The organism is Sphingobacterium sp. UDSM-2020 (genome assembly GCF_016132525.1).
Classification (GTDB): Bacteria; Bacteroidota; Bacteroidia; order Sphingobacteriales; family Sphingobacteriaceae; genus Sphingobacterium; species Sphingobacterium anhuiense.
Window position 1 is genome coordinate 2,866,416 of sequence record NZ_CP066166.1, and the last position, 57,671, is coordinate 2,924,086.

A 57,671-nucleotide genomic window follows, 5' to 3' on the forward strand; every position below is an offset into this window, starting at 1 on the left:
CTGATTTTCGCCATCATAATTAGTTGCAGCAGCATTCATACCGTACATAACATTTGTTGCTACTTCCCCCAACTTCTTAGTTTCCCATTCCTCCGTAAATTCAGGAAATCTCAAATTAGGAACGTTACCTACTTTTAATTTTTTATTTATCATCTCGATGATTCAATTTTCGTTAGTAAAAACATTAAGGATGTAAAAAATTAAAAAACAAGTCCTAATTCTTTGAAATACACATCAATCTCTTTGTCTAGTTCCGCTCGTTTTGCTTCTAAAGATTTGATTTCATGCATTACGGTTTGGATATCGATTTCTTCTTCGGCTTCAAACGTATCTACGTAGCGAGGAATGTTGAGGTTATAGTCATTCTCTGCAACTTCTTTTAGAGTAGCTAAGTGACTGTATTTTTCAATAGTCGTTCTGTTACGGTAGGTTTCCACAATCTTATCGATATGTTCTTCCCGCAACATATTTTGGTTCTTAACTTTCTCGAATTCTTTACTGGCATCAATAAATAAGATATGGTCAGGATCTTCCTTACACTTTTTAAATACCAGAATACAAGTCGGTATACTTGTTCCGTAGAAAATATTGGCAGGCAAGCCGATGACTGCATCCAAATAATTTTTCTGTTCAATCAGGTATTTGCGGATGTGCAGTTCTGCTGCTCCACGGAACAACACACCATGAGGAAGAACAATAGCCATTGTTCCATTTTCTGCCAAATGATAAATCATGTGTTGCACAAATGCAAAATCGGCTTTACTTGCGGGAGCTAATTTGCCATATTGGCTAAAACGATCGTCATTCAAAAATAATGGATTGGCACTCCAATTTGTGGAAAAAGGAGGATTGGCGACAATCGCTTCAAATGGCATATCGTTCAAATGCTGTGGATGTTCTAATGTATCCTCCTGTTTAATATCGAACTGACGATAATGCACGCCATGTAAGATCATATTCATTCGGGCAAGATTGTAGGTGGTGCGGTTCATTTCTTGTCCGTAGAAATTATTGACATCTTTCACTTCTCTTGCCACACGTAATAATAATGATCCCGAACCACAAGTTGGGTCATATACCGATTTTAAACGGTTTTTACCCGTAGTAACAATCTTTGCAAGAATCTTAGAAACTTCCTGAGGCGTATAAAATTCGCCCGCTTTTTTTCCTGCACCGCTGGCAAACTGACCGATCAAATATTCATAGGCATCACCTAAAACATCTAATTCTGTATCATTCAATTTGAAGTCAATTTCATCGAGATGCTTCAAAACTTTTACGATAAGTGTATTTCTAGCATCAGCCGTTCTACCCAGATTATTACTATTCAAATCCATATCAGAGAACAAGTCCTCAAAGTCTTCTTCACTTTGTGTTCCCATTGTACTGAGCTGAATATTGGTCAGGATTTTTTGTAAATCTTCAAGAATAAAATTGTTATCACCTCTTTTGGTAATTTCGCTAAATAGCTCAGAAGGTTTTAAAAAATACCCTAATGTTTCCAGAGCTTCTTCTCGAATGGCTTCAATATATTCTAAACCTTTAGGCGTATCTTCTTTGATATCTCTGAATTGGATTTGATCTTCTTCCAAAATGGAATTCGCATAGATTTCCATTTTTTCAGCCAAATATTTATAAAAAATAAATCCCAAAATATAATCTCGGAATTCATCTGCATTCATTTTTCCACGTAATGTATTGGCTATATTCCAGAGCTGTTGCTCTAATATTTTCTTCTGTTCTTCTGACATTGAAATAAGCGTTATTTGATTAGGGATTTTTAGTCCTTAAGAATCCACTAAAGTAGTAAACTTTTAGCTACTAAACATTATGTAGGCTGTAAAAAAGGTGGTTGTTTGAATAGACAAATTTGGTTTAGAAAATTTTAAAAATGCATTTGTTACAAGTAATACTAGAAGAAGTCAGCTATTTCTTTCTATAAGAATTTAAAGAACATTTTTTCTCTTTCGTTTTATTCATCTGTTTTTGACAAGGCTATCTTAGAAGTATTTTTTATAAATCTTTATCCATATACTGTTCTAAAGAAGATTTCAGTTGGTCTAAAAATGCGGTTCGGGAACCTGCACGATATTTCATTCGATGGAAAGAATGATGCAAATCTCCTAAAGAAATCTGAAACATTCTCTCTAAAGCCAAACTGATTTTGCGTATTCCTATTTTACCATTAGAAAGAGAGCTATTTGCGTAAAGAGCATAAATCAGTTCTATCAAGGCATTTTTGGTATCCGTCCAAAGGATGCTATCAGATATATCCCTCACAGAAAAATCTGCCATTTCATCATCATTTATTTTTTGTAGAATGTAGGTATAGAGTAGTTCGTTGGCTATTATCCGAGCCACTTTGTTATCATAATAAGTTGAAAACAGAGGGTCAATTTCAAATACAAAACTATTCAAACCATCGTGGAAATTAATATTGCCTAATCTAAAATAGGTTTCATCACGGTCGGTTCTTCCTGAACGGTAATATCGGTAAAAATCTGAATTGTAGATATGTTCCCTGTATTCCTGTTTTAACTCCTTTATTTGTTCTGAAAAATAACTTGCGTACATCTTTCCTCCATCAACAGGGCAAGCTGTCTGTATGCGAAAGATCTTATTGTGGTAAATGAGCTTGGAGAGGATATATGGCTTGATATTGCGAAAGAAATTGATCTCCTCCCAATGATTTTTAAAACCTTGCTTTGTAACATCCTCTCGTATAGACCATAAATATTCTTTCAGGTATATGGTCATTTGGTATGCTTCATCAATCTCATTGGGGGAAGTGAGCGAAATAGCTTTTTCTTTTCGCTGTATCTCCGAGATAATATGATTTAATGATGATGTCATTCAGTTTATATAATGGATCACTTGCAAACGCTAAAACAAAAGATAATGTCCATCTATTTCACAATTTCTTTAAGCTCATTTTCTGTCTTGTTATTACAAATAAAAATTCAGGAATCGGTATTCAGTTCCTGTTTTCCAGGGCTATAGGTTCGTTTTTATTCCTTCTTTAGCTAGATGTAGTTGAACAAAACCGTTTTTAAGTTTCTGTTCTTTATACTTAAATTTTGAATTTAACTCGTTGTTGTTTCCTAAAATAGCTCCAGCTCCAGTGATTATTGGATTGATGTTAAAATAAATATCTGTAACCAAATCTTTGTCTATAAAGGCATTGAAAGCACTTGCTCCACCTCCAACGGCAACTTCCTGTACATCTTTTCTAGACATATATTCAACAGCCTCTTCTGGACTACTTACGATCTTGTAGCCATCAACTGTATAAGGTTTATCAGACAATATGATGATTTCTACCCCATTAAAAAGCTCTTTTACTTCTTTTGGGAATTTTAGAAAATTTTCAAACGTTTTCAATCCTATCACAACGTTACCAACTTGTCTTACAAATTGCACGTAAAATTCCATAGCTTCTGGTGGTAACTGATGATGAGGGTTATCAGCTATTAAAATTCTTCCATTAGCCGAAATGTTTGCGATTACTGTTACTTTCATAATGAATTATTTTTTATAATTTCTGATTACAAAAATATCAGATATTCGATTTATATTTGCTATTCATTACCTTTTGGAAAGTAACTATTTTAATGGAAGACAATAAAAGTAACATCAATAAAGAAAGCATACTGGCGTTAAAAGATGGCATTGAACTTTTGAGTGGCAAATGGAAATTTTGTATCCTGCACAATTTACAGAACTATGGCACAATGAGGTTTAAAGATTTGCAAGAAATGGCTCTGGGAATATCCCCTAAAGTGCTATCCAAAGAGTTGCAGGAATTGGAAGATAACTTGCTGATTACTCGAACTGTTAATAACACCAAACCTGTTACCGTTTCTTATGCGCTTACCGCACACGCCAAAGAAACTGAAACAGTCGTCAAAGCTTTAATTGATTTTGGAATAAAGCATAGAAAGAAGATAAAAGGGAAATGATTTTTCTATATTGAGTTCAGTTTTTCATTTCTGAAAAAATATTCAAGCAATAGAAAAATTGCCAATGAGATATTAATGGGTAGTTGCCCTTATCCGTCATTATGAACTTTTTTCCTGCACTTTACCAAGTAAAACGGATAGTTTTCTGTTACTTCGGTTATTTCAAGAAGTCCTGTATTACTAAATTCTTCCTCAATGGTTTGCTTATCATAAAAGAAGATTTTAACTCCGCCAAACATTTCGAAACGGTCTTTGCTTAGTAGTGTTCCTTTTCCATAAGTTTGAGCCTCCTTAGTTATTGCTGTAAAAATCATTAATCCGCCTTCGGTCAACTGATTAAAACAGTCTTGGATTAATTTTGCTCTTTCGTCCTTATCCAACAAGTAAATTAAGCCATAGCAAAATATTCCCTCATATAACTTGTCGTCAAAAGGCATATCTGTAACCGAACCGTGATAAATTCTCAATTCGCTTCCAAAATGTTTTTGAGCCAAATCAATTGCTGTCTGCGAGATTTCAATACCTGTTACGGTCATTCCGTTCTCAAAAAAAATTTGTGCATTACGTCCATACCCAATTCCGGGAATAAGGACATTCTTGACATTATGTTCCAGAAAAATGTCCTTTGTCAAAACGGTAGATTTTGCAGGTTCTAAGCCCCACATTTCTTGTTTGTCTTTAAATGCTTCTTCCCAAAATTCTGTCATATTATTTACAGACTTTATCTTCTAAAATATCGCACATAAACCCCGATTGCTTTATGATTGAAATTATAATTTCTGAATTTATTTCGTTGTCTTCAACTCGTAAAATCGTATGTCCACAAGGATAAGGTAATTCGGTTTCGCATAAATCAAAAATGATTTTCAATTTTGGAAAACTGCTTTCAAGTATTTGTACAATGCGTTCTGCCTGAATTTTGCTTTGGATATTTGTAGTGAAAACTTCTATTCCACCAAATTTTAAGGTTTTTTCTGCTGTCATTTTATTCAAATCTTTTGGCAAAGATAAAAAAGTTTTTATTGTTGCGATAATGTCGCAATAAGTTAATGCAAATTATTTGCATTAACTTTGCAAAAGAAAAATAGTAGAGATGAAACGTAGAAACACACCGTCAAAAGAAGTCGTTTTCGACTTGCTGGTAAGTACAGGAAAAGCAATGAGCCGTGATGCGATTGAACAAAAAATAGATATAGGAATTGACAGGGCTACTATTTACAGAATATTAAATCGCTTTTGTGAGGACGGATTAGTGCATAAAATTGTAGCCGAAGACGGAAAACAATATTTTGCCGTATGTATAAAATGTGATGAAAAAAGTTTTGCCGATAACCATTTTCATTTTCGCTGTGTCAAATGTCAGACAATAGAGTGTTTACCCGAAACTGTTCATTTTTCTGTTCCCAATGGCTACAATGTTGAAAGTGTGAATTGTGTACTTACGGGAATTTGCAGGGATTGTTCGATTTTATAGTAAGAAAAACAGATTATTACAATCTCCTCCCTTTCTTCTTTTTTTTCATTCGATTAGCAAACTGTTCTTCCTCGTAATCGTCTCCTTGTGCATCGAGTAGCAGGCTGAACACACTTAAATCAAAATTAGACGAATGTTCCTGTGAGAGAAACTCAAAGAGGTCTTTTGTCGGTAGATTATCCAATTCATTTGTTTTGGTATTAGGCTTGTCCTGTATTTTCAATTCGGGTTTATTTCCGTTATTCCACCAATCCTCAAACATATTTGCCGACAAATTTCGGTCTAATTGTGAGCCGTTCCAAACACTTCGGCTTTCGTGGTCAATAAAGGTCATACCGTAAATTCGTCCGCTTTCGTTTCTTCGGACAACGGTATTGATGCCCTGCTCGGTCAATTGCTTTTTAAAATCCGTTGCGTTGCTTGTGGTATGTATGGCAAGCTCCACTGTATTTTTCAGTAGAGACCTCGCAGGATTGGTTTTCATTTTCTCTTTGGACTGTTCAAAGTGTTTTTGCAGTTGTGCAACGCCTGCATCTTTTCCGAATAGCGATGCTTTAAATGGATTGCTTGCCTTGTTTCCTTTCTCGTCCAATGCTATATACACCAACCCGTTTACAGTCTGACCGTTTCGCTCTCCTTTGACCCCTTCTGCTGTGATATTGAAAAGTGATAGCAAGGCATTATAACTCCCCATAGTTGAAAAGTTATAATACTTTGTTAGATACCGTACTACCGAAGCAATCTGACTTTTGATGTCTCCTTCATGGTAATCCACAGGTCTGAAAATTTTGTTGGCTTGTTTCTGCTCCTGTTCGGTAGCCTTTTGCAGATTGTATTTTGTTTCCAAATCCCGACAGATAGCCATTGAGCGTGGATAGTCATAATCATCGGGGATTTTCCTGCCGTCAATGCCTACACAGGTCGAAACGACATGGATATGCGTTCTGTCAATGTCCGTATGCTTGAAAACGATATAGGGTTGATTGCCATAACCCATACGCTCCATATACTCCTGAGCCATTTCGGTAAACTGTTCATCGCTAACCCTATCCGCAGGATCTGGGTTCAGCGAAATATGGCGTACAGCCTTTTCCGTTTTAATATTTGCCGAAAAATATGGCTCAAAGCACTTATTAAAATAGGCTACGGAATACCTGCCGTCCACCGTATCGGGTATCTTATTCAGTAATAAAACCGCTCCGTTTTCCCTGTCCACTTTCTGCTGATTGTACAAAATTGCACCATACATATTGCTTCCCTTTCCAATTTTTGCAATCATAACTTTATTCTTTTTTCAGGTACTTCTCTTCAAATTCCTGTGTTAAACGGATGACTTCTTTAGTAAGCTTTACTAATTCTATGGTGTCCTTTTCCAATCTAAAAAGATATGTTCCTGCTTTTTTCTCGGAAAAATTGCGGTATAATATCTTCACAATCTGATTATAATTTGTTCCGATTGCTCGGAACTGGCTAAAAAATCGGGTCAATTTTTCGTGATAATCTAATGCATCCATATCAATTTTTACGGTCTTTACCGTCTTCTGAAAGATGCAAGCGGTAATAAAATGAGCAATGACTTTCATTTCTGACTGGTCAAAGAGAGCAAGAAATTTAGCATTATCCTCCGCATTCAGGTTGATAGAATACCGATGAACCGCAGGGTCAATCTTTGGTTTTCTTCCTGATTTCTTAATCTGTTTTCTGTTTTTCTCTTCCATAATAATCCATTTTAATTTTTAAACAAACGGGCGACTTCGGAGCCGTTTCCAGCCCCCTGCAAGGGCAAGTGCTTTTGAGGTGCCGAAATTCATTTCGAGTACCTCAAAAGATAACTTGCTCTGAACAAGGGTTCAGAAAATCCGTTTTGCAAACGGATTGGAGTTAGCAGGAAAAACCCATCGCTACCGATTACAAATTTCGGCAAGACTATTTGAATAACAGCTATTTACCATAACGACAATGAACGCCAAATGCTACCTTTGAGTGCCATATCAACATAGACTGGGACTGCTTTTGCTTTCTTTGTATATGGTTAGCTGGCTGATTGTTTATATCCTTAACTATGTAACCAATCAGCATAAATCCTGACAGCAAATCTGCGTGATTGAATGCAGACGAATTACAGATTTTTGAGTTAATGAACTAACCAATTAGGGGTATGCAGGTGCTTAGGTAGATAGGTAGATAGATGCAACAGTATGTACAGCTGATTGCTTAGTTAACCAAACAGCTAATTGGATATAATATTAAAAACAAGAGATATGGTACACGAAGAAAACAAAAATCAGCAACCCGAAAAAGAGGATTTTTCTATTGAAAATTTCCTAACTGATGAAAAGAAGCAACCATTCACGGAACAACAGGTAGTAACACATCGGGAAGACTTTGCCAAACCCGAAGTAGATGAGGAAGCTATTATGCGTGTAATGGCAGGCGAAGAACCTTCGGAAACTGAAACGCAACATACAAAAATACCTGCGAGTAATACAAAAAAGATGATTTATAAGCCAAAGAAGCTGACCAAAGAGGATTACTACGGACAGTTCTTTAAAATTCCGAACAGTACAGCAAGCAGGGGGAAATCGGTCTATGTACGGCAGGAACACCACGAAACATTTAACAGGCTCACCAATATTATGGGCATCGACAAACTGACGATTTATGCGTATCTGGACAATATTATCGAATACCACTTTCAGGAGTTTGGTGAATTGATTAGGGAAATCTACAACGAGAAACACAAACCGTTATTCTAATAAATATACGTGGTGGGTGGTACGTTCTCTCTCCTAAAATTATTTTCCAAAACAAAAAAACAGAAAAAAAAGAAAGCCATTCAAACAAGGCGGACAGGCGTTAAAACCAAAAGGAAACGGAATAAGTCCCGAAGGGTGGCAGGGCAACAAAAAAACTCGGCGAAGCCACCTTATCTGCCCTGCCATTATGCCGTAGTCTTTTGGTTGGGCGGTGCGGTGGGTGTCCGCCTTATCTTTGCTACCTTTTGTTCTTTTTTTAATCCCATTCTAATATAATGAAAGGGTACAAAAAACACGTGTGGGCTAACGATGGGGTGTTTTTGGTATGCTTTCCCTTATCCGTACAAAACTTTTTAAATGTGAAGGGGCTTTGCGAGGAAAATTTAAAGTGTTTTGAGGATTGCTTTCCATTTACATTGTGCCAATACGAGCCAAATACTGCCACATAAAGCCAAAGGAAAAAATACATTCCCTTGTGTTCTATATTGGGGGAAATTTTGAAACTATGGCACAAAAAGCAACAACCGACAAGGAGCGGAAAGAGAAAGTACAAATCAAGGAAGAAGAGCGTAGCCCTTTGATGCAGGTTGATAAGCAGGGCGACCCGATTTCCAATTTCATCGCCAATTTTAAACGCCAGTTCAGGGAAACAAAAGGCTTAATAAATTGGAACAGGCTGTTCGGTGGCAGACGTGCCGAACAGCCAAAACAGCCTGCCCAGCCCGAAAGCGTAATTGGTGCTACAAAAACGGTTATGCGTTCGGATTTCAAAAACGATGAAAAAAGCCAGACTGTACAGCCTAACAAAAAGCCTGCCTTGAGAATGGACAATACAGTCAAAACACAACAGGCTCGCCCGAAAAACAATAAACCAAAACTGGGATTTTAATACCGCATTTGGCAACTGTACGCCAAATACCGCCATCAGATGCAACATTAGGATGACCTATGTAAATAGCTTTTATTTTCGAGGTTTAAATGATGCAGATATGGAAATAACAGTTTTAGACATTCAGATTTTAAAAGCACTGAACAGGGAAGTTAAGGAAGTTTCTTTATTGATTAAGGAAATGACCGCACCCTACAAGGCATTGCAACAGGCAACGAAATGGCTCGACCAGCAGGAAGCCTGCCAACTGCTGAACATCAGCAAACGAACATTGCAGACGTACAGGGCAAAAGGCATTCTTGGGGCAACGCAAATCAATCGGAAGACGTATTTCAGATTATCCGAAGTGGAATTACTGATGCAGGGAGAGCGACCATTAAAAAAGCAGAAGAAATGAAACAGATTGGAGATTCAAACGAAGATATGTTTGCACTGCTCGAAGCTGTGGTAGGCATCAAAAATGAACTGCTGTATATCAGGGAATATTTCCACCCACTTTTAAAAGGGGAAATCTACCTGTCAGGCGAACAGGTCTGCGAGATGCTTCACATCAGTAAACGGACACTGCAACAGTACAGAGATGACGGACTGATACCGTTTATTAAACTCGAACGGAAAATCCTTTTCCGTGAAAGCGATATTATCAAGGTATTGGAAGATAACTATCAGCGTTAGCCGTTAAAAAAAAGAATGCTCTGAAACTGTAACCGTATCGGTCAATTAAACAAACAGCCCACCGCTTAAAAAACGGTGGGCTGTGCTGTTTCAAGGAACTATGATATAAGTTACAGGCTTGCCACAAAAGACTGTTCCATACCCTTAAATTTATGCGATACCTTCTGCATATCCTTACCAACTTTCTCGTTGAGAATTTTGGCGTAAATCTGTGTGGTGGCAATATTCTTATGCCCTAACATTTTGCTTAAACTTTCGAGCGGAACACCCTCACTTAAAAATAAAGTGGCAAAGGTATGGCGTGCCAAATGAAAGGTTACTTTCTTTTCTTTTAGGCAGTCAATCAATTGGGATATACGCTTTAAACTATCATTGCAAACTGTATTTGATGGTACAGGAAATACCTTTCCGTCCTTTGTAAATCCTGCATATTTCTCAATAATCATTTTCGCTATATCCAAGAGCATCACATTTGATGATGTAGCCGTTTTCTTCCTGCGTACAATAATCCACTGGTTGCCGTCAAAGAAATCCTGAAGATTGCTGTTTCTAAGCCCTTTCATATCGGAATAGGAAAGCCCTGTAAAGCAACTGAAAACAAACAGGTCTTTAACCAATTCGTCTTTCTTTTTCTCGCAGTTGAACGTTACGAGCTGTTCCAATTCGTTCCGCAACAGATAGCCACGGTCTTTGTCCTTTTTGGTATTCTTGTACTCGCTGAACGGATTAAAGGCAAGATGCTTTCTGCTCATTGCCAATCGGCAGAGCGTGGTAAATCCAATCATATACAGCCAAATGGTGTTGTGTGTCAAACCTTGGTCGTCACGCAGGTAATAATCAAATTCCTGCACAAAATCAGAAGTAAGGTCGTTGAATGATAAGTCAGGGTAGCCGTATTTTGTCAGTGCAAAATTACGCAGGTGCTTTAAAAGTATTTTGTACTTACTGCGTGTGCCATTTACCCGAAGTCCGCTGTTTACCTTTTTTTCATAATCGGAAAGGAACTGTTCATAGAACTTGAAAAAAGTCAGTTCTCCGCTTTCCATACCGAGAAAGGCGTTTTTAAGTTTGGCACTGTTTACAACCCCCTCGTTTTTTAAGATTTTGGAATAGCATTCCTCGATACCCAAACGGATTTTATCAAGTTTGCCGTTTACCTCTTGTGCTTCTCGGCTCTTGCCCAAAACCCTGCCGTACTTCAAATCCCAATTTGTTGCGGAAATATCCAGTTTAGTACTGAATGCAGACTGCTTGCCGTTTACAGTAATCCTGCACATAACCGTAACCTTTCCGTTTTTCTTCGGAGCATTCTTTTTAAGGTAGAACAATACCTTAAATGTTGATTTTTTTGTCGTTTCCATACTCACAATTCTTAATGATAAAATTAAACTTATGTGAGCTACGGAACAATATGAAAAATTATGCAGAAAGCTGAAATACAGTATTTTATTAGGGTTATTTTCTGTTTTCAAAAGTAACGTTTTAGTAACCTTACTTTTGCCAAACCTCGCTTTTTACTGCTTTTTACCTCATTACCAAAAAATCATAAAACGGCTGTAAAGTCTTTATTTACAACCGCTTTGCCTGTTTCTAATCTTTGATGTATTTTTACTGAAAATTTATTTTAAAAAGTTTGGCGGTATTGTCTAAGTATCCATATTCTGGATATCCAGTACGAGCGACATAGTTGGGTTTGCTCAGTAGTGGTTCTATAATAGGGGCTAGATCCGGATTTCCGGCAAGAGCCGCCTGTAGAAAGGGCGAAATATCGGTGGAGGTAGAGCCTCCGTAAAAATTTACGCCATTGTAGTTGGGATCAGTTAGGCTGGTTCCTGGTCCATTTTTATTGCTAGCATCATTGGCGACCCAATCTTTAGCCTGAGTATATTGTGTATTTATTTTGAAGGCGATTTTATCATTTATTTTTTTGGCGAAACGAATTGTCCAATCGTAATAGGGAGAAGGCGATACGGGGTCATTTTTTTTCTTGTTATTGATGTGATTGACCCCTTGAGTGATTAACACGCTAATTCCTTGGTATTTGAATGGATCTTTACCCGTCATAACCATAGTTCCATTTAATCCCCTTGAACCATATAATGCAGAGGATGCTCCTGAAAGAAGTTCAATATTATCCACATCGAGCTGAGTTAGACCAATTGCGGAGCCGAGCGGGAAATTTAACCCAGGTGCCTGGTTGTCCATACCATCTACGATTTGGGTGAAATTAGTATTACCGCTTGTATTGAAACCTCTAGTTGTTACACTGGTAAACCCCAGACTAGAGACAGTTACGTCTACTCCCTTTAGTCCTTGCATCATATCCATGTAATTGAGTTGCGGGGAGTTAACGACATCTTTGGCACTGATCTGTTCGATGGTAACTGGAGATGACAGTTTATTTTGAACTGTTCTGCTTGCCGAGACGACGACTTCTTGGCCAAGAATCTGGGCTGGTTTTAAAAGGAGTTCTAATGGTGTTGAAAAACTTTCTACGATGAATTCTTGAGGTTCATAACCTATTGAGGAAATCAATAATGTGATCGGAAGTGATTTAGAGGTTTTCAATTGAAACCTACCCCGATCGTCACTATACGTGCCATCGGTGCCATTTTTAACGCGAATCGAGATCGCGTATGCGGCTTCATTGGTGGTGCTGTTTTTAATGCTTCCTTTAATAAGGCTCTGCGCGAGGACTGTGCCTGACATACAGAGATAAAGGATCAGATTGAGTAAAAGGACCTTTTTCATATTTATAATTGGTTAGTTTTAGCAACAACATTAAAAAATATCAAAAATAGCTTTTACCCTTTCTCTAGTTTCTATCGAATACTACATTGCGGCTACTTTTTAATTCCTTTAAAAATCAAAGACACTAAAAATTTGGTGTCTTGCAGACTTTGCGAATAATCAATTTCAGGCTCTTGTTTTAGTATAGCCTGTTGCTCTACGCTGTGTTTTAGTGCATTAGAAAAGTTGATCAGTACGGAAGCTGTATTTTTCGGATCTTTTAATTCCAATTCTCCCTCTTTAACTGCTTCTTCCAATAGCTGTGTGAGGAATGCTTTTTCTCGAATCATCAAGGCATCATATAGCTCGAAGAATCGCGGAAGTAATTTACCCATTGATTCTACTGAAACGCGATTCATGTTCAATACATTTTTATAATAATTGAATCGTGATTCGAGATAAAATGCAGTTCTATTTTCAATTCCTACTTTTTGAATCGTAGCACTTTGTAGCGAATGAATATAGTTTTCGCCTTCTTCTAGTGCTACCTCGATGAATATATCTTCTTTGCTTTTATAGTAATAGTATAATGATGTTTTATTGAGGCCAACAGCTTTGGCAATGTCTTCAAGGGTTGTTTTGTCCAAACCGAATTTCGCAAAACATTCCATTGCTGATTTACCAATTTTTTTCTTTACTTCTTCTTTCTTACTCATATTGCTTAGACTAAAGTTATAAATACAAATTCAATTTTCCAAACATTTTATTAAAAAGTTTGAAAAGTTGAAAATAACGTGTTTTAATTTTTTAAACTTAATAAAATTAAGGTATTAATAGTTTTTTATTGATCATCATCTTTATTTTTTCTTTATCAAAATAGATAAGATGATGGTTAATTAGGATTAGTACACATGATTATCAATAATAAGGAGTGAAAGAAAGAGGGAATGTTATTTTTGAATCCATATCATTAAAATATACCATATTTTCTTTAATATCTATAGATTTAAGCTACTTGGTTATTTGTTGAAGTTCATCAGGACCCAAGGTAAGATGTTTTGAATAATAAAATACGGGGGCCATAGCCCCCGTAATTCTTCTATGCTTAATTAGGGTTAAGCATCTTTTTGCTGAAATTGTGCTTCAACGTATTTTTTAAAGTTATTGAGGATGGCCTGCCACCCCGAGTGTTGTTGTTCTTCGGAATGTGAGGTTTCGCTATCAAAACTCTGAACGATTGTTACCACGTTTTTGTTTTCAAAAAATGTAGTACTTACCTTTCGGTTGTCTCCAAGGGTATATGCTATATGCCTAAGAGGCCTCACTTCATCATATTGTCCTTCAAAATTAAAATCAAAACTTTTATCCTTTGCGGCCATGTGAAAACTGAATCGACCTCCATTTCGCAAATCATTGCTTACGCTTGTTGTTTCCCAATCATCGCTTGCAGCATTCCAGTGAATAATATGCTCTGGTTTGCTAAATAGTTTCCAGACATATTCTAAGGGGGCATTTATATCGGCACTGACTGTAATTGTTGACATAATTTGTAATTTATAAGGAATTAGTATAAAGGTAATTAATATTTTTATCAGGTTGAAATTTCCTGTTAATTATCATCAAAAGCTAGACTTTTCCAATTTTCTTTTTTAAGATATTTAATCATGATTAAAAATATAATCCACGCTATAATGGTAATCACCCAAATTATAATTTCGTATTCATGAATAACGATATGTAAGTAACCTACTAATGCTAAAAGTCCTAATATAAACAGGTTGATGATTGTTCTACTTTTCCCGTTTTCTATAGATTGTGAAAAGGGAAAAGATTTGACTAGGAATAACATAACAAGAACACTTTCAATACCTCCTATGGCTGTTGCTAGCAGAATGTCATTGGTCACATGTGCGCCAAAAAGGGGGACACAAATGATTAGAAAAATTAAATTGAAGGGTACGAAATATTTTAAGAATGCTGATTTTAAAACTCCTGACATTAATTCTCCTGTTTGTTGAATAGGGGCTGCATAATAGATCCATGCCGCTTTGTATTTTTCACTTTTAGTGATTAGCTGGAAAACAGTTAATACTGTAAAAAGCGATAGATAGAAAATCATAATATAAAGTCCTGATGTATTCACACGGTCAATTTGTTCTACCAATGTATTATTTTTCCCCTGCAGAAATAGAAAAATGAAGTAGATCGGTAAGTAAGCCATTGTGGGATACAATTGCATTTTAAACTCTCTAGACCGTGAAGTTATTAACCAAATGATTGAAAATCCAGCTTTTTCCAATGGTGTATTTGTGAATATTTTTTCTATTTTTTTATAAAACGAAATTTTCCCCTCTTGTGATAGTTCTTCTTTTTTAACTGGGCTGTCTCCGATAGCTAACTGTGCTATTTTATTATTAAAATCTTTCGAAAATAATTGTGATGACCCTAAAATGGCTACAATAAGTAAAATGATGCTAAGAGAAGCAAAAATAAGTGTCAAACCACTGAAATCTTTAACTAGCATGGCTTGAAAAGATGCGATCCATGTTCCTGGAGAAATCCATAGTAATTTAAGATGATAAATACTGTTTTCTCCTTCTGTAAAACTTTGCATTACTCTAGGGCCAATTTGATAACCTAGAAAAATAAAAATGGAAAAGAATATCTGGATGTAACTGATTGTATCTTTAAATTTTTGAATAGACAGAAAACGTAGACATAAGGAATAGAAAATATTGACAAAGAAAACCGCTATTAAAGCTGCTATTATAATTTGAACAAGAAATATCGATGCTGCAAAAATATTCCAACTGACAAATACATAGATCAATGCCGGTAATGTTATGGGCAGTAATTGCGTAGAAATCTTTATTAGCATGTATAATATCCTTGAAAAAGCAACTGTTTTATCATTCACTGGTCTTGGTAAAATGATATATTGGTCCTTGTTATCAAGAAGAATTGTTGAGAAGTCTGTTATCAGCGATAATGATAATATGGATAATATAAACGTTAAGAATAATGATGTTGCTAAGAATTTATCGGGGATGATAATAACAAATGATAAGAACATGAGCCCCATAAGGGAGAAAATAAAAAATTGAAACCAGGTTGAATTTTTAGCTGGTTTCTTATTTTGATTCTTCGTGAACGAGGCTAAAGGACGACGATCATCTATTGTTAATTTTGTTTCAATTATTATCCTTAATTGGGCAACATCGATACCTATGCTTGTCCATAATTTGCTGAAAAGCAAAATGAATTTTAATGTTAATTTCTGCATATTATTTTATCGAATTGCTGAAATAATATGTGATGCATCTATGTTTCCATCTTCTTTTCCTGTGAGTTTTGAGAAAATTTGTTCTAACGTATCAGATTGGTTCGTTTTTAATTGCTCGAAACTTCCATCAGCTATAATATTACCTTCTGAGATTAACATAATGCGATCGGATACTTTTTCGACAACGTCCATCATATGCGAGCAGTAAAATATTGTTTTGCCTTCTTTAGCCAAAAGGGAAATCAATTCTTTTACAATAATAACAGCATTAGCATCTAATCCGGATAATGGTTCATCTAAAATTATAATTTGGGGATTATGTATTATACCTGAAATTAATAATACTTTTTGGCGCATACCTTTAGAAAATGTATCCATCCTGTTATTTAAATTTTCTTCAAGACCAAATGCTTTAAGTAATTGTTGTGCCCTTTGTTGAATTAATGTATCTTCCATACCATACAGTTTACCTACAAAATCAAGGTATTCCATAGGCGTCAATACCTCATATAGTTCTGCATTTTCTGGTACATAACCGATTTGACTTTTTACGGTAAGCGGATCTTCTTTAATATCTATATCATTAATAAAAACCTCTCCTTCAAAATCATTGATCAAACCCGTAAGTATTTTAACTGTAGTCGATTTACCGGCACCATTGGGGCCAATATAACCGATTACTTGACCGGGATAAATATCAAGATTTATGCCCTTTAATATTTCTTTTGATCCGTATGATTTTCTAAGATTTGAAATTCGGATAATTGGTTTGCTCACATCCATAAAATAAATTATTCTGAGCTAAAGATATAAAATTTGAATGGGTAATGATACTAATTTATGGAGAAAGAAATATTTGATTAAAAAGGTTTAAGAATTGGATATCGTATTATAGAGAATATTTAACGATATCCATTTCTAAAATGAATCTGTGGTATATTCATTTGTATATGTTTCTAGAAATTTACGCTAGGTCCATTAATCATAATTAATGGGATAGCCTTCCTCATCTAAATCATCGCGTAAATCTTCCGGTGTTTCGGCTAGTTTCTTATCTATTGGCTTCAATTTTACTTCTCCTTCAATCCGCATTCCACCTTCTTCGAGATCGTCTTCGATGAGTTCGTCTAAATCTGCATATTCATCACCAACGTAGGGGTTTGAATTGTCGTAAGTAGAATCGTCATCTGCAGCCCCTTCGGCGACAGTATCATAATCACTTGGGTGATCGTAATCAGGGTCGCTATCTTCCACATCTAATGAAAATGATTGTTTATCTGGATCGTAAGCTAATTGGTCGGCGTTTGAATTTTGAACTTCATCTTCATTCGCGATTTTCTTTTTAGACATTTTAAATTCTCCTTTCTATATATAGAGAAAACAAAAGAACACTAGAAAAGTTTAAAATTACGACTCGATTTTGATATCATATTCGTTAAGTAGGCCCGGCAGACTTAGGAGTGAAAACTTTGCTTTTTTTAATTTGTTTTTATTCGGTGACAGCATCAGATTTTGTGCATCTCGAAAATCGACCTGCTCCAAATTGGTCTGATCAAATATTGCTTGATTTAGATCACAATTTTGGAAAGATGACCCTGTTAGATCTGCTTCAGAAAAATCTACTTCCCGTAATTGGCAACTTCTAAAGGTTGTTTTTTTTAGCTTCAATTGATAAAATGAAGCATGATCGATATTGCAGTTTTCAAAAGTAAAAGATAAACCGAAGCGGTTGCATTGCTGAAATTGTAAGCCTAATAGTTTACAGTTTTTAAATAGGACTTGTTGGAATGTTGTTCCGGATAATTCGGCTAATGAGAAATTACAATCTATAAATGTACAATCTGCAAAAATGCTATTGTTTAATTTATTGTTTGAAAAGTCGCAGTTTTCGAAACGGCAATTATCGTATTCAGCTTGTTCAAAGTTATTTTTTTTATAATCGATGAAAGTTATTTTTTCTCCTTCGTAATATGCTGCGGTCATATCCAAAAATAGAAATTTTAAATTAGGAATATGTTATAAATAGTCCTCTTTATTTATATCAGTTTATAAGATGCTACAGAACTATGAGTATAATGGGTTCATGATGAACAGGAATCCGAATTGATTTTGCAATAAAACAATATGCATTGGCCTTAGTATGTAATTCTGTGGCAAGTGTCATCAATTCTGGATTTCTGATCCAGACGGTTGGTTGGAGTGTAACTTTTGTAAATTGACCAGCCCCAGATTTCTCTTCTGTTAGAATACCTATCGGTTGATCTTCATATCGTACTACTTGTATACCCGATTCGGCACAAAAGTGTAAATACCAAAGCATATGACACGTTGATAGTGAACTTAGGAATAAATCTTCTGGGTTATGTTTTGTTGGATCACCTAAAAAAGCAGGATCTGAAGATCCTGCAATTACTGCTTTGTGCGGTATGCTGATTTCAAAATCACGTTTATAGTCTTTATAGGAAGCGGTATCTTTTCCAGTATTTCCCATCCAGATTACTTTTTGCTTGTATTGATGTTCTTTTGCCATATTAACGTATTTAGAAAGCTGAATTGATCATTCAGCTTTCTAAAATTAATATAATAATTTTCTATTCCGGGGTATTATTATCAACATTGATCATCCAATTAATGCCAAATTGATCTGTTAACATGCCAAAATATGCTCCCCAGAATGTTTGAGTCATTTTCATAGACTGTATTCCATTGACTGAAAGTATATCATAGAGCCTATCTGCGTCTTCTTTATCTGTACTGTTAATTGATAGTGTAATATTCGTTCCTTTTATATAATTTCCACAATTACCATCAATACTATCGCTACCCATTAAAATACTATCTCCGTGTATGGGTAATGAAACATGCATGATTTTATCTTTCTGTTCTGGTGATAGCGGTGTTTGTCCCTCAGCTGTAGGCATCTCACCAAATTTACCTATGTACTGGAATTCTTTCTTGAAAACATTTTTATAGAAGTTAAATGCCTCCTCGCAGTTGCCTTCAAATGTTAAATAAGGATTGATTGTTGTCATGGTATTTTTATTTACTCCGTTTCTAGTTTTGTTTTTAACCTTTCTAAGCCTGTCGCTAAATCACCGCCTAACATTTTATCAAAATCCATACAGAGCAGCATGAGATTCATCGGGTAGCTCATGTGTCCATCAAATCCCCAGATTACTCTTGTTGCAGTTGGAGATATTGAATCTGTGATCATGTACGCCTTATCTTTGGATTCAAATGGTTTAATAAATCGAATTTCAAAATCAATTCTTTTGCCTTCTTCGATTTTAACAATTTCCTGCTCCCCTTTTCTACACTATCTGCTTTACTGTCCCAAGCTGAAATAAATCCAACAGTTCCATCTGTACCTTGATATGTTTTTGTCATTAAAGGATCCATCATTGCCCATTTACTGAAGTTATTTTGATTGCGTAGGTATTTGATATAATCAAATACTTCTTGTTTTGGTTTGTTAATGGTAATTTCTCTTTTAACAGCATAATCTTTTTTAAGAAATAGAGCTGTTATTAAAAGTACTGCCACTATGAGAAGCAATACAATAACTATTTTCTTTAGAATTTTCATATTGGTAATTTTAGTAGTTTATAACAGCGCTTCTTTGGGGAATTTGTCTGCAATTAAATTTAGATTTATACCGTGTTCAAGGTATGCTTTGCAACCATCGAGTACTGTTGTAAATCCTCCGGTAGAATCTATTAATACTTGCAATAATTCATCTCCTGATTGCTGGAAACCTCTTTGATGGATTGTGACATACGTACGATCTGGAGACAGTGATTTAAAATTGAACTCTACTAAAGTTTCGGGTTGTCCCCATAGTACTTTAATTTTTTCATTGGCGATGATATCCTGTACTTTAGCAGTACTTTTTACACCATACATTTCCCATTCCCAAATAACTGTTTTTCCAATTTCTAGTTTTCCGGAGCTTTTGGTAAACCAAAAATGGACAGTAATCGCAGGATCTATAAATGATTGAAACACCTGTTCAACAGGTTTTCTAATTAACATTTGAGCTTCTACAGATATTTGGTTTTTCATAACGTGTATTACTGAATCTGTTTTAAATACTTAATAATACTGATAACATCCTGTTTTCCTAATCCTGCATCATGTGCTTTTTGATACGTTTCCAGTAGCACTGTATTCATTGGGGTGTTAACACCTTCTTTTTTTGCGAGGTTTAGATCTTTTAACATGAAGTCCAAAGCAAAGGCGGGTGCATAATCTTGCTGTAATAGGAGTGGAGTTTTTACTTTAGTTGCTCCACTTCCACAGGCACTTTCATTGATTATTTCTAATATGTCTTCTGTTTTAATTCCACTTTTTTCAGCAAATAAAACTGTTTCGGCAAGGCCCTGATAGATGATAGAGAGAAAATAATTTATAGCCAGTTTAGCTGAAATACCACTTCCTACGGGACCAACATGCTTTACTGCCTTACCTAATTTATTTAAATAGGGTAATACTTCTTGCAGGTCTTTTTCTTCTCCACCAGCCATGATAATCAATGTTCCTTCTTTAGCAGGAACAGTACTCCCTGCTACAGGTGCATCCATAAACCGAGCTTGCTTTTCTTGAATTTTTTGTGCTATCGTTAAAGTAAGGTCTTTGGAAATCGTACTCATATCGATAAATATTTTTCCTGATATATCTTCAAGATGAAATATATCTTCATAAAGATCTATTATTGCCGCATCGTTCGAAACCATGGTGAAGATAATATCACAGTTTTTGACTAATTCAACGGCACTTATATAAACTTCTGAAAGATCTGTGAATGGTTCTGATTTACTTGGAGTTCGATTGAAGACGGAAAGGGGAAATCCTGCATTTTCTAGATTTTTTGCCATTGGAAATCCCATGTTTCCCAATCCGATCCAACCTATATTTTTATGATGCATATGTATTAAGTTTATAACAGGTATAACAACTATTTTTTAAGATGGTTTTTACTTTTAGAGGTGATTATTTGTTTGATAAGCGTGATTACAAGAAAAGGTTATTTACGGCTTCGTTAACGGAAGAGTTTTGTAAATAACCTTTTTTATAAATGAATTGAATAGGCTTAGAAATAATCATATTTAATGATAACTACTTGTTTTCGTATTCGTAAATTTTAAGATATAATTCCTCGACCTTTTTTCTTGCCCACGGTGTTTTTCTTAAAAAAGCTAGCGATGATTTAATACTGGGGTTTTCGTTGAAACAGCGAATATTGATCCGTTCACCTAATCCTTCCCAACCTTCAAAATAAGCAATTAGATATTCTAGTATTGTATCCAGTCTTTTTCCGTGAAGTGGGTTATTTTTTTGTTCCATTGTTTGTGTGTTTTTTAAAATTTAGATCTTGAAAGTCGAAACTAAAATCTGTCTGTGGTGATACCGGGTTCATTGTAAAACCAGCTATTTCTTTGTCTTGAATAGTGAAGTGTACAAATGCATCTGCATACATCAAGCGATTGTACCATTTGACAACATACGTGCTGTCTTGATAATAGTAAAGCTCACCACTGAGTTGGGGAGAACGTTTTGAAGCGAATGTTAATCGTCCATTTTCAGTTTTAATTGATACTTCTCCAAGCCAATTGTCGAGATATTTACCTGGTATTGTTTGTCGAAATTGATCTTGAATGTTTTTATTCTCTTCTACGATTTGCCACGTTTTCTGTGTTATGAGATCAGCTTCGGCATTGTTTTTTGCAATTGAAGTTTGATAGGTGGTAATCCAGTGTTGATCGTTAATACCTAAATAAAAATCTTTTATAGTATTACTGATGGCAGTGAATGCTGCACCTTCTTGCTGATTGGTGAGCACTACAATACCCAGTTTTAATTGTGGAAGCATAACGATTTGTGTGACAATTCCTTCTAATCCTCCCGTGTGGGAAACCTCTAATTTACCCGCCATATCTGTCAGACGAAAGCCAAGGCCATATGCTCTGAATAATGAATTGTAAGGGGGAACAGTACTAACAGGCATGATTGTCTGTGGTGTGATCAATTCTTTTAATTGCTTCTTGGAGATCAGCTGATGTCCATTATTCTCGCCATTGTTGAGGTGAAAAATCATCCATTTGTTGAGATCGTCCACATTGGAGTATATGCCTCCGGCTGCATCTAAAATGGTATTGGTATAGCGCGTACTGACATGATTTATACCATCTAGAGGTACATGTGGAGCGATCACATCTTGGCGATCTTGCAACATGTTCCAGTTTGGTGCAGAATGATCCATTGCCAACGGTTTAAATATCCTTTCCTGAATATATGTCTGCCAACTTTGACCTGATACTTTTTCTAAAACTTTTCCAGCTATAATATATAGCAGATTATCATAATCATATTTTGTGCGAAAATCGGATGTAGGTTTTAAATACTGGATGTTATGGATAATGTCATCGGGAGTAAAGTCATGTCCATCGGGCCATATCATTAAATCTCCGGCACCTAGTCCCAAACCACTTCTGTGAGTTAGGAGATCACGAATCGTGAAGTTTTTAGTTACATAATCATTATACATCTTGAATTCCGGGATGTATTTTTGTACGTTGTCATCCCAGTTTAATTTACCTTCATCTACTAAAATAGCCAGGGCAGTGGTTGTAAAGGCCTTTGAATTGGAGGCAATTCCAAAGTTCGTTGAAGCATGAACTTTATTCATTCTATTTAAGTCGGCAATACCATATCCTTTGGCTAATATTACCTGGTTATCTTTTACGATACCCACGGCTATTCCCGGCACATTAAAGGTTAATAATGTTTTCTGGACAATGGAGTCTACGACACTTTCTTGTATATGCTGTGCAAATAAAGAAGTGCTGCTAAAAAATAGAAGAGCTATACAAGCTATTTTTTTCATTCATTTGTGAGATTATATTCAAATATCTAAATAAAACAGCAATTGTATAGTCTTAATATAAGAAATACAGTAATTTTTAAGGGATGTATTAAGTACTTTTTGCTCCTCTGGTCAATTTTTCAACCGTGTCCCATTGTTCCTCTGAAACGGCATCGAGTCCATTAAATTCTCCAGCACCTTTTAACCATTCTCCGCCATCGATTGTGATCACATCACCATTGATGTATGCTGAATAGTCGGAAACGAGGTATGCTGCCAAATTGGCTAATTCTTGTAAGTTACCAGTTCTTCCAAGAGGTATCCTGTTGACAGGGTTGAGGGTGTCACTTAGGTTACTTGGAAAGAGGCGGTCGAACGCGCCTGTTGTATGAAAAGGGCCGGGAGCAATTGCATTTAATCGAATTCCTTTGCGTCCCCACTCAACTGCTAACGATCTTGTCATCGCTAATACTCCAGATTTAGCACAAGCAGAGGGTACGACATATCCTGAACCGGTACTTGCGTAGGTCGTTACGATATTGAGTACTGTTTTATCTTTATCCTTGTTTGCAATCCAAATTTTTCCAAGTGCCAGTGTGCAGTTTATGGTACCTTGAAGTACAATTCCTAAAACAGATTCAAATGCACGGTGGCTTAATCTTTCTGTCGGCGAGATGAAATTTCCGGCGGCGTTATTCACTAATATGTCAATTGAGCCAAGCTGTTTAATACCATAATTAATAACTTTCTCTACTTGGTCATAATCGCGAACATCACAAGCAATTGCTATACATTTACCATTAGTTTCCTTACTAAGCTCTGCTGCGGTTTGTTGGATAACATCGTCTTTTCGACTCGTGATGATGCATTGTGCCCCTAATTGTAAAAAGTATCGGGTCATAGCTTTACCAAGACCTGTTCCACCTCCGGTAATCAATATGTTTTTTCCCATTAGTGCATCCTCACGAAGCATTCCTTGTGTTGTACTCATGTGATATTATTTAGTGTTTGTAATCAATTATATCATCCAATTTACAAAAAAATAATCTTCCTTTTCGAGTTATTTATGATATGCTTTTTAATGTCTTTGATAAACTTTGTCCCTGGTGGTTGGAAATACGGGAGGGGGAGTAAGTTATTTAAAGAACAAAAGGCCTGTCTCATTGAGACAAGCCTTTTGTGATTATATGTTTAAGACGCATGAGCTAACTCATGTTCTCTTGCATTTATGCTCCTAATTGAACACGTTTGAATGCAGTAACAGTTAAGCCTTTAGAAACTGAATCTAAGAATTGAGCGATAGATTTAGAGTTATCTTTCACGAATTCTTGGTTCAACAAAGTAGTTTCTTTGAAGAATTTGTTCAATTTACCAGCTGCGATTTTTTCTGCCATTTCAGCAGGTTTACCTTCAGCCATGATTTGTTCTTTAGCGATAGCAATTTCACGCTCGATTGTATGCGCATCAACACCATCTTTATCAATAGCAATAGGGTTCATTGCAGCGATTTGCATAGCTACATCTTTACCAGCTTCTTCAACACCATCAACATTTGCAGATAAACCAACTAATACACCTAGACGGTAGTTTGCGTGGATATAAGCAACAACTTTCTCAGCAGAAACAGTTTCGTATTTAGAAACGTCAATTTTCTCACCGATTTTACCAGTTTGCTCGATTAATAAATCAGCAATTTTAGTACCGCCAATTTCTAATGCTTTTAGGTCTTCTAAAGTAGCAGGTTTGTTTGCTAAAGCAACTTCAGCAACTGAATCAGCGAAAGCCACGAAGTCAGCATTTTTAGCTACGAAATCAGTTTCACAGTTAACTTCAACTACGATACCTGATTTACCATCAGTTGCAGCTTTAGCAATGATAACACCTTCGTTAGAATCACGGTCTTGACGGCTAGCAGCAACTTTAGCTCCTTTTTTACGTAAGTAATCAACAGCAGCTTCGAAATCACCGTTTGCTTCAACTAACGCTTTTTTACAATCCATCATACCTGCGCCTGTTTGTTGACGCAACTTGTTTACATCTGATGCAGAAATTTGTACTGACATGATATATTCTTTTTAAATTTTTGACTTATTATTTTCTTGACAATATTAGCATAACTATTGTTAAGCTAATATAAAGTTTATCATTTCTTATTCGAGAAATGATAAACCAAAAAACCGGACAGATAGGTCAGTCTAAGAAAAGAATTCTTTTCCAGAAACCAACGCTACGCTATCCGGTTTGGAATAAAAAATATTATTCTCCGTCTTTCGCTTTACGAGGACGTTTAGCTTCTGAAGCTTCAGTAGTATCAACTTTAGCCTTAGCTGCAGCTGCTTCTTTTTCTGCTTCGTCTTCTTTATCACGTTTGCGCTCGTCCAAACCTTCTTGGATTGCTTGACCAATGATACCAGCGATTAAGCTAATAGATTTACTAGCGTCATCATTTGCAGGGATTGGGAAATCAATGTTTGAAGGGTCAGAGTTTGTATCAACCATTGCAAAAGTAGGGATGCTCAATTTGATTGCTTCAGTAACAGCGATGTGTTCTTTTTTCACATCGATGATGAATAAAGCAGCCGGTAAACGGTTCAAATCAGCGATACCTCCTAATAGAGACTCTAATTTGATACGCTCACGTTGAATCATCAACTTCTCTTTTTTAGATAATACATCGTATGTACCATCTTTTTGCATTTTGTCAATAGTAGACATTTTTTTGATGGACTTACGAACTGTTGTGAAGTTTGTAAGCATACCACCTAACCATCTTTCTGTAACGAAAGGCATGTTAACTGCTTTCGCTTGTTGAGCGATGATTTCTTTTGCTTGTTTTTTCGTTGCTACGAATAAAACCTTACGACCTGATTTTACGATTTGTTTGATAGCTGAAGCAGCTTCTTCCAATTTCGTAAGCGTTTTGTTCAAGTCAATGATGTGGATACCGTTACGTTCCATGAAAATGTACTTAGCCATTTTCGGATCCCATTTACGTGTAAGGTGACCAAAGTGCACACCTGCATCCAATAAGTCTTGATAAGTTGTTCTTGCCATTTTTTGATCCTCCTTTGATTAACGTTTACTGAATTGGAATCTCTTACGAGCTTTCTTGCGTCCTGGTTTCTTACGCTCAACCATACGGTCATCACGTGTAACTAAACCTTTAGCACGTAAAGCTGGTTTAACTTCTGGGTCTAATTCAACTAATGCTTTCGCAATAGCTAAACGTACAGCCTCAGCTTGTCCTTTTACACCACCTCCATTAACGTTCACTTTCGCATCAAAATTCCCTGCTTGACCTGCTACTTCTAATGATTGAGTAACAATGTATTGCAAAGGCAATGTTGGGAAATATTCTTTGTAGTCTTTACCATTGATTGTAAGGACTCCGCTACCAGCAGTTAAGTAAATGCGGGCAACAGCAGTTTTTCTTCTTCCTGAAGTATTAGTTGTTGACATGTCGATTCTCCTTAAAATTTAACTGGTTTTGGATTTTGAGCCTCTTGTTTGTGCTCAGTTCCAGCATAAACATAAAGGTTTTTAAACAATTGACGACCTAAACGGTTTTTAGGAAGCATACCACGAACAGCTTTTTCAATAACGCGCTCAGGGTGTTTTGCCAATAATTCTTTTGGAGTGATGAAACGTTGACCACCCGGGTATCCCGTGTAGCGAACGTAAGTTTTGTCACCCAATTTATTACCTGTCAATCTAATTTTTTCTGCATTGATAACGATAACATTATCTCCGCAATCTACGTGAGGGGTAAACGATGGCTTGTGCTTTCCGCGAATTACTTTCGCAATTTCGCTTGCCAAGCGCCCCAAAATCTCGCCTTCAGCATCAACAACGATCCATTCTTTGTTGATGGTGTTCTTGTTGGCAGAGACAGTTTTGTAACTTAACGTATTCACTTGCTTTTAATTAAATAATTAATAAAATTTTATTCACTTCTTTTCCCTGTGTCTCAAGGGTCTGCAAAGGTACTTTTAATTTCTTGATTACGAAAATCTATTTTACTTTATTTTAGACAGTTTCATTTTAATCTGAAGCACTTGAGATTAATTTAAATGCCGGGTAATGCCATAATCATCAAAAAATAACCTATTGAAATGCAATAGCACTATTTAACAGTTGTCCATTATTAGTATATTGCAACATATTAATACAGCAATTGTTGAACGAGAAGGATTATTTATGTTTAAGAAATATTTGAAATACGCGCTATTGGTAACATTGTTAACTACGGTTGGACAAAGGGTTTCAGCACAGGAGAGCAAGCAAGAAAAACCTTATTCGCAACAATTAAAAAATATTGAAGTTTTTTTGAGGAACGGTGATTTCAAGCAGGCCATGGATTCTTTGGATGCCATTACTACGCGATATCCTAATGCTGATGATGCTTATTTTACTAAAGCCGTTTTATTTGGACAGATGCGTAATGCTGATCGTGCTTTGGAGGAAGTAAATAAAGCTTTGGAAATTAATCCTAAAAATGAATATTTAAGTTTCAATATCGATGTTAATAAAGGAAAAGGTGATCTCCCTAGTGCGATCCGTTCATTGGATCTGCTGATGACAAAGGAGAAGGTCAACATTGCGGCCTTGAATCGCGAGAAGATTATGTTGTTGTTTAACAGTGACAAAAAAGATGAGGCTTTTGCTTTATATAAGGATGTTAGAGAGCGAGCGGGAGCTACCGATACGCTTGACGTTATAGGTGCTACTTTGCTATTGTCAAAAGATGATTTTCCTGCTGTAATCCAGGTTCTTGAACCTTGGGCAATTAAAAAATCTCCTTTGGCACAGGTATACAGTCAATTGGCACAGGCTTATCGTGGAATTAAAGATCCTAAAAAAGCTATTGCGATATTAAATACCGGTGTTGCGAATGCGAAAGATGATTACTTATTTTTAGATCTGGCTGATGAGTACCGTTTGTCTGGGAAGGCTAAGCTTTCTTATGATTACTTAAAACAAGCCTTTTTATCTAAAAGTGTTGATTTCTCGGAAAAAAATAGAATTATCTTATCTTTATTAGCTCCTAATAGTGGATTTTCATTCGACCAGGCACAAGAATTAGCTAATATATTGGTTGATGTACATCCTCGCGTAGCAGAAAGTCATGTGGCTAAGGGGCAGGTGAATTGGATGCGTAATGATTTAGTTGGGGCACAGTCTTCCTTTTCTATTGCAGTAGGTATTAATCCTTATCAAATTGATGCATGGCGTATGCTCATGAATGTTGATCTGGCGTTGGAGCAATATGATCAAGCGATAGAACATGGCGGTGAAGCTTTACACAATATTCCCAATAATCCTGTTATTTTGTATTTCAGTTCTATCGCATATACATTGAAAGGAAATTATGAACTAGCTAGAAATTTGATGGAGGCAGCCTTGAACAATGGTCAAAATGAGAATGCCATTTTTCAATCAAATATTTATAGTGGTCTGGGCGATATTTATCATTCGCTTAAAATGGAGGCTGCTTCAGATGTTGCCTATAGAGAAGCTATTAACTTAGATAGTACAAATGTAAGTGCGATGAACAATTTAGCTTATTATTTAGCGTTAAGAAATCAGGATTTAGATGATGCGGCTCATTTTGCAGAGACAGCAAATAAGTTACGACCTAATGATGCGACATTGGAAGATACTTATGCATGGGTTTTATTTCAACAGGGTAAATATGCTGATGCATTGCTTTGGATTGAAAAGGCAATAAAAAATTCAAAATCGCCTTCAACAGTCCTATTGGAGCATTATGGTGATATTTTGATTAAAAACAAAAAAATAACCGAAGCGATGAAGCAATGGAAAAGTGCTTTGGCTATGGGGGGATCTACTGAAACCAATATGGAGAAGTTGAGAGAGAAAATAAATAAGAAATCGTATGTGGAATAAATCTGTTGTTACACTTTTATTGCTTGTTGTATTGGCATCCTGCAGTACTAAGAAAAAAATGAGTAAAGTAGAGAGTAAGCCTGAGGTAGTTGAAACGATCAGTAAGGAAGATTCTAAAAATGCGGTAGTTCAGAAATTTTTGTTGTCAAATCTGGACTTTACTACGTTCTCTGGCAAAGCTAAAAGCAAAATAGATTTAGGAAAGTCATCATACGATGTGACAGCTAATATAAGGATTGAAAAAGATAAAAGAATCTGGATTTCTATTACGGCATTATTGGGTATAGAAATAGGCCGGGTTTTGATTACTCCAGATAGTGTTCAGATATTAAATAAATTTCAGGGGGAATATATAGCAAAACCCTTTAGTTACTTGTATCAATATGCAAGTGAGGATTTAACTTTTTCAAATGTTCAAGATTTGTTTTTAGCCAATTTTTCAACGAATTTGTTAAATACAACCGACTTTGAGGTTGATCAAACGAGTGTACCAATTCAGTTGCGTGGTCAAAAGAATGCATTGACTTACTTATATTTAGTTAATCAACAGAATAGGTTAGATTCCTTTAGTTTGGAGCAGCCTGAAAAAGGACAGAAATTGGAGGCTAGTTATGCAGATTATTCAAATGGAGGTGGGCAATTGTTTCCGATGGGTCTAGAATTACTGATTTCAGGAGGTGATATGAATATTAAAGCAAACTTCAATTACAGCAGAATTTCATTTAATGAAGCTATTGAAATGCCTTTTACTATCTCCAATAAATACAAAGTAATTAATTAATGTTAGTACGATAATCCTTAAGATTTATTACTTTCGCATTTGAGACTATAATTAATTGAACATATTATATTCAGACTCAACTGCTAGTAAAAGATTACTATAGATGAATTTAAAGAAAATAACACTAAGTCTAACTGCGTTTTTTTTGATGCTGGGAATCGGTTTTTCGCAGACTCGTGCAGAGCTTGAAAAAAAACGTGAAAAAATAAATCGTGAAATAGCGGAATTGCAAAAAACGCTAAAAGAAACGACTACAGAAAAGATTTTGACTCAGAAGCAGGTCAGTGCTTTAAGTAGTCAGATTAATCTTCGTGAAGAGAAAATTACAACGATAAGTTCTGAATTAAGCTTGATTAATCGCCAGATTAATACGAATACCAGCGCTGTAGATAAATTGAAAGCAGAGTTGGAGAAAATGCGTAATGATTATGAAAAGATGATTATGTTCGCTTTTCGTAACCGCAATGCCTATAATAAGTTGATGTTTATTTTTGCTTCAAAGGATTTTAATCAAGGTTTTCGTCGTGTAAAATATTTGCAGCAATTCAATGATTCTCGAAAATTGAAAGCAAGTGAGATTGAAGGAACTAAAAAGCAGATTGAGCAAAAAATAGCACAGTTACAGGCTGATCGTAATAAGCATAAGCAGTTATTGAATGAGCAAGAGCAAGAGAAGAAAACTATTGCACAACAACGTGCTGTGTTCTCTAATGAATTGAGTTCTTTAATTACGACTGAACGAGGTGTAAAACGCGATATTACGCAGAAGCAAAAAGAAGAGCGTAAGTTAAGATCTGCAATTCAGGCTATCATTAAAAGAGAAATTGAAGCAGAGCGTAGAAGACAAGAAGCTGCTCGTAGAGCTGCGGAAGCTGCTGCAGCAAGGAGCGCGAAGAAAAATGACACTAAAGTTGATGATAAGGAAACTTCCAAATCTACGGCTCGTAAATCAGATTCAGAAGTGTTGCGTGCAACTCCGGAAGCGGCTCGACTTTCAGCTGATTTTAGATCTAACCGTGGACGACTGCCATGGCCTGTTTCCAATGCTAAGATATTACAAAGTTTTGGTACGGATAGGACGGGTCGGAACGTCTCAGTAAGTCATGAATCATTAAAATTACAAACTTCTAGTGGCGCAACAGTTAAGGCTGTATTTTCTGGAACTGTAACAAGTACGTTAACTTTAAATGGATTGAAGGTGATTATTATTTCACATGGTGAATTCTTCTCGGTGTATAGTAATTTAGCTAGTTTTAGTGTGTCTAAAGGACAGAAAGTATCAGCAGGTCAAGCTATTGGAACAGTAGCTAATGATCCGGATTTAGACGCGCCAGTTTTAGATTTCCAGGTTTGGCAAGGACAAATCCCGATGAATCCGCAATCATGGTTAGCGAATTAAAAAAATATAGAAATAAAAATTATTATGTACATTTGTTTTTAGGGTATAAGTGTATATACTTAAAGTGAATATTGAAAAACAGTAAATTATAAGTTATGTTGACATCAGGGTTATTAATAATGGGTATTGGAGGTCAGGAATTAATTATAATCGTTGTAATATTATTATTATTATTTGGCGGTAAAAAGATTCCTGAATTGATGCGTGGATTAGGTAAAGGTGTAAAAGAATTCAAAGACGGACAGAAAGAGGATTCTACAGATGATACTAAAGAGAAAACAACTGATAATAAGTAATTTATGTTGTTTTTGAGAAATAAGATTTTACAGCAGTAAAATCTTATTTCATTTTGTACAGTTTCCAGTATTGTTAATGAGGGTATGTAGTAAAAATACATGCTTTGTAATAAGGACTACTTAGGTTCTATTTATCAACCATAATTAAAAAAGATGATTGAAAGCAAGAAGACTCTATTGACGATAGGCTTAGCATTTACGACATGTTGTTTGTTTGCACAAGAAAAGTCTATTGAAGAGATGAGAAATTCTACTCAAGCAATCATGTTAGCGAGTATAGATCGTGAAAATGCATCTATTCTGCAGCAGCTTGATAGTATCAAATTTGTAAATGCCGGTGAAAAAGAAGTAGAAGGAATTTTATTTGATATCGAAGATGTAACTGTCGTTCGAAAACTAAATTCCTTAGAACGTGAAGTCCCTCTAGACTATAACCAACATGTTCGAAAATATATTGATCTTTATAATTCTAAGAATTATGCAGGGCATATGTCTCGCATGTTAGGATTGGCGCAGTATTATTTTCCGCTTTATGAACGTATTCTTGCTGAAGTAGGAGTTCCAAAAGAAATTAAATACCTCTCCATTATAGAGTCTGCGTTAAATCCACATGATGTTTCTCGCGTTGGTGCTACAGGGCCTTGGCAATTTATGTATGGGACAGCAAAGATCTATAATTTAACAATGGACAATTATGTTGATGAACGTAAAGATCCAATTGCTTCAAGCTATGCTGCCGCAAAATATATGAAGGAAGCGTATGCTGAATTTGGGGATTGGTTGTTGGCGATAGCTTCTTATAATTGTGGAAAAGGTGGTGTGAAACGAGCTATTTTAAGATCTGGCAAAATTCAACCTTCATTTTGGGAAGTTGCTCCTTTTCTGCCAAAAGAGACCAGAAATTATATTCCTGCATATATCGCTATGACTTATACTTTAGGATATGCACAAGATCATGGTATTGAAGCTAAGGATGGAGACATTGCCTTAAATACGCAGGTATTAGAGATTGATAAATTCATTTCGATAGCAGAGGTTGCTAAAGCGATAAACGTTTCTGAGGAGAGTTTAAAAGTGTTAAATCCAGCATATAAAAAAGGGATCGTTAATGGCTCTGATGAAATACATCGTCGTTTGATCATTCCTGCTTTAGCAGCTGATATGAATAAGGATCAACTTTATCTTGCTTTAAATACAACAGTAGAAACTCCTAGTCAAGTAGTGGCTTTAGCGAATGATGATGTGCGTGTGAGTAATAAGCGAAGCGCTCAAACAAGTACACATCGTGTTAGAAGAGGTGAAACTTTAGCTGTTATAGCGAAGAAATATGATGTGAGTGTTCAAAATTTAAAAGCTTGGAATAACGTAAAGGGATCTTCTGTAAAGACTGGTGCTTCATTAATTGTTAGCAGTAGTGGTGTCAATACGCGTTTAGCTCAGAAAACAAGTGCTGAAACTCAGAGAAAGTCGAATTTTGCTTTTTATACTGTAAAAAAAGGTGATACGCTATCAGAGATCGCAAATAATAAAGGGGTGTCATTATCTAAGTTGAAGGCTGATAATAATTTATCACATTCGAGGTTAAAGCCTGGTATGAAATTGAAGATTAATCGGGGATAAATTTCGACCTAAGTTTCTGTAAAAATAAAGCGTCCAACTCTATAAAAAGTTGGACGCTTATTTTTTATAGCTTTATGATGTTATACCAGCCATGCAGCATCATCTTCTGCTTCATAGCCTAGTAAGTTAACTTCCACATGTTCTTTTAATATCGTTGATAATTTTAGCCCATAATAATCGCTTACAATGGGGAATTTTGGATGACTTCTATCAATAAGAACTGCAGTTCTCATTTTTTTAATAGGGACATTCAAAAATACGCCTAAACCATATGCAAGCGTTCTTCCGCTATTCAGTACATCATCAACTAGTATTAACGTTTTATTTTTAACATTTTCGATGGGTTGATCTGTTTCAGCTTTTAGGGAACGGCTTGTTTTGCTCATCGTCACTTTAAGTAACTCAATATCTTTATCCGATATTTCCTCTAGAATCTTTTGCAGTCTCTGTGCAAAAACATAACCTCTATCAGCAATACCGACCAATACAAGCGTATTTTCTTCAAAATTATCTTCTAAAATCTGATAAGCGATACGTATCGATTTTTGTTTAATCTGTTCTTTATCTAATATGAGCGTTTTCTTTGACGACATAGTGGTACTAAATTTATATACGGGTAAAAGTACTAAATTCTTTGCAAAAAAAAGTCCGAATGTCATGACATTCGGACTCTTGAAAATATTATTTAGAAAAATTTATTAATTAAATTTTTCAGATTTCTCAGCATTTATAATTTCGGCTGTAAGCGATTTGTTGTCATCAGGTAGTCTACCACCATCATAGTAATAACGTCTCCAATATGCCTCTCCTAAATTACTTATCATTACACCTTTGCTCGAAGAAGCATGTGCGAATTTGTTATCGCCAATATAAACTCCAACATGTGTAATGCTTTTACTTCGGATTTTAAAGAATACTAAATCTCCTGCTTTTAGATCATCTTTCTTAACAGGTTTAATTTGAGAGTATTGGTTACGGCTGTTATATCCTAATGTTGTATTGAATACTTTTTCGTATAATTCAAATGAGAATTTAGAACAATCGATTCCTCTTTTGGAGTCACCTCCTAATCGGTAAGGAGTTCCTAACCATTCATAAACAAACTGATATAATTTTGTATTTGTAGTTGCTGAAACCGCAACACCCATTATTTGGGAGAAGTATTCTTTAGCTAGATTGTCCGGGTCTGATTCCGGTTTAGATTGGGTTTTGGTTGATTGTGCCTGCGACACTAGACATAAGCCTATAAATAGCATTGTTGCTAATATTTTCTTTGTTTTCATTAAATCGCTTTTTTGTACAACTTTAAACTTATTCTTTTTTGTTGTTGGATGTTAACTATTTTGGACATCACTGTTGCGAATATAATACAACTCATCTTACTTTGCAAAAAAAATGACATGTATTTAACGAATTTTTAACGTTTTTAACACTTTATTTATTGAGATGCAATTTAACTCCGATGGGTAAATTGTAAACTTTAAACTACAGTGATGATAAATGATACGTGCCTAGATTTGTTGTAGTAATGTGTTATTCATATATAAGAAGGTGTTTTATTAAATTTATATCAAAAAAATGAGATTTTATTTTGATAGTTGATAAATAATGCATTATATTTACGAAAGTAAAGCAACAGCAATGAAAAATTCTATAATTATTACATCGATTATTATTACCACCGGGATAAAACTTAGGAGGAGGTAGTTTCGTTGTATAGAAATGTAGACAAGATATTTCATAAACGCCTTCCTCTCAGAGTGAAGGCGTTTTTTTTTATGCTTAAAACAAACAAACAAACAAACAAACAAACAAACAAACAAACAAACAAACAAACAAACAAACAAACAAACAAACAAACAAACAAACAAACAAACAGTATATATTATGAAGATTTTAAAATTTGGAGGAACGTCGGTGGGCTCTGCAGCTAGTATCAAAGCAGTACTTAGCATTGTGAAGAAATCGTACAACTCTGGAGAGCAACCGTTGGTCGTCTTGTCTGCCATGTCAGGAGTTACTAATTTACTTTGTAAAATGGCTATTGATGCTTCTGAAGGCAAGTCTTTCCAAGAAGATTTAGCTTTGATAGAAACTAAGCATTTCGATGTTATTAAGGCATTAATAGTTGTGCGACACCAAAATCCTGTTTTTACTAAACTCAAATTGTTTTTCAACGAGATCGAAGAATTATTGCAGGGCATCTATGCATTAAGAGAGTTAAGTGAGCAAAGTAAGGATTTGATTGTAAGTTATGGTGAACGTTGCTCTACCTTCATGGTATCTAAAATTTCGGAACAGGATTTAGAAGCATCTTTATTTGTTGATGCATCTCATTATATTAAAACAGATTCTCATTTTGGACATGCTCATGTTAACGATCAGTTGACAGAACAACTTGTTAAGTCATTGTATTTAACAAACAATGATAAACTTATGTTCGTCACTGGATTTATAGCTTCTAATGAGAACGGACGTATGACAACCTTAGGTAGGGGAGGATCAGATTATACTGCCGCTATTTTTGGTTCTATTTTGAATGCTACTGCAATCGAGATATGGACAGATGTTAATGGTATGCTGACTGCGGATCCACGGATTGTAAAAAAAGCATTTTCGTTGCCTGTTCTTTCTTATACAGAAGCTATGGAGCTTTCTTATTTCGGCGCCAAGGTCATCTATCCGCCAACGATGATTCCTGCTTTTCTAAAGAAGATACCTATTGTGATACGTAATACGTTTGAGCCAGATTTCGCAGGTACTTTTATTCAGTTTGAAAGTGGAAAAACAACTTTACCAATTAAAGGTATTTCTTCGATAGGAGAAATATCTGTTATTAACCTGAGCGGTTCAGGAATGATCGGTAAATCTGGATTTAGTGGCAGGTTGTTTACTTTATTAGCGAGAGAGCAGATTAATGTGGTCTTAATCACCCAGTCTTCTTCCGAACATAGTATCACTTTTGCGGTCAATCCAGAAGATGCATTACGTGCTAAGAGTTTAATTGAAAATGAATTTGAACTGGAAATACAGGCTAATAAATTAATCAATCCGGAAATCGAAAATGACCTGTCTGTATTGGCTATTGTTGGTGAGAATATGAAGAAAACTCCAGGTATGTCAGGAAGATTATTTTCTTCATTGGGCCGCAATGGAATTAATGTGCGTGCAATTGCACAAGGATCTTCGGAATATAATATATCTGTTATTATTTCGAAGAATGATTTATCAAAATCCCTGAATGCTGTTCACGATGCTTTTTTTGCTGAACTTAAGAAGACACTTTATGTTTTTAATCTGGGAACTGGAAATATTGGTTCTACTTTATTCAAGCAATTGGAGAGTCAATACGATTTCTTGCTTAGTAAAAATGATCTTGAAATTAAGGTGGTTGGTATTTCAAACAGTAAGAAAATGTTGTTTAATCTAGATGGTATTGATTTGGCAAATTGGGACAGTGAACTTTTAGAACAGGGCGAGGATGCGGATTTAGCGGTATTCGTAGAACGTATGAAAGGTTTCAATCTTCCTAATTGTGTATTTATAGATAATACTGCTAGTCGATTGCCTTCTAGTTATTATGAGGGTATTTTCCAATCTAATATTTCAATTGTTACCTGTAATAAAATTGCTAATTCAGGAAAATATGAACAATACAAAACATTGCGGGAGACGGCTCATAAGCATGGTGTTGATTTCTTCTATGAGACCAACGTTGGTGCCGGTCTTCCGATTGTGCGTGTTTTGAAAGACCTGATGTTAAGTGGTGACCGTATTGTTAAAATCGAAGCTATACTTTCTGGAACAATCTCTTACATCTTTAATAATTTTAAAGATGAGGTATCTTTTTATGATGTGGTAAAACAAGCGCAGGCTCTAGGTTATACTGAGCCGGATCCTCGTGATGATCTAGGTGGAGTTGATTTTATGCGTAAAATGTTGATTTTAGCACGTGATGCAGGTTATCCAATCGAAGCTGAAGATGTCAATTTAGGCGCAATATTACCTGAACCATGCTTGAAAGCAGATTCAGTGGAGTCTTTTTATGAAGAGCTTAAAAACGAGAACAGTTATTTTGAAGCATTAAAAGAAAAGGCTCGTCTTGAAAATAAAGTGATCCGTTATATTGGAAAATTAGAAGATGGAATTGTTTCTATTTCTGTACAGATTGTAGACGACAAGCATCCTTTTTATGCACTGTCTGGAAGTGATAATATTATCTCATTCACGACAGAACGTTATAAGGAAAGACCACTGGTAGTCAAAGGACCTGGTGCCGGAGCTGAAGTAACAGCTGCAGGAGTATTTGCGGATTTAGTAAATGTTGGCGCATAATCAAAAGTTTCACTAGACCTGTTATTGCATTGGATAACAGTAATAAATATTAAATATGAAAACTTCTCTATCGAAGAAAAAGATAAATCTGGATAATATGTTGGATCACATTCATGTTTTCGCTCCGGCGACAGTCGCGAATATGATTTGTGGTTTTGATATTTTGGGCTTTGCTTTAGAAGAACCAGGAGATGAAGTAATCATGCGAAAAACGAGTGTACCAGGAGTTGTGATCACTAAAATCACAGGTGATGATGGACGTCTTCCGGTGGATGCCGACAAAAATACGGTGTCCGCTTGTGTACAGTTTCTATTGCAGCATCTGGGTTTAGAAGATCGAGTGGGAGTCGAAATTGAATTACATAAGCATATGCCTATTGGATCAGGTTTGGGATCAAGTGCTGCGAGTACTGTGGCAGGTCTATTTGCTATTAATAAAATGCTGGGCGATCCCCTTTCTAAAGAAGAACTATTACCTTTTTGTGTGGAAGGCGAACGATTAGCATGTGGACATGGTCATGCTGATAATGTTGCTCCTTCTTTATTTGGCGGTATTACCTTGATTAGAGGACATGATCCTCTGGATCTCATTCCTTTGCCTGTACCGGAAGAATTAGTTGCTGCTGTGGTATTTCCACAGGTTGATGTTCCTACCCGTGACGCACGCCAATTGATTAAAGAAAAGGTGTTGTTAAAAGATGCCGTAATTCAATGGGGGAATATTGCAGGACTTGTAGCAGGGCTCTTTAAAAATGATTATGATCTCATATCGCGAAGTATGCAGGATGTATTGATCGAACCGACTCGGGCCATTTTGATTCCTCAGTTTTATGAAATGAAGCAAATTGCATTAGAAAATGGTGCATTGAGTTTTGGCATTTCTGGCTCAGGTCCTTCTGTTGTGGCAATCACAAGGGATAAGGCTATGGCGAAGCAGATCGTTGAACAGATCAAGGCTCATCTAGCTGAATCAGAGATTGAAAGTTATGGATATGTATCGGGTGTTAATGTTGATGGACCTAAAGTATTAAATTAAGATTATTATGAAATTTTACAGTACCAATAATAAAGCATTACGTGTTTCTTTTAAAGATGCAGTTTTTAATTCACTACCTGCAGATAAAGGACTTTATATGCCTCTGGAGATTCCACAATTGGATCCCTATTTTATCAAAAATATACAACAATATTCGCTTCAAGAAATTGCATTTACAATAGCTCAAGCTTTTATTGAAGATGATATCCCTGCTGATGTGCTTAGAAATATTATAGCCGATGCTATTAATTTTGATGCTCCTGTTAAGTTTTTGAGTTCTGATACTGCGGTATTAGAATTATTTCATGGGCCTTCTTATGCCTTTAAAGATTTTGGTGCGCGCTTTATGAGTCGTGTTATGGCGTATTTTTCGGGTGCAGATGATAAGTTATTGGATGTACTGGTTGCGACATCTGGAGATACGGGCGGAGCAGTTGCTTTGGGTTTCTTGGGTGTTGCAGGTACACGTGTTACCATTTTGTATCCAAAAGGTAAAGTGTCTGATATTCAGGAGTTACAATTAACTACTAATGGCCAAAATATAAGAGCCATTGAAATTGATGGAACTTTTGATGATTGTCAAGCATTGGTTAAACGAGCTTTCAATGATCCGGAGCTTAATGAACAACTGAGATTAACATCGGCTAATTCCATTAATATTGCACGTCTGATCCCGCAGACATTTTATTATTTCTATGCTTATGCACAATTGAAAGCGCAAGGCTCGGACAGAGTTGTGTTTACGGTGCCAAGTGGTAATTTTGGTAATATCGGTGCCGGCTTATTGGCTTTCAAAATGGGACTTCCTGTAGAGCAGTTTGTTGCGGCTACAAATGCAAATGATACTGTTCCACGTTTTATTAAATCTGGAAAATATGAACCCAAGCCATCTGTACAAACTTTAGCAAATGCGATGGATGTCGGTGATCCGAGTAACTGGGTTCGTATTCAAGATTTATTTGATTATAATCTTGATAATTTAAAAGGCATGATCACCACATACACGTATACAGATAAGGAAACTCGGGCAGCGATGGAACAGTTGCACCATACTTATCATTATGTGGCTTGTCCGCATACGGCTATTGCTTGGTTGGGATCACAGGCTTACCGTGGTGAACATCCAGGTTCTTATGGATCTGTATTTTTATCTACAGCACACCCTTGTAAATTTCCAGATGCTATTTCGGAGCAGGTATTCAGTAAAATTAAATTGCCTTTAGGCGTTGAACAATTACACAATAAAGATAAGGTTGTAGAAGCTTTTCCTGTTGATTATGCTATTTTTAAAAATTACTTAATCACGCATAAATAGTTGAATAGGCTCATTTAAATGGGCCTATTTAATTTATATTCTTTTTTTGAAGAGTTTTAGATAAACATCGAGATTTAAACTTATGATAAATTTAGGTGGCAAGATGTTTCAAATAAGTTGAAAACCTGTACTTTTGTTCCGATGAAAAAAATTATTCTGAATAAAGGAAAAGATAAGGCAGCTTGGCAACTTCATCCTTGGGTCTTTTCTGGTGCAATAAAGCGTATAGATGGTGCACCCGATAACGGGGATGTTGTTACTGTTTTTAATGCAGAAAATGAGTTTATTGCTTTCGGACTTTTTCACGATTCATCTCGTGTAGCTGTTCGTTTATTAGAATGGCATCCTGATCAACAGATCAACGAACAATGGTGGCGCAAGCGTATTCAAAAGGCTGTTGAAGCACGCCGTCATTTATTGATTGAAGGAAAGAATGATACTGCAAGGTTGATTTTTGCTGAGGCAGATTTTGTTCCTGGATTGATTGTGGATAAGTATGCTGATTATATCTCAATACAAGTGCATGCTGCAGGAGTTGAGAGAATCAAGGATGTGGTTATTGATGAGCTGAATAAATTATTAAGTCCTAAGGGAATTTATGAGCGTTCAGATCTTAAATCACGAGAGCATGAGGGATTGCCGGATACAAATGGTTTACTTTTTGGAGAACTTCCACCTGAGTTTGTTGAGATTATTGAAAATGGTATTCGTTATCAGGTGAATATTATAGATGGTCAAAAATCAGGCTTTTATTGTGATCAAAGAGAGAATAGAGCTTTAACAGCTCAATATGTGAAGGGTAAAAAGGTGCTGGATTGCTTTTGTTATTCTGGCGGTTTTACTTTAAATGCTTTCCATGAAGGTGCGGCAAGCGTTACTTCTGTGGACAGTTCCGCTTTAGCAATTGAAACGTTGAGACGTAACATTCTGTTAAATGGATATAGTGAAGAAGCACATGTTGCTATCCAATCTGATGTGAATAAGCAATTGAAAGTATTTGCTGAAGAGCAGCAAAAATTTGATGTCATTGTATTAGATCCACCAAAGTATGCTCCTTCAAGATCTTCGTTAGAACGTGCTTCACGTGCGTATAAGGATTTGAATAGGAGAGGATTACTGCTTTTGGAATCGGGAGGTTTATTGGCCACTTTTTCATGTTCTTCTGCTATGGACATTGATACTTTTAAGCAAGTATTAGCATGGGCAGCATTGGATGCCGGCAAAGAAATACAGTTTATTAGACAATTTCATCAACCAGATGACCATCCGGTAAGAGCATCATTCCCAGAAGGGGAATATTTAAAAGGATTATTAGTAAGAGTTATTTAAAAAAATAAAAGAGGTTTCTAAATGTGGGGAACCTCTTTTTTACGTTATGGAAGTACAAAATAATAAGATTAGGCCTGAGTTTTCTATTTTACTCGCAGTTAGTTTCGCTCATTTATTAAATGATATGATTCAGGGTGTTATTCCGTCAGTTTATCCTTTATTAAAAGAAGAACATCATTTGAGTTTTTCTCAGATTGGAATTATAACGCTTGTATATCAGATCGCGGCATCTATTTTTCAACCTGTTGTAGGGTCGTTTACAGATAAGCGACCAATGCCTTATTCGCAGATTATCGGTATGACTTTTTCGATTTCGGGCATGGCACTTTTTGCTTATGCGCCAAGTTATGCTTTGATTTTGTGTGCTGTATTTTTGGTTGGGATAGGTTCTTCGATATTTCATCCTGAATCTTCCCGAGTTGCTTATATGGCATCTGGCGGGAAACGAAGTATGGCACAATCTATTTTTCAGATCGGAGGTAATGCAGGTACTGCTCTGGCTCCAATTATCGTCGCATATCTTGTTTTACCGAAAGGACAATCATCTATTGCCTGGTTTTGTGTGATTGGAATCATAGGGCAGATTGTTTCTTATTATATTGGCAGTTGGTATAGTGAAAAGCTTAAAAATAGAGCTAAAAATGCAAGTGCTGGTATGCGTATACCGGATCTATCGGAAGCTCGTGTGGTGCTAACAGTTGTTGTCCTGATGCTATTAATTATCTCGAAGTACTTTTACATTGCTAGTATTACTAATTATTTTCAGTTTTATACCATGGAGAAGTTTGGTTTAACGGAAATTCAAGCGCAAGTGTATCTATTTTACTTCTTAATTGCTGTTGCGGCGGGCACATTGTTAGGTGGAATTTTTGGTGACCGTTTCGGAAGAAAGTATGTGATTTGGTTTTCAGTTTTGGGAGTCGCGCCTTTTTCTTTACTATTGCCCTATGCAGATTATACCATGACTGGTGTATTAGTGGTTATTATAGGTTTAATCTTATCATCGGCATTCCCAGCTATCATTGTTTATGCGCAGGAGCTGTTGCCTAAAAAATTAGGTATGGTTTCTGGCTTATTCTATGGCTTCGCATTTGGTATGGGTGGTTTGGGATCAGCGTTATTAGGCTGGCAGGCGGACCATACATCGATTGAGTTTATTTATCATGTATGTTCTTATCTACCGCTTATTGGCGTCGTTGCATATTTCTTGCCGAATCTACAAAAAACACCTTATAAAGATGTTATGTAAATCTTCTTTGCTTTACATAAAATAAATAAAGCGCTCATAGAGCGCTTTATTTATTTTATAACATCGAGCCATCCTTTTGCCATTAAACTGGCTCCAGCTAACGAAGTGTGAACTCCATCTGTTGTCCAATAAGAGCCTGAGGCCTTTTGTTCGGCATTATCAAATATTGATTGATATGGAATTAATGAAGCATTAAATTCTTTTGAGATATCAACACAAGCTTGTTGGTAACCTGCGAAGTCGGGAAACCAGTCCTCTGTAACATGTTGTACATTTTTAACGCCGAATGGCTCTCCTATAATCAGCTTTACGTTCGGTAATTTTGATAGCGTCTGCTGTAATAAAGTCTGGTATTGTTTCTTAAACTGTTCTGGTGTATTTGTTGCACCACTATCCTTTGTTCTCCAAAAATCGTTTACACCGATCAGAATACTTAGAATAGTGGGTTGAATATCGATGGTATCTTCTTGCCATCTATTTTGCAAATCTGGTATTCGATTTCCACTGATACCGCGATTGTATATCTTGAGATTTTTATCGGCATATTTTTCTAACAGCACCGCGGCGGCTAGATTTGCATAACCAGAACCTAACGCCCAGTTGTCATTTGCATTTTTATTTTTTCTATCCCGACCATTATCCGTGATTGAGTCTCCTTGAAATAAGATTACATCGTCTTTGCTTATACTTATTCTTTTTGATTTATTTAGGTTGTCCAGGCTTTCAGCCTGAGCAGAAAATAAATTGGCGTTAGTTAATAAACTAGCGCCAATAATACTTTTTGTAATAAATGATCTGCGATTCGTTTTCATATTTAGTTATACGTTGATAGACTAAATATAAAAAAACTAAGTATATTTTTCTATACCATCAAGGATAATTTTACAAGCTTTTTCAATTTCATCGTTTGTGATGGTCAAAGGAGGAGCTACACGCAATGCTGTTTCACAATGTAAATACCAATCAATCATGATTCCTTGTTGTGCGCAATAATTACTCACATTATAAACCTGGTCAAAAGTTTCAAGCTGTAGACACATCATCAATCCTTTTCCTCTAATTTCTATAATTTTAGGATGTTGTAATAGTGTTCTGAATAGTTGTTCTTTCTCAGCAACTTGTTCTACCAATTGATTTTCTCTGATGACTTCTAAAGATGCTTTTGCTGCCGCACAACTAACAGGATGTCCGCCAAAAGTCGTGATATGACCGAGCATCGGATTGTCTTTGATTACATCCATCACTTGCTTCGATGCAACGAATGCTCCTAAAGGCATACCGCCACCAATACCTTTGGCAAGCATGAGAATATCAGGTACGATATCATAATGTTCGAATGCAAATAACTTTCCAGTTCTACCAAAACCTGTTTGAATCTCATCAAAGACTAGCAATGTTCCTGTTTCATTACAACGTTTACGTAGAGCCTGCATATATGAAATATCAGGAACACGTACTCCAGCTTCTCCTTGTATAGCTTCAATAATTACAGCTGCAGTCTTTTCTGTGATCAGCGATAAGTCATCACTATTATTGAATGTTATGAATTCTATTTCGGGAAGTAATGGTGCGTATGCAGTATGATATTCTTCATTTCCGATAAGGCTTAATGCTCCCTGTGTACTGCCGTGATATGCTTTTTTTGCTGCTATAATCTGTCTTCTTCCAGTAAGGCGCTTTGCTACCTTCATACTTCCTTCGACGGCCTCTGCGCCTGAATTGGTAAAATAGACTGATTCAAATTGTTTTGGAAGTACAGCTAATAAGTCAGTTGCAAATTCAACTTGTGGAGCTTGTACAAATTCACCATATACAGTAACATGTAAGTATTTTTCAAGCTGATCTTTGATTGCCTGGATAACTTTTGGATTTCTATGCCCAATATTACTGACATTGAATCCTGATACCAAATCCATATATTCTTCACCATTTGGTCCATATAAATAGACTCCTTCTGCTTTTGCTATTTCAATCATCCTTGGTGAATTTGATGTTTGAGCCGTATTTAGCAGAAAAAGTTCCCGATTATTTAGCATCTTATTAGTTGTTTAAAAAAAAGAAGAAGTCTTTTGGACTTCTTCTTATATGCGTATTAATTATTGTTTTTTCGATTATTGAGCGATTTAATCAAGTATTCTCGAAACTCCTGTTCGACTTGAAAAAATTGAGAGGAGCGTGAAGTTCCAATAACTTTGGAAAATTTCTCACGATAATTTTTCTTGATCTCTAGTTCTTTTGCATCATAAGCGATGACATCGCGAGAATTTCCACGGAGATTATTTCTCGAAGGACTATTTCCTGTTTTAGCTTTTTTAACATTCCACATTTCCTTTGAATATTCATTGTAAATAGGAAAAAAATCTTGAGCTTCTTTTCGTGATAGATTTAATTCTCTTGTAATAAAAGCAATTTTTTCATTTTCAATGATTTGAAAACGTTCATTGTCCTGTGCATAAGTGGTTGATAGACCTACAATACAGAAACAAAATATGATAATTATATTCTTAATCTTTGACATCATTATAACGTGTATTTAAGATAATCCTCAATATCTTTGTCCTTAATTTTACCATTTGTTCCTACTATGTCTTCATCATCGATATATTTTGCAACATATAATAAATCATCACTATTTCCTGTTTGTGCTAGGTAATTAATGATTTCCTGGTCTGACACATGTGTAAGATTCTTCTGTTCTTGAGTGCTATTTTGGAATCCAAAATAACTTCCAATACCCAAAATGGCCACTAGAGATGCTGCTACAGCATATTTATTCCAAGGAATTTTCCTTTTAATAGAATGAATAGGAACTTCAGCTGGAAGATCTGATGGCAAGCCTGCATGAATCGATTTAGTAATTTTAGCAGTTAATGATTCAAAATATTTATTAGGAGCTTCAAAACCATCTGTAATAACTACTTGTTTTAAATTGTCCGTAATTATTTTTGCGGCTATCTGCTCGTTAAATTCATTGAAATATAAAGATGGGGTTTCAAATCCATCTTGAGTCACTTTAGATTTTAAATTATCTTCCGTTACTTTTAGTAATATATTATTTTGTAAAGACGAAAAGTAATCATCTGGATGACTAAAGCCATCGGTTTTAATCTGATCTTTTAGCTTTTCTTCAGCTACTTTGCCTAAGATATTTTGTTGAAGTTTTTCAAAATAGCCAACGGGTACATCTCGGATTTCTTTTGGTGATGATTCCAATTTGACTTGAGCAATCAAAGATTCATTTAAATCTTTGAAGTAATCTTTGGGCACGTCAAAAGGATTTACACGCAGTGAATCGGGTAGATTATTAGCTTCCATTCCCTCATGATATGTGTTATTTTCCTTCATTATAAATCATTAGAGTACCTAAATCAAAAAAGGTTTAATCGTTGTTATGAAAAAAAGCTTCTATTTTTTTTACAGCTAAATGATATGATGCTTTCAAGGCACCAACACTTGTTCCTAGTACTTCTGAGATTTCATCATATTTCATATCATCAAAGTATTTCATGTTAAAAACAAGTTTTTGTTTTTCTGGAAGTGTTAATAAAGCCTGTTGTAATTTCATTTGTGCTTTATCACCACTAAAGTAACTACCACTTGATAAAGAGTCTGCTAAATAAGCAGAACTATCGTCATCCAACGATACGTTCTGCTTAAGTTTTTTCTTATTCAAGAATGTAATACATTCATTGGTCGCAATGCGGTACAGCCAAGTGTATAATTGGGAATCCTCACGGAAGTTCGCCAAATTTCGCCATACTTTAATGAATATGTCTTGGACAACATCATCAGCATCATCATGATCAATGACCATTCTTCTCACATGCCAATATATTTTTTGCTGATATTTGGTCAGCAGCTGATTAAATGCTTCTTCGCGCGTACTTTCGTTAGCAAATTTTGAAATAATTAAAGCATCTTCCATATATTGACGTTGTGATGTTTGTTTTTTTATTTTCTGTTAATAACACGTTGTGCTGCCGCAACAATTGCTGCCGCATTCAAACCATATTTTTCCATTAATTGAGCAGGAGTACCTGATTCGCCGAAGCTATCATCTACTGCTACAAATTCTTGGGGAGTTGGTAAGTTTTTAGCTAAAACTTGAGCTACACTATCTCCCAAACCGCCTAAACGATTGTGTTCTTCTGCAGTTACTACACATTTTGTTTTAGTAACTGATTTTAAAATAGCTTCTTCGTCTAAAGGTTTAATGGTGTGGATGTTGATGATTTCAGCATCAATGCCCAATGCTGCTAATTGCTCACCAGCTTGGATAGCTTCCCATACCAAATGACCTGTTGCGATAATTGTTACATCAGTTCCTTCGTTTAATGTTACTGCTTTTCCAATTATAAATTCTTGGTCAGCCGGAGTGAAGTTAGGAACTACTGGACGTCCAAAACGTAAGTAAACAGGACCTTCAAATTTTGCTGCTGCAATTGTTGCAGCTTTAGTTTGATTGAAATCACAAGGATTGATAACTGTCATTCCAGGTAACATTTTCATCAAACCAATATCTTCTAAGATTTGGTGTGTAGCACCATCTTCACCTAATGTTAATCCGGCGTGTGAAGCAGCAATCTTAACATTTTTGTCAGAATAGGCGATAGATTGGCGAATTTGATCGTAAACACGACCCGTTGAGAAGTTTGCAAATGTTCCTGTAAAAGGAATTTTACCACCAATTGTCAAACCAGCTGCGATTCCCATCATGTTTGCTTCAGCAATACCAATTTGGAAGAAACGCTCTGGAAATTCATTTATAAAATCGTTCATTTTTAATGAACCGATTAAATCAGCACATAAAGCAACAACATTTTCGTCTTGTTTACCTGCTTCTAATAATCCAGCACCAAATCCTGAACGGGTATCTTTTGATTCTGTGAAAGTATATTTTTTCATTTTTTACTAGTATGGAGTAGTTAGTATAGAATAGCTCGTACTTAGATTTCTTCAAATGACGTTTGTGGGTCAATTTCTAAATACTAATGTTTTAAATACTAATATCTAATATAATTAATAATCGCCCAAAGTTTCTGTTAACTGACCTAAAGCCGAAGCTAATTGATCATTATTTGGAGCAACACCGTGCCATTTGTGAGATCCCATCATGAAATCAACACCATTCCCCATTTCAGTATGTAATAATATAATTACTGGTTTACCTTTACCTGTATGAGATTTTGCTTCTTCAAGTCCAGCAACTACGGAGGTCATATCATTACCTTTTGCTACTTCTAAAACATCCCATCCAAAAGCTTCCCATTTAGCGCGAAGATCACCTAATGAAAGAACTTGATCTGTAGAACCATCAATTTGAGCACGGTTATAATCAACCGCTGCAATCAGATTGTCTACTTTATTATGAGGAGCATACATTGCTGCTTCCCAAACTTGACCTTCTTGCAATTCACCATCACCCATTAAAACATAGACTAAATTTGTGTCTTTGTTTAATTTTTTAGCTTGAGCAGCACCAATTGCAGCAGAAAGTCCTTGGCCTAGTGAACCAGATGCAATACGAATTCCAGGAAGACCTTCGTGTGTAGTCGGGTGTCCTTGAAGACGAGAATTGATTTTTCTGAAAGTAGCTAATTCGCTTACTTCAAAGTATCCTGCTCGTGCAAGTGTACTGTAGAAAACTGGCGAAATGTGACCATTTGATAAGAAAAATAAATCTTCACCGATGCCATCCATATCGAAAGATGGATTACGTTTCATTGCATTGAAATAAAGAGCAACTAAGTAGTCCGTACAACCTAATGATCCACCTGGGTGGCCAGATTGGCAAGCATGTACCATACGTACGATGTCACGTCTTACTTGTGATGCAATTTGTTCTAGTTTATTGATATCTGCACTCATTTTAATATATTGATTTCACAATTAGCCGTAAAGTTAGTCATTTTTAATAGAGTAGGGGTTATAAATTGTAAATTTTAGGGACAAAATAACGATTCAAAATTGTCTTCTAGTTTATTCTATTTAGAAGATGTGTTTTTTCTTTAACTCATGAGTCATAAATAAAGAACTTATCCAAGTATGTATGTGTGTTATAATAGTTATCAGCTTGATTGTATGGTGGCTATGGTTTATTTTTTTATAAGCAAGAATTATATCGCATGCATATTTTATGGATATGAATATCATGTTTATAAATTAAGAATTCAAAAAAAAAGCCGTTCTATTATGAACGGCTTTTTACTTGATATAACTGTATCTTTTACATAGATTCAGCTACAACTTCTTCGACTTCAGGAACCATACGTTTTAGTAAGCCTTCGATACCAGATTTTAAGGTGATACTTGATGACGGACAGCCACTGCAAGATCCGCGTAACTCAACAGTTACAACGCCATCACTAAATGATTTATAAGCGATAGCACCACCATCTTGTTCAACGGCAGGACGTACATAGTCATGTAATACCTGTTGAATTTTAATTTCAATATCAGAACCTTCAAAAGCTACATCTTCGGTATGTTCAATAGGTTTTACTGCAAGTTCGGACTCTACTGCACCTTTTATAAAGTCTTTTAATAATGCTTCAATATCAGTCCACTCAGCATCTTCACTCTTGGTTACTGTAACAAAGTTGCTTGCGAAAAATACACCGTTTACAAAATTAAATTTGAATAATTCTTTTGCAAAAGCTGATTCTTGTGCTTTATCCTTATCCGCATAATCCAAGCTGCCGTTGATCAATAACTTATTGACCAAAAATTTCATCGTCGATGGATTCGGAGTGGATTCAGTATATACGTTAATTGTTGCCATATTAATCTTTGTCTATTTCGAATGACAAATATAAGTTAAAAATCAGGTGATGTTAGTCATTAAAGCGTAAAAGCTTATAGACTTACACCTGTGTAACTAGAAGGGCTTATTGATTTTAGTTCAGCCTTAACTTTATCTGTAACATTTAAATTGTCCACAAATTCAGCAATTGTTTCTTCCGTTACATGCGTGTTTGTACGTGTTAAATCTTTTAGAGCTTCGTATGGTTTAGGGTAGCCCTCTCTTCTTAATACTGTTTGAATTGCCTCTGCAACAACTGCCCAGTTATTATTTAGATCTGCTTGCAATGCCTGCTCATTTAATATCAATTTTCGTAAACCTCTTAAAGTAGATTTGATTGCAATTAGTGTATGCGCAAAAGGAACGCCGATATTACGCAATACTGTTGAATCTGTTAAATCCCTCTGTAAACGAGAAATAGGTAATTTTGCTGCTAAGTGTTCAAATAATGCATTTGCAATTCCTAAATTTCCTTCTGCATTTTCAAAATCAATCGGATTTACTTTATGTGGCATTGCTGAGGATCCTATTTGACCAGCAGTAATTTTTTGTTTGAAATATTCCATTGACACATAAGTCCAGATGTCGCGGCACAAATCAATTAATATCGTGTTAATGCGTTTGAAAGCATCACAGCTTGCTGCAAAATTGTCGTAATGTTCAATTTGGGTGGTTGTTTGTGAACGACTTAGGCCCAGAGATTCATTAACAAATTTATTTCCAAAGGCTACCCAGTCTGTCTGTGGGTATGCAACATGATGTGCATTGAAATTACCAGTAGCTCCACCAAATTTTGCGGAGTAAGGCACCGCTTTTAATTGATCAAATTGGCGTTGGATACGTTCCACGAAAACTTTGATTTCTTTTCCTAAACGTGTTGGGGACGCGGGTTGGCCGTGTGTACGTGCTAACATGGATACATTGGACCAATCACTAGATAATGTTGTTAATTCTTGGATCAACTCTTCTATCGCTGGTGTATAGACAGCTGCGATCGCATCTTTCCATGAGTATGGAATAGCCGTGTTGTTTATATCTTGAGAGGTTAAGCCAAAATGAATAAATTCTAAAGAGTCATGTAGGCCAAGTTTTTCAAATTGATCCTTTAAAAAGTATTCAACTGCTTTGACATCATGGTTCGTTACTTTTTCAGTATTCTTTATCCAAATAGCGTCTTCTTCAGTAAAGTTTCTATATAGATCACGTAATTTTTCATTCAACGAGCCGTCAAAATGACTTAATTGTTCAATTCCTGATTGAGAAAGAGCGATGAAATATTCAACTTCTACTAAAACCCGATATTTAATTAAGGCAAATTCTGAAAAATAAGCGCCTAATTCTTGCGTTGCGTTATGATAGCGACCGTCTACTGGAGATACGGCGGTAAGTGATGATAAGGCCATAATACATTTTTGTTTGTGCAAAGGTAAAAAAATGAGAGGAGCTTATCAATTTAAATGCGAGGTATATAACAAAAAAAGCCCCAACATGTGGGGCTTTTAATATTTTTAAAATCAGTTCCCTGAAATTAGTGAGCAGCTTTTGCTGAATCAATAGCAACTTTAGCTGAATCAACTACAGTTTTAGCTGAATCAATAGCTGTGTTAGCTGAATCGATAACTGTGTTAGCTGAATCGATAGCAGTTGAATCAGAAGCAGTTTCTGATTTGTTTGCAGTACCATTACAAGAAGCGAAAGCTACAGTTAAAGCTAATCCTAAGAAAGCGAATTTGAATGAATTTTTCATTTTGATTTTATTAAATTTTATTAAAATTTCTTTATTTAAAGGTTTATACCTTAAAATTGAAAAGGTAACCCGTTTATTTTATCTTTTTTTTAAAAGAAAGCTTACATCGTTAAAATGCAAGCTTTTATGTCTTCGGACAGTACTAAAATTATTTTTTAGTAACAGCAGAATCAACTTTCGCAGCAGCAGAATCAACTTTTGCAGCAGCAGAGTCAACTTTGTTAGCTGCAGAATCTAAAACAGTAGCTGCAGAATCAACTAAAGCAGCAGCTGAGTCAGCAGTAGCATTAGTTTTAGTTTCAGCACCACCACAAGAAGCGAAAGCTACAGTTAAAGCTAATCCTAAGAAAGCGAATTTGAATGAATTTTTCATTTTGATTTTTCTAAATTAATGGAAACAAAATTGTTATTTAAACATTAATACTTAGAAAGTTAAAAGGTAACCTGAAAAAAATATTATTTTTTTAAAATTATGTAATGACTTGTAAATCAGTTTTTTATTTTTAATTATTATTTGGTCTTTTTCGATGTTATAGAACATTCTGTTTTAAATAGTGTATATTGAAAAGACAAATTGTAGACAACTGTTACTAAAAGAATGATGCTATGTTTGATAAAATGAAAAATATACTAGATCTGCTAAAAGCTGTTGATTTAGAACAATTGCAAAAGATTTCTCAAAAAATTGACTTGGGTCAGGTATTGAATGCTGTTTCGAAAATGGATGATAATCAATTGAAGGGTGCTATGAAATTACTGACGGCAACAAGCAAGAAAAAGGAGTTGCCTCCGATCAATGGAGATTTTTATCATATTGAAGAAAAATTATCGACCGCTGATAAGATTACGCAATTGAAAGTTCGTGATTTTATGGAGAAGGAGATCAGTCCTATTGTTAATAACTATTGGTTACGGGATGAGTTTCCTTTTGAAATTATTGAAAAGTTTGCAGCTTTAAATATATGCGGATATACTTATGATGGATATGGCTGTGCTGGAGGAAGTTCTTTGATGGAGGGCGTTATTGCAGCAGAGATTGCCCGGGTCGATGCGTCAATTGCGACATTTTTTGGGGTACAGAGTGGATTGGCAATGGGGTCAATATATATATGTGGATCTGATGAGCAAAAGCAGGAGTGGTTGCCACGTATGCAGCAGATGAAGGTGATCGGAGCTTTTGGACTGACCGAACCTGAAGTAGGATCCGGAGCTGCGGGGGGATTGACTTGTACTTGTAAAAAAACTGAATCTGGCTGGGTTTTGAATGGTCAAAAGAAATGGATAGGAAATAGTACTTTTTCAGATATTACGATAATTTGGGCTAGAGATCTGGATGATGGACAAGTGAAGGGCTTTATCGTGCGAAGGGAAAATCCAGGTTTTGCTGTCGAAAAAATAAAAGGAAAGATGGCTTTGCGAATCGTTCAGAATGGTTTGATTACATTGACGGATTGTGTCGTTCCTGAATCGGACCGATTGCAGCATGCTAATAGTTTCAAAGATACTGCTAAAGTGTTGCAGATGACACGTGCTGGAGTTGCCTGGATGGCGGTAGGTTGTGCACGAGGAGCTTATGAAAATGCGCTTGATTATACCCGAAAGCGAGAGCAATTTGGAAAACCTATTGCATCTTTTCAGTTGATTCAAAATCATTTGGTTGAAATGCTATCTAATTTAACGGCTATGCAGACGTTGGTTTATCGTTTATCTGAAATGCAGGATAACGGCGACTTAAAAGATGAGCACGCATCACTTGCAAAAGTTTTTTGCTCATTAAGAACACGTGATATTGTATCTAAAGCTAGAGAGGTGATGGGGGGGAATGGAATTTTACTTGAATATAATGTTGCTCGATTTTTAGCAGATGCGGAAGCTATCTACTCATATGAGGGGACTAAAGAAATTAATTCATTGATTGTAGGACGTAGCATTACAGGTTTTAGTGCTTTTGTATAATAATTGAGAGTCATGTTTAACTGTGAATTCTTTTACCGTAGATTTTATTCAAAATTCGATTATTTAATTATAATCTATGATCTTTAGCTTAGCTGTGGGTTATTTTATCCTATTTTCATTGAGATTTCCGGTGCTACAATAAAAAAGGATCAAAATTAATTATTTTGATCCTTTTTTATGCTTAACTGAATTTTATCCTAGGGCCACATCTAAAGTCATCATTAAAATGAAACCTCCTATAAATCCGATTGTTGCGATGTCTGAATTTTTATTTTGTTGCGCTTCAGGTATAACTTCTTCTACGACTACAAAGATCATGGCTCCGGCCGCAAATGCTAGTGCATAAGGAAGTATGGGTGTAAAAGTAACTACTGCCATTGCTCCCAAAACACCGGCAATTGGTTCTACAATTGCGGATGCTTGTCCGTAGAAAAAACTTTTTCGTCTGCTCATGCCCATTCTTCTTAGTGGCATTGCGACTGCAATACCTTCAGGAAAATTTTGTAAACCTATTCCAATCGCCAAGATAACAGCCCCGGCAATTGTCGCCTCTGGAATCCCTGCAGCAACACTCCCGAAAAGAACACCTACCGCAAGTCCTTCAGGGATATTATGAAGTGTAATGGCTAAAATCATTAAAGTTGTTTTTTGCCATGGGGTCTTTACTCCTTCCACTTTTTTAAAATTGATATGTAGATGAGGTAAAACTTTGTCTATACTAAATAGGAATGCCGCGCCAATTAAAAATCCGACCACAGCTGGGACGACTTGTGCAAAACCAGTGCCTTCGCTCATGTCGATGGCGGGTATGAGGAGACTCCAGACACTTGCGGCTACCATTACCCCGCCCGTGAATCCCAACATGCCGTCCATGACATTTTTATTCATTTTTTTAAATAGGAATACAAATGAAGCGCCCAAAGCAGTGACTAGCCATGTAAATAATGTTGCATACAGAGCGGCTAAAATAGGGTCGATGCTTTCTAGGTACGTAATAACTGATTCAATCATAGTTTTGATATTATTTCATTATTTATTCATCTTTGAAATGTGCTCATATTTTTGCGATATCCACACTTAATATTTCAGGATTGGATGGATCATCTACCATTAATGGGGCTGTGTGTTTTAAAATATGATTCGTTAGAAGTTAAGCAAGTCTAATCTTAGATGGTATGCAACAAAAGTAATAAGTTAGATTGAACTAACAAATATATTTCTAACATTTTTGTTAGTATATGCTAATAATTTTTAGTTTATCTGTTTCTGTTTGAATAGCCGTCTGTTATCTTTAGTGCTGATCTGTATTTAAGAATTGAGTTGGAAGTAGTCAGCTCTGTGCGATAACTTGGTTTTATGCTTTATTATTTACAAGATGGGCTGAAAAATTTAACCAGCCCACTTGTACAACTTTCTATTAAGGGGTAAAGAATGGGTGGAAATTCTCATTCTAAATTGTTTATCACGATTAATTCTCCTTAAGCATTAGCTTTTTCTTCTTTATTCTTTTCTTGTTTTTTAAAAATAGCATTTAATAGAATTGCTATAGCACCATCACCTGTTACATTACATGCTGTTCCGAAGCTATCCATTGCGATGTATAAAGCAATCATTAAAGCTTGATTCTCGACATTGAAACCGAGCATACTACCGATTATACCTATTGCTGCCATAATTGCTCCACCCGGTACTCCTGGTGCTGCGATCATTGTTACCCCTAACATGCAGATAAATCCCATCATTTGTACAAAGTCTATTGGTATACCTTGCATCATCATAAGTGCAAGTACACATGCAACGATTTTCAGAGTACTTCCTGCAAGATGTATTGTTGCACATAGTGGGATGCTGAAATTAGCGATGTCTTCATCAACACCGAGTTTTTTGGCTTGCTTTAGTGTTACGGGGATCGTTGCTGCAGAGGACTGTGTTCCTAAGGCTGTAAAATAAGCAGGTAACATACCCATTAATAATTTGAATGGATTTTTTTTAGAGGCTATCCCTGCGATGATAAATTGAATTACAAGCAAAAGGATATGGATGACAAAGATAATCCCGATAATTTTTATGAAGACATGGAGTATTGTGAATACCTTACCTGTGTATGTCATATCGTAGAAGATTCCTAGGATGAAAAACGGTAATAAGGGGATAATCATTTTTTCGATGATAAAACTGATTACTTTTTCAAAATCGATAAATACCTTTTCTAATGTCGAATTTTCTAATTTTGACAAGCCAATACCGATACAGAATGCAAGCACTAAGGCGGACATGACGTCGAATAGGGGTGGGAACTCAATTTTGAAATAGGGACTCAGTGTTCTGGTGGTTTCGGTAATTAGATCTGTATTGATCTGGTTTTGAAGTAAAGCCGGGAATATACTCATGCTGATCGTGTACGAAAAAAGTCCAGCAAATAAGGTTGAAGCGTAGGCGATCAATACAGTTGTCAATAATAATTTTCCTGCAGTCTTTCCTAGTTGAGCAATTGATGGAATGATTAATCCAACGATAATTAGGGGAATCAAAAATTTTAAGAATTGATCAAAAAGAAAATTATATGTGGTTAAAATTCTTCCTAATGACTCAGGGAGATATAGGCCGAGTAGAATACCTGATATGATAGCGACGATTACTTTAAAGAGGAGATTCTCAGTAATTTTTTTCATTGGATTTGTTTTAGTATATGATGTGTTATCCTTAGGATAATACGTTTATTTCATTTATAAAATAATTTATCATCTCCATTCTTTAAAAAAGAAGTCAATAGATGATCCATTTTGTTCTTTGCATTGAAGAAAAGTATATATTTAATTATCTGGAATGATTCATATTCTTGACATCTGTATGGAGTTTAATCTGTTGAGAAAAAAAAATGTCATCAGTAAAGATGATTTTGATACATTGTTGCTCCTTGAGTCTGTTCTAAAAATGTCGACCCGATAAAAAAAATATATTACGAAAATAGGAATTAATAACTGATTTATTTTGAAGAGTCCTCGTGTTTAGGTATTTGTATGGTACGGTCTCCAGTTGCTTTGTTTGGGGTATTGTTTTGTGGTATAGCTTGTTAATGCCTTTTTAATGGTGTTGTTTGTTGTTAAATTAAAATGGATTACTTATCATATTTTATTGCTCAGGGACTGTTTTTTATAATGTAATATTTCGGTAATGTGAATTTAGGTTTTTAATGGAAATCAACATTGTGTGTCATAGTGTGATTTTTTTGAAAACAAAGCTGTGATCAAAATAATGGACTGTGATGTTGTGCTAATTGATGTTTGTAATGAGGTTGGATTTCTCATTCTTTGATTAGTCTTCAATTGCTTCAATGCCCTCTTGTTCGAGTTTTTTGAGATGTGATTTCATTGCTACTACTTGCTCTAAGGAGTGACCTTGCCGATCTTTTATTTCTCCGACAACACGTAAAAAATATGCTGTTCGGTAGGATTTTGTCGGATTGCCGGGGAATTTTTTATTTGTGAGATTAGGATCATCTTCGATAGGGCCAGACGGATCTACTAAATAAATCCTTTCAGGGGTATCTCCCTGTGCTAATTCAGCTCCCCATATTGCGGCATCTAAAGTTGCAGTTAAATATACATATTTAGCATGTTTTCGTTTGCCATAATTAGAAGGATGGCCTGGCTCAATCAGGTCTCCTAGTTTAAGATCAGTTTTAGTGCCATGATAAAACTGGTCTAAGGGTTTATTCTTGCCCATGATTTACTGATAGTTATCCAAACTATTTATGTTTATACAAGATCGTGTTTTTTTGTGTATATCAATTGCTTTTCATTAAAAAATATCTAATTATAGCCAGATATTGAGTTCTTTTTTTGTCTATTCTATTTGTTGTGATGCTTTTTAATGTTGAGGATTAAAGATGCTTATGCTTCTTTATGCGCCAATGATAATATCGGCAAAGATTGCGTTTGTAGCTTTGATAAGGTCCTGAGGATTTATTTCAATCTGAAGTCCTTTTTTACCAGCGCTAATGACAATTTTATTTTCCAAGGAAGCGAGTTCTTCTATGTATGTTGGAAATATTTTTTTCATTCCTATAGGAGAGCATCCCCCTCGAATATATCCGGTTATGTGCTGCAAATCTTTCATAGGAAGCATTTCACATTTTTTATTACCTGATATAATTGCTAGCTTTTTCAAATCTACCTGTGCATTTCCTGGTATGACAGCAACAATGTAAGGATCTTTTTGTCCGGTGAGCACGAGGGTTTTGTAAATTATTTCTTCGCGAATTCCCAACGCCTCAGCAACATCGGTAGCGCTTTGGTGTTCACCCACTACTTCGTAAGTTCTTAAATTATAAGTAAACTTTAAGTTGTCCAGGATGCGGGCAGCATTAGTTTTTGTTATTTCTTTCATAAATCTGTATTCTTAATAATCTCTTCAGTGCGCTGATGAATGATTTGGTGTAGATGAATGTAATGATGATTTTATTAAAAAGCAATATGAAATTCTATGATGTTTAATTAAATATGTTACTTCAGGATTTTGTTCTATATGAAGTGTGTTTCTAATAATTGCAAGAACGATGTTCTTACCTATAGGACAACCTATAGGGCTGGTAAGGGTTTTAATGTGTCTGTCCTGTGTATAGAAGGTGCATAGAAAGGTTGTTTGTTGTGTGTGCTAAGGGTCGGCCTATAATTCAGATTGTGTGTTTCTAGTCTCGTTCTTGTTTTGTTCTTGTGCGAAGCTAGGTTATTTCTTGTATGCTTGTAGGGTGATTGTATAGTCATTGTTGTGTGTTTGCAGGCTTTGCCTAGGTTTATCATTGTGTGATGCTGGGCTCGGATGGGATTTCATAAGAAGAATTAATGTCTTTGCTTGTTTTATTATTTATGGCTATTTTCTATATACTAATTGTAAATAATATATATTAGTTTCGTCGAGATGGTGATACTTCAATATTAACAAATGGAATTATTCATTTTTATTGAATAATTCCTTTTGTTAGTATTGCAGATAGTTTCCTTATGCTGTGATCCGATTTCTTTTATAAAGAACAGTATCTGTTATTTATAATCGATTTTATTGAATTTTAATTTAGTTGTTATTTTTTAAAAGGCATATACTAAGGCAAGTGAAAATTGTCCGGCATTTTTTGTTGGAGATAGATCTTGTTTTACAAACATCTGTGCTTCACTGTTATCAAATCTAACTTCAGGGATAAAAGTAAAGCCATGATGTTTGAAGTTTGCTGTTAACGTAGTGGAAAAGATTTCATTACTGGTAACTTCAGCT

The 57,671-nt window shown here is 35.6% G+C and carries 63 protein-coding genes (1 of these 63 only partly in view); 17 read left to right on the forward strand and 46 right to left on the reverse strand.

Features of this window, described 5'->3' with window-relative positions:
• Positions 1-200 precede the first annotated feature (200 nt).
• From JAZ75_RS12035 to JAZ75_RS12045, 3 genes are all read right to left on the reverse strand, one after another.
• On the reverse strand, positions 201-1,751 hold the full coding sequence (locus JAZ75_RS12035; protein ID WP_208702121.1) for a type I restriction-modification system subunit M: 1,551 nt from the start codon (positions 1,749-1,751) through the stop codon (positions 201-203).
• A 262-nt stretch (positions 1,752-2,013) separates the two neighbouring features.
• A complete protein-coding gene (locus JAZ75_RS12040; RefSeq protein ID WP_208702123.1) occupies positions 2,014-2,853 on the reverse strand; it encodes an RteC domain-containing protein in 840 nt (279 codons plus the stop codon).
• 141 nt (positions 2,854-2,994) lie between these two features.
• Positions 2,995-3,519, reverse strand: a complete 525-nt coding sequence (locus tag JAZ75_RS12045; protein WP_208702125.1) for a dihydrofolate reductase family protein — start codon at positions 3,517-3,519, stop codon at positions 2,995-2,997.
• A gap of 92 nt (positions 3,520-3,611) precedes the next feature.
• On the opposite strand from JAZ75_RS12045, the gene JAZ75_RS12050 reads away from it, so the two are divergent.
• A complete protein-coding gene (locus JAZ75_RS12050) occupies positions 3,612-3,959 on the forward strand; it encodes a winged helix-turn-helix transcriptional regulator (protein WP_024568191.1) in 348 nt (115 codons plus the stop codon).
• An 89-nt stretch (positions 3,960-4,048) separates the two neighbouring features.
• Here the strand turns inward: JAZ75_RS12050 and JAZ75_RS12055 are convergent, their stop codons facing one another.
• A complete protein-coding gene (locus JAZ75_RS12055; RefSeq protein ID WP_208702127.1) occupies positions 4,049-4,666 on the reverse strand; it encodes a class I SAM-dependent methyltransferase in 618 nt (205 codons plus the stop codon).
• A 1-nt stretch (position 4,667) separates the two neighbouring features.
• Positions 4,668-4,943, reverse strand: a complete 276-nt coding sequence (locus JAZ75_RS12060; RefSeq protein WP_208702129.1) for a hypothetical protein — start codon at positions 4,941-4,943, stop codon at positions 4,668-4,670.
• Positions 4,944-5,052: 109 nt separating this feature from the next.
• Here JAZ75_RS12060 and JAZ75_RS12065 point away from each other — a divergent pair, with 109 nt between their 5' ends.
• Complete coding sequence (locus JAZ75_RS12065; protein ID WP_208702131.1) at positions 5,053-5,433, forward strand: Fur family transcriptional regulator; 381 nt, start codon at positions 5,053-5,055, stop codon at positions 5,431-5,433.
• Between the two features lie 16 nt (positions 5,434-5,449).
• On the opposite strand, the gene mobB is transcribed toward JAZ75_RS12065, so the two are convergent.
• Complete coding sequence (gene mobB / locus JAZ75_RS12070; RefSeq protein WP_208702133.1) at positions 5,450-6,712, reverse strand: conjugal transfer protein MobB; 1,263 nt, start codon at positions 6,710-6,712, stop codon at positions 5,450-5,452.
• 4 nt (positions 6,713-6,716) lie between these two features.
• Positions 6,717-7,151, reverse strand: a complete 435-nt coding sequence (mobA, locus tag JAZ75_RS12075; protein ID WP_208702135.1) for a conjugal transfer protein MobA — start codon at positions 7,149-7,151, stop codon at positions 6,717-6,719.
• A 543-nt stretch (positions 7,152-7,694) separates the two neighbouring features.
• Between mobA and JAZ75_RS12080 the strand changes: the two genes are divergently transcribed.
• The 4 genes from JAZ75_RS12080 (at position 7,695) to JAZ75_RS26195 (ending at position 9,753) form a co-directional block, all read left to right on the forward strand.
• Entirely contained in the window at positions 7,695-8,189 is a 495-nt protein-coding gene (locus JAZ75_RS12080) for a DUF3408 domain-containing protein (RefSeq protein ID WP_099366022.1), read from the forward strand.
• A 505-nt stretch (positions 8,190-8,694) separates the two neighbouring features.
• Entirely contained in the window at positions 8,695-9,078 is a 384-nt protein-coding gene (locus JAZ75_RS12085) for a hypothetical protein (RefSeq protein ID WP_059333860.1), read from the forward strand.
• Positions 9,079-9,259: 181 nt separating this feature from the next.
• Positions 9,260-9,475 (forward strand): helix-turn-helix domain-containing protein, encoded by a 216-nt coding sequence (locus JAZ75_RS12090; protein ID WP_231576760.1) that lies wholly within the window; start codon positions 9,260-9,262, stop codon positions 9,473-9,475.
• 26 nt (positions 9,476-9,501) lie between these two features.
• Entirely contained in the window at positions 9,502-9,753 is a 252-nt protein-coding gene (locus tag JAZ75_RS26195; protein WP_262707566.1) for a helix-turn-helix domain-containing protein, read from the forward strand.
• A gap of 110 nt (positions 9,754-9,863) precedes the next feature.
• Here JAZ75_RS26195 and JAZ75_RS12100 read toward each other — a convergent pair whose 3' ends face one another.
• The 21 genes from JAZ75_RS12100 to rplM form a co-directional block, all read right to left on the reverse strand.
• The gene (locus tag JAZ75_RS12100; RefSeq protein WP_099366020.1) at positions 9,864-11,114 is read right to left on the reverse strand and encodes a site-specific integrase; all 1,251 of its coding nucleotides are present in this window, start codon (positions 11,112-11,114) and stop codon (positions 9,864-9,866) included.
• A gap of 247 nt (positions 11,115-11,361) precedes the next feature.
• Complete coding sequence (locus JAZ75_RS12105) at positions 11,362-12,504, reverse strand: carboxypeptidase-like regulatory domain-containing protein (RefSeq protein ID WP_208702137.1); 1,143 nt, start codon at positions 12,502-12,504, stop codon at positions 11,362-11,364.
• A gap of 92 nt (positions 12,505-12,596) precedes the next feature.
• Complete coding sequence (locus JAZ75_RS12110) at positions 12,597-13,199, reverse strand: TetR/AcrR family transcriptional regulator (protein WP_021188558.1); 603 nt, start codon at positions 13,197-13,199, stop codon at positions 12,597-12,599.
• A 399-nt stretch (positions 13,200-13,598) separates the two neighbouring features.
• On the reverse strand, positions 13,599-14,027 hold the full coding sequence (locus JAZ75_RS12115) for an SRPBCC domain-containing protein (protein WP_183917155.1): 429 nt from the start codon (positions 14,025-14,027) through the stop codon (positions 13,599-13,601).
• 65 nt (positions 14,028-14,092) lie between these two features.
• Positions 14,093-15,766: a hypothetical protein gene (locus JAZ75_RS12120; protein ID WP_208702139.1), complete on the reverse strand. Its 1,674-nt coding sequence runs from the start codon at positions 15,764-15,766 to the stop codon at positions 14,093-14,095.
• Between the two features lie 6 nt (positions 15,767-15,772).
• Positions 15,773-16,549 (reverse strand): ABC transporter ATP-binding protein, encoded by a 777-nt coding sequence (locus JAZ75_RS12125; RefSeq protein WP_021188562.1) that lies wholly within the window; start codon positions 16,547-16,549, stop codon positions 15,773-15,775.
• Between the two features lie 195 nt (positions 16,550-16,744).
• Complete coding sequence (locus tag JAZ75_RS12130) at positions 16,745-17,116, reverse strand: hypothetical protein (protein WP_021188563.1); 372 nt, start codon at positions 17,114-17,116, stop codon at positions 16,745-16,747.
• 57 nt (positions 17,117-17,173) lie between these two features.
• Entirely contained in the window at positions 17,174-17,749 is a 576-nt protein-coding gene (locus JAZ75_RS12135) for a pentapeptide repeat-containing protein (protein ID WP_208702141.1), read from the reverse strand.
• A gap of 73 nt (positions 17,750-17,822) precedes the next feature.
• Positions 17,823-18,296, reverse strand: coding sequence for an OsmC family protein (locus JAZ75_RS12140; RefSeq protein WP_208702143.1), 474 nt, complete (start codon positions 18,294-18,296; stop codon positions 17,823-17,825).
• A gap of 61 nt (positions 18,297-18,357) precedes the next feature.
• Positions 18,358-18,798, reverse strand: coding sequence for a VOC family protein (locus JAZ75_RS12145; protein WP_208702145.1), 441 nt, complete (start codon positions 18,796-18,798; stop codon positions 18,358-18,360).
• An 11-nt stretch (positions 18,799-18,809) separates the two neighbouring features.
• A complete protein-coding gene (locus JAZ75_RS26005) occupies positions 18,810-18,980 on the reverse strand; it encodes a hypothetical protein (protein ID WP_232789427.1) in 171 nt (56 codons plus the stop codon).
• Positions 18,977-19,351 carry a hypothetical protein gene (locus tag JAZ75_RS12150; protein ID WP_232789428.1) on the reverse strand — a complete coding sequence of 125 codons (375 nt, stop codon included), beginning with the start codon at positions 19,349-19,351 and terminating at the stop codon, positions 18,977-18,979. Before JAZ75_RS12150 ends, JAZ75_RS26005 begins: the two co-directional genes overlap by 4 nt.
• Positions 19,352-19,369: 18 nt before the next feature.
• The gene (locus JAZ75_RS12155) at positions 19,370-19,828 is read right to left on the reverse strand and encodes an SRPBCC family protein (protein ID WP_208702147.1); all 459 of its coding nucleotides are present in this window, start codon (positions 19,826-19,828) and stop codon (positions 19,370-19,372) included.
• Positions 19,829-19,836: 8 nt separating this feature from the next.
• A complete protein-coding gene (locus tag JAZ75_RS12160; protein ID WP_208702149.1) occupies positions 19,837-20,691 on the reverse strand; it encodes an NAD(P)-dependent oxidoreductase in 855 nt (284 codons plus the stop codon).
• Between the two features lie 190 nt (positions 20,692-20,881).
• On the reverse strand, positions 20,882-21,109 hold the full coding sequence (locus JAZ75_RS12165; RefSeq protein WP_021188570.1) for a VF530 family DNA-binding protein: 228 nt from the start codon (positions 21,107-21,109) through the stop codon (positions 20,882-20,884).
• A complete protein-coding gene (locus JAZ75_RS12170; RefSeq protein ID WP_208702151.1) occupies positions 21,093-22,649 on the reverse strand; it encodes a serine hydrolase in 1,557 nt (518 codons plus the stop codon). Before JAZ75_RS12170 ends, JAZ75_RS12165 begins: the two co-directional genes overlap by 17 nt.
• 88 nt (positions 22,650-22,737) lie before the next feature.
• The gene (locus JAZ75_RS12175; RefSeq protein ID WP_021188572.1) at positions 22,738-23,619 is read right to left on the reverse strand and encodes an SDR family oxidoreductase; all 882 of its coding nucleotides are present in this window, start codon (positions 23,617-23,619) and stop codon (positions 22,738-22,740) included.
• A 235-nt stretch (positions 23,620-23,854) separates the two neighbouring features.
• Positions 23,855-24,691, reverse strand: a complete 837-nt coding sequence (gene tsf, locus JAZ75_RS12180; RefSeq protein WP_021188573.1) for a translation elongation factor Ts — start codon at positions 24,689-24,691, stop codon at positions 23,855-23,857.
• Between the two features lie 193 nt (positions 24,692-24,884).
• Positions 24,885-25,682, reverse strand: coding sequence for a 30S ribosomal protein S2 (rpsB, locus tag JAZ75_RS12185; RefSeq protein WP_021188574.1), 798 nt, complete (start codon positions 25,680-25,682; stop codon positions 24,885-24,887).
• 18 nt (positions 25,683-25,700) lie between these two features.
• Complete coding sequence (rpsI, locus tag JAZ75_RS12190) at positions 25,701-26,087, reverse strand: 30S ribosomal protein S9 (RefSeq protein WP_021188575.1); 387 nt, start codon at positions 26,085-26,087, stop codon at positions 25,701-25,703.
• A gap of 11 nt (positions 26,088-26,098) precedes the next feature.
• Positions 26,099-26,542 carry a 50S ribosomal protein L13 gene (gene rplM / locus JAZ75_RS12195; protein WP_021188576.1) on the reverse strand — a complete coding sequence of 148 codons (444 nt, stop codon included), beginning with the start codon at positions 26,540-26,542 and terminating at the stop codon, positions 26,099-26,101.
• Positions 26,543-26,825: 283 nt separating this feature from the next.
• On the opposite strand from rplM, the gene JAZ75_RS12200 reads away from it, so the two are divergent.
• From JAZ75_RS12200 to JAZ75_RS12220, 5 genes are all read left to right on the forward strand, one after another.
• On the forward strand, positions 26,826-28,535 hold the full coding sequence (locus tag JAZ75_RS12200) for a tetratricopeptide repeat protein (RefSeq protein ID WP_208702153.1): 1,710 nt from the start codon (positions 26,826-26,828) through the stop codon (positions 28,533-28,535).
• The gene (locus tag JAZ75_RS12205; protein WP_021188579.1) at positions 28,525-29,316 is read left to right on the forward strand and encodes a DUF4292 domain-containing protein; all 792 of its coding nucleotides are present in this window, start codon (positions 28,525-28,527) and stop codon (positions 29,314-29,316) included. Before JAZ75_RS12200 ends, JAZ75_RS12205 begins: the two co-directional genes overlap by 11 nt.
• Positions 29,317-29,464: 148 nt before the next feature.
• Entirely contained in the window at positions 29,465-30,715 is a 1,251-nt protein-coding gene (locus tag JAZ75_RS12210) for a murein hydrolase activator EnvC family protein (protein ID WP_232789445.1), read from the forward strand.
• Between the two features lie 95 nt (positions 30,716-30,810).
• Positions 30,811-31,011, forward strand: a complete 201-nt coding sequence (locus tag JAZ75_RS12215; RefSeq protein ID WP_031287456.1) for a twin-arginine translocase TatA/TatE family subunit — start codon at positions 30,811-30,813, stop codon at positions 31,009-31,011.
• Between the two features lie 153 nt (positions 31,012-31,164).
• On the forward strand, positions 31,165-32,631 hold the full coding sequence (locus tag JAZ75_RS12220) for a lytic transglycosylase domain-containing protein (protein ID WP_208702157.1): 1,467 nt from the start codon (positions 31,165-31,167) through the stop codon (positions 32,629-32,631).
• An 80-nt stretch (positions 32,632-32,711) separates the two neighbouring features.
• Here the strand turns inward: JAZ75_RS12220 and JAZ75_RS12225 are convergent, their stop codons facing one another.
• On the reverse strand, positions 32,712-33,224 hold the full coding sequence (locus JAZ75_RS12225; RefSeq protein ID WP_132770958.1) for a phosphoribosyltransferase family protein: 513 nt from the start codon (positions 33,222-33,224) through the stop codon (positions 32,712-32,714).
• Positions 33,225-33,329: 105 nt separating this feature from the next.
• Positions 33,330-33,914, reverse strand: a complete 585-nt coding sequence (locus JAZ75_RS12230; RefSeq protein ID WP_021188582.1) for a C40 family peptidase — start codon at positions 33,912-33,914, stop codon at positions 33,330-33,332.
• A 604-nt stretch (positions 33,915-34,518) separates the two neighbouring features.
• On the opposite strand from JAZ75_RS12230, the gene thrA reads away from it, so the two are divergent.
• The 5 genes from thrA (at position 34,519) to JAZ75_RS12255 (ending at position 41,895) form a co-directional block, all read left to right on the forward strand.
• On the forward strand, positions 34,519-36,966 hold the full coding sequence (gene thrA / locus JAZ75_RS12235; RefSeq protein WP_031289915.1) for a bifunctional aspartate kinase/homoserine dehydrogenase I: 2,448 nt from the start codon (positions 34,519-34,521) through the stop codon (positions 36,964-36,966).
• A gap of 55 nt (positions 36,967-37,021) precedes the next feature.
• Complete coding sequence (locus JAZ75_RS12240; RefSeq protein ID WP_021192494.1) at positions 37,022-38,002, forward strand: homoserine kinase; 981 nt, start codon at positions 37,022-37,024, stop codon at positions 38,000-38,002.
• A 7-nt stretch (positions 38,003-38,009) separates the two neighbouring features.
• Positions 38,010-39,317: a threonine synthase gene (gene thrC / locus JAZ75_RS12245; protein ID WP_208702159.1), complete on the forward strand. Its 1,308-nt coding sequence runs from the start codon at positions 38,010-38,012 to the stop codon at positions 39,315-39,317.
• Positions 39,318-39,458: 141 nt separating this feature from the next.
• Positions 39,459-40,646, forward strand: a complete 1,188-nt coding sequence (locus JAZ75_RS12250) for a class I SAM-dependent rRNA methyltransferase (protein WP_132770955.1) — start codon at positions 39,459-39,461, stop codon at positions 40,644-40,646.
• A gap of 46 nt (positions 40,647-40,692) precedes the next feature.
• Positions 40,693-41,895 (forward strand): MFS transporter, encoded by a 1,203-nt coding sequence (locus tag JAZ75_RS12255; RefSeq protein ID WP_168127121.1) that lies wholly within the window; start codon positions 40,693-40,695, stop codon positions 41,893-41,895.
• Positions 41,896-41,945: 50 nt separating this feature from the next.
• Here the strand turns inward: JAZ75_RS12255 and JAZ75_RS12260 are convergent, their stop codons facing one another.
• From JAZ75_RS12260 to JAZ75_RS12310, 11 genes are all read right to left on the reverse strand, one after another.
• Entirely contained in the window at positions 41,946-42,707 is a 762-nt protein-coding gene (locus tag JAZ75_RS12260) for an SGNH/GDSL hydrolase family protein (RefSeq protein ID WP_021192491.1), read from the reverse strand.
• A 36-nt stretch (positions 42,708-42,743) separates the two neighbouring features.
• The gene (locus JAZ75_RS12265) at positions 42,744-43,931 is read right to left on the reverse strand and encodes an aspartate aminotransferase family protein (RefSeq protein WP_208702161.1); all 1,188 of its coding nucleotides are present in this window, start codon (positions 43,929-43,931) and stop codon (positions 42,744-42,746) included.
• 56 nt (positions 43,932-43,987) lie between these two features.
• Positions 43,988-44,416, reverse strand: a complete 429-nt coding sequence (locus tag JAZ75_RS12270) for a hypothetical protein (protein WP_021192489.1) — start codon at positions 44,414-44,416, stop codon at positions 43,988-43,990.
• Entirely contained in the window at positions 44,416-45,240 is an 825-nt protein-coding gene (locus JAZ75_RS12275; protein ID WP_021192488.1) for a hypothetical protein, read from the reverse strand. The genes JAZ75_RS12270 and JAZ75_RS12275 overlap by 1 nt, the downstream gene beginning before the upstream one ends.
• 34 nt (positions 45,241-45,274) lie before the next feature.
• Positions 45,275-45,820 carry an RNA polymerase sigma factor gene (locus JAZ75_RS12280; RefSeq protein ID WP_021192487.1) on the reverse strand — a complete coding sequence of 182 codons (546 nt, stop codon included), beginning with the start codon at positions 45,818-45,820 and terminating at the stop codon, positions 45,275-45,277.
• Between the two features lie 26 nt (positions 45,821-45,846).
• On the reverse strand, positions 45,847-46,800 hold the full coding sequence (locus tag JAZ75_RS12285) for a transketolase family protein (RefSeq protein WP_208702163.1): 954 nt from the start codon (positions 46,798-46,800) through the stop codon (positions 45,847-45,849).
• A gap of 114 nt (positions 46,801-46,914) precedes the next feature.
• Positions 46,915-47,763, reverse strand: coding sequence for a transketolase (locus tag JAZ75_RS12290; protein ID WP_021192485.1), 849 nt, complete (start codon positions 47,761-47,763; stop codon positions 46,915-46,917).
• A 358-nt stretch (positions 47,764-48,121) separates the two neighbouring features.
• Positions 48,122-48,676 carry a NifU family protein gene (locus JAZ75_RS12295; protein WP_021192484.1) on the reverse strand — a complete coding sequence of 185 codons (555 nt, stop codon included), beginning with the start codon at positions 48,674-48,676 and terminating at the stop codon, positions 48,122-48,124.
• A 74-nt stretch (positions 48,677-48,750) separates the two neighbouring features.
• The gene (gene purB / locus JAZ75_RS12300) at positions 48,751-50,100 is read right to left on the reverse strand and encodes an adenylosuccinate lyase (RefSeq protein ID WP_132770950.1); all 1,350 of its coding nucleotides are present in this window, start codon (positions 50,098-50,100) and stop codon (positions 48,751-48,753) included.
• A 125-nt stretch (positions 50,101-50,225) separates the two neighbouring features.
• Complete coding sequence (locus tag JAZ75_RS12305; RefSeq protein WP_021192480.1) at positions 50,226-50,444, reverse strand: hypothetical protein; 219 nt, start codon at positions 50,442-50,444, stop codon at positions 50,226-50,228.
• Between the two features lie 148 nt (positions 50,445-50,592).
• A complete protein-coding gene (locus JAZ75_RS12310; RefSeq protein WP_021192479.1) occupies positions 50,593-50,817 on the reverse strand; it encodes a hypothetical protein in 225 nt (74 codons plus the stop codon).
• 233 nt (positions 50,818-51,050) lie between these two features.
• Here JAZ75_RS12310 and JAZ75_RS12315 point away from each other — a divergent pair, with 233 nt between their 5' ends.
• A complete protein-coding gene (locus JAZ75_RS12315) occupies positions 51,051-52,400 on the forward strand; it encodes an acyl-CoA dehydrogenase family protein (RefSeq protein WP_021192478.1) in 1,350 nt (449 codons plus the stop codon).
• Positions 52,401-52,592: 192 nt separating this feature from the next.
• Here the strand turns inward: JAZ75_RS12315 and JAZ75_RS12320 are convergent, their stop codons facing one another.
• The 5 genes from JAZ75_RS12320 to JAZ75_RS12340 form a co-directional block, all read right to left on the reverse strand.
• Positions 52,593-53,411, reverse strand: a complete 819-nt coding sequence (locus JAZ75_RS12320) for a ZIP family metal transporter (protein ID WP_132842930.1) — start codon at positions 53,409-53,411, stop codon at positions 52,593-52,595.
• Positions 53,412-53,878: 467 nt separating this feature from the next.
• A complete protein-coding gene (locus JAZ75_RS12325; protein WP_208702165.1) occupies positions 53,879-55,072 on the reverse strand; it encodes a dicarboxylate/amino acid:cation symporter in 1,194 nt (397 codons plus the stop codon).
• Positions 55,073-55,715: 643 nt separating this feature from the next.
• Entirely contained in the window at positions 55,716-56,126 is a 411-nt protein-coding gene (gene arr / locus JAZ75_RS12330) for an NAD(+)--rifampin ADP-ribosyltransferase (protein WP_021192473.1), read from the reverse strand.
• A gap of 177 nt (positions 56,127-56,303) precedes the next feature.
• The gene (ybaK, locus tag JAZ75_RS12335; RefSeq protein ID WP_208702167.1) at positions 56,304-56,789 is read right to left on the reverse strand and encodes a Cys-tRNA(Pro) deacylase; all 486 of its coding nucleotides are present in this window, start codon (positions 56,787-56,789) and stop codon (positions 56,304-56,306) included.
• Positions 56,790-57,487: 698 nt separating this feature from the next.
• Positions 57,488-57,671: the 3' portion of an outer membrane beta-barrel protein gene (locus tag JAZ75_RS12340; RefSeq protein ID WP_208702169.1), read on the reverse strand. 872 nt of this gene lie beyond the right edge of the window; only the last 184 of its 1,056 coding nucleotides appear in the window; its start codon lies beyond the right edge, outside the window; its stop codon occupies positions 57,488-57,490.

Coding starts and splice junctions, on each gene's coding strand:
- JAZ75_RS12035 (WP_208702121.1), bottom strand. CDS start 1,751: ATGTCAGAAGAACAGAAGAAAATATTAGAGCAACAGCTCTGGAATATA.
- JAZ75_RS12040 (WP_208702123.1), bottom strand. CDS start 2,853: ATGACATCATCATTAAATCATATTATCTCGGAGATACAGCGAAAAGAA.
- JAZ75_RS12045 (WP_208702125.1), bottom strand. CDS start 3,519: ATGAAAGTAACAGTAATCGCAAACATTTCGGCTAATGGAAGAATTTTA.
- JAZ75_RS12050 (WP_024568191.1), top strand. CDS start 3,612: ATGGAAGACAATAAAAGTAACATCAATAAAGAAAGCATACTGGCGTTA.
- JAZ75_RS12055 (WP_208702127.1), bottom strand. CDS start 4,666: ATGACAGAATTTTGGGAAGAAGCATTTAAAGACAAACAAGAAATGTGG.
- JAZ75_RS12060 (WP_208702129.1), bottom strand. CDS start 4,943: ATGACAGCAGAAAAAACCTTAAAATTTGGTGGAATAGAAGTTTTCACT.
- JAZ75_RS12065 (WP_208702131.1), top strand. CDS start 5,053: ATGAAACGTAGAAACACACCGTCAAAAGAAGTCGTTTTCGACTTGCTG.
- mobB (WP_208702133.1), bottom strand. CDS start 6,712: ATGATTGCAAAAATTGGAAAGGGAAGCAATATGTATGGTGCAATTTTG.
- mobA (WP_208702135.1), bottom strand. CDS start 7,151: ATGGAAGAGAAAAACAGAAAACAGATTAAGAAATCAGGAAGAAAACCA.
- JAZ75_RS12080 (WP_099366022.1), top strand. CDS start 7,695: ATGGTACACGAAGAAAACAAAAATCAGCAACCCGAAAAAGAGGATTTT.
- JAZ75_RS12085 (WP_059333860.1), top strand. CDS start 8,695: ATGGCACAAAAAGCAACAACCGACAAGGAGCGGAAAGAGAAAGTACAA.
- JAZ75_RS12090 (WP_231576760.1), top strand. CDS start 9,260: ATGACCGCACCCTACAAGGCATTGCAACAGGCAACGAAATGGCTCGAC.
- JAZ75_RS26195 (WP_262707566.1), top strand. CDS start 9,502: ATGTTTGCACTGCTCGAAGCTGTGGTAGGCATCAAAAATGAACTGCTG.
- JAZ75_RS12100 (WP_099366020.1), bottom strand. CDS start 11,114: ATGGAAACGACAAAAAAATCAACATTTAAGGTATTGTTCTACCTTAAA.
- JAZ75_RS12105 (WP_208702137.1), bottom strand. CDS start 12,504: ATGAAAAAGGTCCTTTTACTCAATCTGATCCTTTATCTCTGTATGTCA.
- JAZ75_RS12110 (WP_021188558.1), bottom strand. CDS start 13,199: ATGAGTAAGAAAGAAGAAGTAAAGAAAAAAATTGGTAAATCAGCAATG.
- JAZ75_RS12115 (WP_183917155.1), bottom strand. CDS start 14,027: ATGTCAACAATTACAGTCAGTGCCGATATAAATGCCCCCTTAGAATAT.
- JAZ75_RS12120 (WP_208702139.1), bottom strand. CDS start 15,766: ATGCAGAAATTAACATTAAAATTCATTTTGCTTTTCAGCAAATTATGG.
- JAZ75_RS12125 (WP_021188562.1), bottom strand. CDS start 16,549: ATGGATGTGAGCAAACCAATTATCCGAATTTCAAATCTTAGAAAATCA.
- JAZ75_RS12130 (WP_021188563.1), bottom strand. CDS start 17,116: ATGTCTAAAAAGAAAATCGCGAATGAAGATGAAGTTCAAAATTCAAAC.
- JAZ75_RS12135 (WP_208702141.1), bottom strand. CDS start 17,749: ATGACCGCAGCATATTACGAAGGAGAAAAAATAACTTTCATCGATTAT.
- JAZ75_RS12140 (WP_208702143.1), bottom strand. CDS start 18,296: ATGGCAAAAGAACATCAATACAAGCAAAAAGTAATCTGGATGGGAAAT.
- JAZ75_RS12145 (WP_208702145.1), bottom strand. CDS start 18,798: ATGACAACAATCAATCCTTATTTAACATTTGAAGGCAACTGCGAGGAG.
- JAZ75_RS26005 (WP_232789427.1), bottom strand. CDS start 18,980: ATGATCACAGATTCAATATCTCCAACTGCAACAAGAGTAATCTGGGGA.
- JAZ75_RS12150 (WP_232789428.1), bottom strand. CDS start 19,351: ATGAAAATTCTAAAGAAAATAGTTATTGTATTGCTTCTCATAGTGGCA.
- JAZ75_RS12155 (WP_208702147.1), bottom strand. CDS start 19,828: ATGAAAAACCAAATATCTGTAGAAGCTCAAATGTTAATTAGAAAACCT.
- JAZ75_RS12160 (WP_208702149.1), bottom strand. CDS start 20,691: ATGCATCATAAAAATATAGGTTGGATCGGATTGGGAAACATGGGATTT.
- JAZ75_RS12165 (WP_021188570.1), bottom strand. CDS start 21,109: ATGGAACAAAAAAATAACCCACTTCACGGAAAAAGACTGGATACAATA.
- JAZ75_RS12170 (WP_208702151.1), bottom strand. CDS start 22,649: ATGAAAAAAATAGCTTGTATAGCTCTTCTATTTTTTAGCAGCACTTCT.
- JAZ75_RS12175 (WP_021188572.1), bottom strand. CDS start 23,619: ATGAGTACAACACAAGGAATGCTTCGTGAGGATGCACTAATGGGAAAA.
- tsf (WP_021188573.1), bottom strand. CDS start 24,691: ATGTCAGTACAAATTTCTGCATCAGATGTAAACAAGTTGCGTCAACAA.
- rpsB (WP_021188574.1), bottom strand. CDS start 25,682: ATGGCAAGAACAACTTATCAAGACTTATTGGATGCAGGTGTGCACTTT.
- rpsI (WP_021188575.1), bottom strand. CDS start 26,087: ATGTCAACAACTAATACTTCAGGAAGAAGAAAAACTGCTGTTGCCCGC.
- JAZ75_RS12200 (WP_208702153.1), top strand. CDS start 26,826: ATGTTTAAGAAATATTTGAAATACGCGCTATTGGTAACATTGTTAACT.
- JAZ75_RS12205 (WP_021188579.1), top strand. CDS start 28,525: ATGTGGAATAAATCTGTTGTTACACTTTTATTGCTTGTTGTATTGGCA.
- JAZ75_RS12210 (WP_232789445.1), top strand. CDS start 29,465: ATGCTGGGAATCGGTTTTTCGCAGACTCGTGCAGAGCTTGAAAAAAAA.
- JAZ75_RS12215 (WP_031287456.1), top strand. CDS start 30,811: ATGTTGACATCAGGGTTATTAATAATGGGTATTGGAGGTCAGGAATTA.
- JAZ75_RS12220 (WP_208702157.1), top strand. CDS start 31,165: ATGATTGAAAGCAAGAAGACTCTATTGACGATAGGCTTAGCATTTACG.
- JAZ75_RS12225 (WP_132770958.1), bottom strand. CDS start 33,224: ATGTCGTCAAAGAAAACGCTCATATTAGATAAAGAACAGATTAAACAA.
- JAZ75_RS12230 (WP_021188582.1), bottom strand. CDS start 33,914: ATGAAAACAAAGAAAATATTAGCAACAATGCTATTTATAGGCTTATGT.
- thrA (WP_031289915.1), top strand. CDS start 34,519: ATGAAGATTTTAAAATTTGGAGGAACGTCGGTGGGCTCTGCAGCTAGT.
- JAZ75_RS12240 (WP_021192494.1), top strand. CDS start 37,022: ATGAAAACTTCTCTATCGAAGAAAAAGATAAATCTGGATAATATGTTG.
- thrC (WP_208702159.1), top strand. CDS start 38,010: ATGAAATTTTACAGTACCAATAATAAAGCATTACGTGTTTCTTTTAAA.
- JAZ75_RS12250 (WP_132770955.1), top strand. CDS start 39,459: ATGAAAAAAATTATTCTGAATAAAGGAAAAGATAAGGCAGCTTGGCAA.
- JAZ75_RS12255 (WP_168127121.1), top strand. CDS start 40,693: ATGGAAGTACAAAATAATAAGATTAGGCCTGAGTTTTCTATTTTACTC.
- JAZ75_RS12260 (WP_021192491.1), bottom strand. CDS start 42,707: ATGAAAACGAATCGCAGATCATTTATTACAAAAAGTATTATTGGCGCT.
- JAZ75_RS12265 (WP_208702161.1), bottom strand. CDS start 43,931: ATGCTAAATAATCGGGAACTTTTTCTGCTAAATACGGCTCAAACATCA.
- JAZ75_RS12270 (WP_021192489.1), bottom strand. CDS start 44,416: ATGATGTCAAAGATTAAGAATATAATTATCATATTTTGTTTCTGTATT.
- JAZ75_RS12275 (WP_021192488.1), bottom strand. CDS start 45,240: ATGAAGGAAAATAACACATATCATGAGGGAATGGAAGCTAATAATCTA.
- JAZ75_RS12280 (WP_021192487.1), bottom strand. CDS start 45,820: ATGGAAGATGCTTTAATTATTTCAAAATTTGCTAACGAAAGTACGCGC.
- JAZ75_RS12285 (WP_208702163.1), bottom strand. CDS start 46,800: ATGAAAAAATATACTTTCACAGAATCAAAAGATACCCGTTCAGGATTT.
- JAZ75_RS12290 (WP_021192485.1), bottom strand. CDS start 47,763: ATGAGTGCAGATATCAATAAACTAGAACAAATTGCATCACAAGTAAGA.
- JAZ75_RS12295 (WP_021192484.1), bottom strand. CDS start 48,676: ATGGCAACAATTAACGTATATACTGAATCCACTCCGAATCCATCGACG.
- purB (WP_132770950.1), bottom strand. CDS start 50,100: ATGGCCTTATCATCACTTACCGCCGTATCTCCAGTAGACGGTCGCTAT.
- JAZ75_RS12305 (WP_021192480.1), bottom strand. CDS start 50,444: ATGAAAAATTCATTCAAATTCGCTTTCTTAGGATTAGCTTTAACTGTA.
- JAZ75_RS12310 (WP_021192479.1), bottom strand. CDS start 50,817: ATGAAAAATTCATTCAAATTCGCTTTCTTAGGATTAGCTTTAACTGTA.
- JAZ75_RS12315 (WP_021192478.1), top strand. CDS start 51,051: ATGTTTGATAAAATGAAAAATATACTAGATCTGCTAAAAGCTGTTGAT.
- JAZ75_RS12320 (WP_132842930.1), bottom strand. CDS start 53,411: ATGATTGAATCAGTTATTACGTACCTAGAAAGCATCGACCCTATTTTA.
- JAZ75_RS12325 (WP_208702165.1), bottom strand. CDS start 55,072: ATGAAAAAAATTACTGAGAATCTCCTCTTTAAAGTAATCGTCGCTATC.
- arr (WP_021192473.1), bottom strand. CDS start 56,126: ATGGGCAAGAATAAACCCTTAGACCAGTTTTATCATGGCACTAAAACT.
- ybaK (WP_208702167.1), bottom strand. CDS start 56,789: ATGAAAGAAATAACAAAAACTAATGCTGCCCGCATCCTGGACAACTTA.